Here is a 57,671-nt window from a genome sequence, read left to right as displayed (position 1 = left end):
CGAGTCGTTGGTAGACCCGTTCGTGATCATGTTCTCTATCCCGTTCGCCTTTACAGGTATCGTATTGGGATTGGCGGTCACGCAGACACCATTGGGCGTTATGGCTTTGATCGGCGTGATCATGTTGATGGGTATCGTGGTTAAGAACGGTATCGTGCTGATCGACTATACGATCTTATGCCGGGAGCGTGGCATGGGTATTATCACGTCGGTAGTGACTGCCGGTAAATCCCGTCTCCGTCCGGTATTGATGACAACGTTGACGACCGTTTTGGGTATGATCCCGATGGCGGTGGGAACCGGCGAAGGTTCCGAGATGTGGCGCTCGATGGGTATGACTGTGGCTTGGGGTCTTTCCGTATCCACCTTGATTACCTTGATTATTGTTCCGACGGTCTATGCCGTATTCGCTGCCAACGGCGTAAAACGAAGACGCCGCAAAATAAGGAAGGCATTACGAAATAATTAATTATCTTTGCGTACCATAGGGAAGCCGAGGCCAAGCAAACCTCGATGGGCATTGTTAGGTCATAACAATGCCCATTGTAAGGTGCTTACGATGCCCATTATAAGCAGGCTTGAATGCCCATCGTAAGAAAAGCTTCCCTACGGATATGCGATCTCATAAAAAACAACTATATGAAAGCGATATTTATATCTTTCAATCAAGCGTATTACGAAGCTATCGTCAGTATCATGGACCGTAATAACCTTAAAGGTTTTACCTATTGGGATGTCGTGCAAGGACGGGGAAGTAAAACAGGCGAGCCACATTACGGCAATCACGCTTGGCCTACCTTGAATTCAGCTATCCTTACGATGGTAGAAGAAGAGAAGGTCGATCATTTTCTGGAAATCCTACACAACTTAGACAAGGAAACGGAAGCGCAAGGGCTTCGGGCCTTCGTCTGGAATATAGAGAAAACCATCTAACTTAATTTTTCGAAACAACTACATTAATCTATTGATATGGACAAATCAATCCTGTTTACACCCGGTAAGATCGGTCCGCTAACACTTAGGAACCGCACGATCCGGGCCGCCGCATTCGAGAGTATGTGCCCGGGAAACGCTCCCTCGGAGCAGTTATTCAACTATCACACATCCGTAGCCGCCGGAGGGATCGGCATGACGAACATAGCTTATGCCGCCGTAACGCAAAGCGGCTTGTCGTTCGAGCGTCAGCTGTGGATGCGTCCGGATATTATTCCCGGCCTCCGCAAGCTCACCGACGCTATCCATAAAGAGGGAGCCGCCGCTTCCATCCAGTTAGGCCATTGTGGTAATATGTCGCATAAGCGGATTTGCGGATGCACGCCTATTTCAGCGTCCAGCGGTTTCAACCTCTACTCTCCCACGATCGTACGAGGTATGAGACAATCCGAGATCGCTTCCATGGCTCGTGCCTACGGTGAGGCCGTACGATTGGCACGTGAGGCAGGTATGGACGCTGTCGAGATCCATGCCGGGCATGGTTATCTGATCAGCCAATTCCTTTCCCCGTATACCAACCACCGGAAAGACGAATATGGAGGAAGCCTTGAGAACCGTATGCGCTTCATGAGAATGTGTATGGAAGAGGTGATGAAAGCAGCAGGTTCCGACATGGCCGTAACCGTAAAGACCAATATGCGGGACGGGTTCAAGGGAGGACTTGAAATAGACGAATGCCTAGAAGTAGCCCGTACACTCCAAGACCAATGCGGAGCGCATGCCTTAGTACTAAGCGGCGGATTCGTGAGCCGTGCCCCCATGTATGTAATGCGGGGAGAAATGCCGATCCGTACGATGGCGTATTATATGCCTCGCGGCTATCTACCGATTGGAATCCGCATGGTAGGTAAATATATGATTCCCTCGGAACCGTTTAAGGAGGCTTACTTCCTTGAAGATGCGTTGAAATTCCGCAAAGCCTTACATTTACCTCTTATTTACGTAGGAGGATTGGTCTCCAGAGACAAGATCGAGGAGGTACTGAACGACGGGTTCGAGTTTGTGGCCATGGCACGTGCCTTGGTGAACGAGCCGGGCTTCGTCAACCGTATGAAAGAAGACGAGCACGCCCGTTGCGATTGTGGGCATAGCAACTATTGTATCGCCCGTATGTATAGTGAGGATATGGTCTGTCATAAGAACGTGAAAGGTCTTCCGGAATGTATCGTACGTGAAATCAAAAGGCTTGAATATAAATAATGGAAAAGAAATGGGCTTTAGTCACGGGGGCCAGCTCCGGAATAGGTCTCGCCTATGCCGAGGAACTAGCCTCACGAGGCTATCAGTTAGTGATCGTCAGCAATGAGAAGCAGGCGATCCGGGAGAAAGGTGAGTTTCTCTCCGAGAAATATGGTATAGAAGTTTTGCCGCTTTATCGTGATTTGGCGATCCCCGGGGCGGCCAAGGAGCTATATGATACTTGCCAAGAGAAAAACATCCCAATAGAGGTATTGGTCAATAACGCCGGTATGTTTTTTTTCTGCGAGACCTTACAAGCTAAGGCCAACATCGTCGAGAAAATGCTCTACCTCCACGTGACCACTCCTACCCAGCTTTGTTATTATTTCGGGCAAGAGATGAAGAAACGGCGTCATGGATATATCCTCAATATGTCATCCCTATCTTGTTGGCTACCTTATCCGGGAATTACGCTGTACGCTTCCACCAAGCGATACTTGAAAAGCTTCTCCCGAGGCTTGCGTTCAGAGTTACTGGATTATGGAGTAAGCGTAACCGTACTTTGTCCCGGCGCCGTCGCCACGAATTTATATAACCTAAGCGACAACTTAAAGACCTTAGCGATCCGCCTAGGTATCATGATGCGTCCGGAAAAACTGGCTAAAAAAGGGATTAATGCCTTGTTTCACCACCGGGCTTCCCTATTACCGGGTCTCTTCAACAAAATATGCACACCCCTCGTAATGCTCCTCCCCCACGGCCTTGTCCGTTGGATCATGCGAACCACGAAATTAGTGAAGCTAGATCGATAATCCGACAAATAACATGCGAAATATTTGTCACATCAAACAAAAATCGTATCTTTGCACCGCTTTTTAGCCCCGTACCGTGTGATGGGAAATTAGGAAGCAAAATAACTAATTTTGAGTAACACAAAAATTAAAGAAAATGAAGACATTTGAGTTAGAAGGAAAAGGAAGAGAGATCGTCGCTCGTTCCGCCGATCAGAAAAGAGCCTTGAAAGCAATGCGTAAGAACAATGAAATTCCCGCTGTATTATACGGTGGCGAAAAAGTAACTCACTTCACGGTTACAAAAGAAGCCGTTCGTAAGTTGGTTTACACTCCGGAGATTTTCGTTGTTGAGTTAAGCATTGACGGTAACAAGACGATGGCAATCGTTAAGGACATGCAGTTTCAACCTGTAACTGACGAAATCCTTCACATGGACTTCTTGGAAGTATCTAAGGACAAAGCCGTAGTAATGGAAGTTCCGGTTGTTTTGGAAGGTCACGCAGAAGGTGTTAAAGCCGGTGGTAAGTTGTCTCTTCAAATGAGAAAACTGAAAGTGAAAGCTATATACGATCAAATCCCTGAAAAGTTGACGATTAATGTGGATCACCTTGGATTAGGTAAGACTATGCAGGTAGGTGCTTTGCACTTCGAAGGTCTTGAATTGATGAACGCTAAAAACGCTGTTGTTTGCGCCGTTCAATTGACTCGTGCCGCTCGTGGTGCTCAGGCTAAAGGATAATCTGAGGTAAAAACATTATTACAATACATGAAGGGGAGGATATTCATAGAATGTTCTTCCCCTTTCTTTTATAGATTCGAGGATAATGAAATATTTGATAACAGGACTTGGTAATATCGGTTCCGAATATTGGGGAACCCGCCATAATATAGGTTTCCGGGTTGTCAACCATCTGGTAGAGAGCGTAGGAGGCAATTTCACTGAGGAGCGATACGGGGCAATCGCACGCATACGGGTGAAAAACTGTGACTTGATCGTGCTAAAGCCGAATACCTTTATGAACCTCAGCGGCAACGCCGTTCGGTACTGGTTGCAAAAAGAGAACATTCCCGTGGAAAATCTATTGATCGTCGTAGATGATCTGGCATTGCCATTCGGAACCTTACGTCTGAAACCAAAGGGTAGCGACGCCGGGCATAACGGGTTGAAGAATATCGCCCAGTTATTGAATACGCAGGAATATTCCCGCCTTCGTTTCGGCATAGGCAGCGATTTCCCACGGGGCGGACAGATCGATTACGTGCTAGGGAAATTTCCCCCGGAGGAATTGCAATTGATGCCAGAGATATTGGATCGTGCGACAGAGATCATCAAGAGCTTCTGCCTCGCCGGCATCCAGATTACGATGAATCAATTTAATAATAAATAAAAAGAGACTGAGAATACAGATATGAACGAGGTACGTATCGATAAATGGATGTGGGCGACCCGTATCTTTAAGACCCGCACGATAGCCGCGGAAGCTTGCAAGAAAGGGCGTATCATGATAGGTGGAGTAACGATCAAACCTTCCCGCATGATCAAGGTTGGCGATGTGATCCAAGTGCGTAAACCGCCGATCACCTTCTCTTTTAAGGTAATCGGATTGATCGAGAATCGTGTGGGCGCGAAGCTCGTCCCGAATTACTTGGAGAACGTGACAACCCCGGATCAGTATGAGATTCTGGAGATGAACCGTATCTCCGGTTTCGTGAACCGTGCGAAAGGTCTCGGACGTCCTACCAAGAAAGACCGTCGTGAACTGGAGCAATTCACTGAGCCGGAATTCATGGATGACGGATTCGATTTCGAGTTCGACTTTGGAGAAGAGGAAGAGTAGTAAGCATGCTGATTTCCATTTAATTACATTTACCAATATTTTCATCAAGAAGTAAAAGTATTTTCACCTAGAGGTAAAACTGTTTACATACTGATGTAACGACATTTACCTCTAGAGGAAAAAACATTTACCATTAGAGGTAAATGGCGTTACAACGGTATGTAAACGGCAATTATCCCTATTGATTCTCCTCGGAAAGCAGATTCCCCTCCTCATCCCAGCTACGCCAGACACCAGATTTCTTCCCTGCCGTATAGAACATCTCATACAACAAATTTCCCTTATCACTCCAGATACGCCAAGGGCCGTCCTTTTGCCCTTCCTTATAAGAAGCCAGGCCGATCAGCTGGCCGTTCTCATTATATGTACGCCATTCTCCGTGAAAGATCCCATGATAATAGGAACGCACCTCGGCGATCTTGCCACTCGGATAATAAATCACGTAAGTTCCCTCCGGACGGCCATCTTTCAAATATAACTCCATCTTAAGCATACCATCGTCATAAAATTCCGTATAACGACCCGTATATGGAGTGGTTTGCGTGGCATCGGTATAATACTGTCCTTCGCTTAAAACCAAGTCTTGCGCTTGTACGGTCCATGAGGCCCCCGCCATAAAAGCAGAAAATAACAATAGCTTTTTATTCATGATACATTCTTATCTAAATTATATGCGAAAAGACACCGAGGGATCTTTCCGGATACCTCAGTGCCCCAAACAAATTCACAGCCTATTCAAAGTCAAGCTAAATTAATATTCAGTGTTATTCGGATCGAAGTTGGTCCAGTTAGCGGCCCAGTCATTCTTGCCATCAAAAGCTCCCTTATAAGATACCTTCTCGAAGAAAGCGTCGTTCAAAGCCGTATCAGAGAAATCCGCTCCGTCAATCTTATCCGCTACGATCGATGTATAGTCACCATCTTTAGCGATGATATCATTGCTGGAAGCGTAAGTAAGGTTGCTCAAGTCTGCTGTCTGAAAGTAATTTTGGCTAGTTTCATCCTTGAAATTCTCCCACATACCGGCGAAGATCACATTCTTAACAACCGCACCCACATTTGCGTTTTGCAGATACAAACCGTATGGCCAACCCACGAAAATCGAGTTATACACATTCAAGGAAGAGTTACGGCGGATGTGCATAGCGGCTTGGAATGATCCACCCTTAGCGCCATTAGCCGCGTCTTCCGTAACATAAAAGATATCATTTTCCGTTTTACCAGCTGATTCACCATAGAACGGACCGATCAAGGTCACGTTAGAAAAGACCGGAGTGGTAAGTGGAGTATTATTGGAACCATCAGCGTCGTTATCAGACTCGAAGCCATTGGACTTGGACGTATCAGCGTGCTTCGGGTCGCGAACGCCTAACAAGAACTGCAATTTACCTTGGAATCCATAGTCCGTATCAAACTCATCATCCCAACCTTTGTAAGCAATCAGGTGTTTTGCGTTTACCGTACCGCCAAACCACTCGAATGAGTCGTCGCCACAGAAAGAGACCTGCACGTATTCGATCGTAGTGCCACGGCCAACACCACCGCAAGTCAAACCATTGATCTCCTTATTTGGCTCCAATGGATAACCGGCGAACTCGATACGGACATATTTCACGATACCGGAGTTATCTTCCGGATCCTTTCCACCGTAGTAAGAACGAGGACCGCCCTCTATCTGAGCCTCGCCAGCCGTATTATTCACGATAGACTTGCCACAAAGAATCAAGCCACCCCAATCACCATAGGTACGAGAAGCTTTCGGTTGGTCGGAAGTGAACACGATCGGTTTCTCCGCCGTACCCTCGGCGATGAGCTTTCCGCCACGCTCGACGATCAAGGAGCCTTTAGACGATTTCTCCCCCTTGATTACCGTTCCCGGCTCGATCGTCAAGGTCACGCCATCCGTCACATATACGAAACCTCTCAACAGGTTGTTATCAGCAGCCTTCAAGGTCATATCCGAGGTAATCTCACCTTCCAATATAACATCTTGAGTTTCCTCTACAGGCGGCTCTACATTTACGAGATCATCATCGTCGCCACAAGCGGTTGTTCCAAACATCGTGGCCATACAGAAAGCGGCGGCCACACCTTTTAATAATAACTTGTTCATAAGTAAACGAATTTAGTTTATATGAGTGAATTCAAATTAAAACTTCACGGCTACACCTAGATTCACGGTCACACCCGGACGATAGCTACGGATTAATTGCTCAACCTCCCGTTTCTCTCCGGAAGCCTCTGTTAACTCTAGGAATTGTTTATATTCTACTTTTGAGTTCAATAGATCTTTTACGCCTCCCTTGACCTCCACGTATTTACCGATCTTCTTCGAGAAACTCAAGTCCAAGGAGTTACGGGGTATCTCATAGATATCGGGAATATCATCGTTCGGGTTCTGCTTCGGTACGCCTACCGTCTCAATACGCTTGCCAATCCGGTTATACAAGGCGGAGGCTGAGATTCCTGCGTTGTCATTCTGATAGAATAAGCCCGTATTGATCAAGTAAGGGGATTGCCCCTGCATCGCACGATCCCGCTCGAAAGAGCCCTCGGCGAAATACACCCTACTATGGATATAAGCCCCGTTGAATACGAAGCTCAAGCCTTTCAGACCGATAAAGTCCAGATTCTTCTTGATATCCAGCTCCACGCCGAAAGCATTCGCATGATCGGCGTTGTGGTATGTGTACTGCAATCCGGAACCCGCTTCCATATAGGTTTGCTCGATCGGATTATCGAACCGTTTGTAGAAACCGCCGATCGTCACCGTCTCACCCGGAGCCGGGTAAAATTCATAACGCAGATCCATATTATTCGCATAAGCGTTCTTCAAGTTTACGTTACCCGTGATATTCGCATCTAAGGCGAAATCATAATATACGTAAGGTACGATCTCCCGGAACTCCGCCCTATTCACGGAACGTCCATAAGCCAAGCGTACTTGGTGCTTCTCATTCAAATTATAAGCGATGTTGACGGAAGGAAAGAAATCCGTAGCGTTCTGATCCAGATGCACCGGTTTTATACCGTCCGACTCATAACCATCTAATTTCAATTGATAGTACTCCATACGTACACCTACGTTCGCATTCAGCCTCTCCCCCCAGTTCAGTTTAGCGGCTACGTAAGCGGCACCCAGCAGATTATCGGAAGTATAAGAGTCGCTCTTGTTCGTACTCTCTTTCATATAGATACGATCGGTCGATATATTTGCGTCCGAGAAGACCGAGCTGTAGTCCCATTCGGCAAAACGGTCATAACCACTTCCCAACATATTATAGACAAAACGACGGGCATCAAAGTTACGTTTCTTAAACTCTCCATATACCCCCGTGTTCAAGACAGGGGTAAACATCTCCGAGACGGCGAACTTATGCTCGTAATTCAAGGCGGTGGAAGCGCTGTTATCTTTCAAGTCTTGATAATAACGAGTCGGGTCGGACACGTAATAACGAGAGTCACCATCCGTCGTACTCTCCAAAGATTTTACCACCTTGCGATCCGGTTCCTTGTAAGCGGCGAAAGCATAACCTAACGTCCAATCCAGTTTATTCATATCTTCTCTCAATTTATGCTCCCCGCTTAGCTGGCCGGAATAGGTAGTGCGTCCGGTATAAAGGGATTCCCATTTCCGGATATTTTGGTCGGAGTAAAAATCCGTTCCCTCTCGTTGCGATAAGGAAGAGGTTCCACGCTGGTTGAAGAAATTCCTGAACTCATATTTGCTCGTTCCCTTCATCAATGACCAGTTGAACAAGGCTCCTAGTTTTGTCGTATTCTTATATTGTACATCATTGTAGCGGTAACGGTATGAGGATTGATCCTTGGCCATGTCGTACGAGAGGTAGTTGTTGTTTTTCATCTCGTAATAATCATAGCCCGTGCTATAGTTCACACTGGTGATATTACCGATCTTCATGTCACCGATATCAAAGGTACGATTCATCGTGAACGTCAGTTTCTGTTCCGGCATCGCCGTGAAATGACACACGTTCCATCCCGTATTCGCCCGCTTCGTAAACGCCGCCGCATCCGCTGCCGATATGTCGTTCAAATGAGATGGGGCGTTCGAGGGTAACATTCGGGAGCCAGCGCCAAAGCCCAGATAATCCAAGGCGGAACCTTTCGTCAGTTGGAAATCTCGGAAAGCGGAGTTTGTATTAAACCCGACTTGATAGGAGACGTTGAGCGTATTACCCTCGGGAATATTCTTTGTCAGCACCCGCACGAAACCTCCGGAGAAATCCGCCGGCAATTCCGCCGAGGGGCTTTTATAGATCATCATATTATCGATCAAGGAAGAGGGCAGCACGTCGAATGAGAAAGCACGACTATCCGTCTCGCTGGAAGGAGTCGTGGCATTGTTCAGCCATACATTATTATAACGTTGCGCCAGACCCCGGACCACGATGAAACGGTCGTCCACGATGGTGATTCCCGGGATACGGCGTAGTACCTCGGCGGCATCGCTATCCTGTGTTTTACTGATTTGCTGGGCGGAGATACCATTCACGACCGGAAGGCTCTTGCGTACGGTATTTAATACGGCCATCTCGGTTCCCAATTTCCGTTGGGCCACTACGACCACATTCTGTAATTGGAGGTTAGCGTCGGAAAGCTCGATATTCAACACCGCCTCTTGGCGTGCGACTACCGGAACATCCTTTACCGTTTGCGTTTGGTACGACACGTAAGAGGCGGCTACCGTATAAGTACCCGGCTTCACGTTCTCGATACGAAAATTACCGTCTATATCCGTGATAGCGCCAACCGTAGTCCCCTCGATCACGACCGAGGCGCCGATCAACGGTTCTTTCATCTTAGCGTCCGTAACCGTCCCGCAGATAACCCCTGTTTGTGCCCATAGAGAGAATGACAGGAAAACTCCCATCCAGAAAAGCCCTAACCTTTTCAATCTTTTGCCCCTTAAACTCTTTCCCATTATCTTACTACTTATTATTTCATCTTTGATTTCGACGCGAAAGTACGGGGGCGATATTTCAAAGATGTTTAGATCCGATAACAATAAAGACTACAAATGTTACATTTTTAAGACCGCAACTTTTCCTTATCGTTTGACATAGCTAACGTATTTTTACTACATTTGCACTCCTGAATGCATAAAGACATTTAATAACATGAAGAACATTAAAATTTTCCCGAAAGACTGGTTGCAGTTGCATCCCTATAAACAAAGCACTCCCGTGGATTCCTATTATACCGGAATAGCGAACCGTATCTACGATATCATGGAGAAGACCGAGTTGGTAAACTCCTTCGAGGGCGAGGAAACAAAGCAGATCTGTATCCGCATGGCCGCCTACTTCGAGGATGTGATCTCCGGCATGGGGATTTGGCGTGCCTTCATCCTTACCCATAAGGAGCTATACGGCAAATACCTTCCCTTCTACACTCCGGACGATCATTATTACGACGATGAGGTGAACCTTGAGGACGTGCGCTTCCTCCTTTGGCATTATACCCAGCAGTATCACGGCTATCGTAAAGGCACTTTCGTCAGTCCGGACAACCCTGCCAACGAATCCACCGGCATGCTTATCTACGACCTGTTCTGCAAAGAGTGGACCACGGCGCCGGAGAATACCCGCATGGCCAAGCTTTTCGCCCTTGATACCCGCTACGAGCGGCAAGAGGATTACGACCGTCTATTGCAATGGTTCCATTACGAATCCTATATCCTGCCAGAGTCGGCCCGGGAACTGAGCGACTTCGCCCACGACCGCTGGAAGGAGCAGCCCGACCTCAACCAAGAGCAGCTTAACAACCTGCTCGTCAACAGCCACGGCATGATGGCCTACACCAGCAAGACCTCCTTGCTAGGTCTGACCTCCCCGCAATGGCTGGCAAAGATATTGCCCGCCGAGCATCCCGACCATGCGGTATTTCAGAACACCGCCGACGAGTCTGTTGCCACCCTGCCCGACGATATGCTGGAGGAAAACCGCCAACAATACGAGACTTTCCGCAAAGCCGCAGGTGACAAACTGCTTCTCTATTTCGACAAGACCGAAGACGCACAAACATTTATCACGGAGACTTCCGGCCTTATCCCCGCCGAGAACTTCCATCTTCCCGAGGACTGGCAAGGCAAGAAACTGGCGATCTACGCCACGCCCGAGGAAGGCGCCCAAGTCATCACCCGTGACGTGGAGCTGATCAAGGATGAGAACAATCCCTTCTACGACGCCAACCGTGCCGCCAAGCAAGCGCTCTCTTTCTTCATCGTGAAACATTGCAGCGTTTACTTCCTGAAAGAGCTGGTAGACCGAGGCATGTTGGCCGACGCACAAACGAAAAGCCTTACCAGCCCGGAACGTGGCAAGGCGATCATACAAGATAATTGGAAATTCCTATCCCGCTATTTCATCCGAGAATATCCCGATAGATAAAACAGATAGGAAGCGACATCACAATCCGTGACAGCGCTTCCGGAGAAAAAGAAGCACTGTCGCAAAACGTGACGGTGCTTCTTTTTTTAGTTCATCTTTCATTTAGCAAACTAACCAGCCAAATATCTTTCAAATAAAAAGAATAAACCCAATAAATACTTACAAATAGAAACATCAGATAAGATATTCTTATCTTTTCTCCGTTCTTTCGCTCCTACAAGCAATTACATTATGCCATTAATACCTATATTTGCGAAACAAATTGACGCAATAATCATTTATACGCAAACATAAGGTCAATAAATGAAAACAAACAGAAATCATTTTAATAGCAGACAAGGATTATACGACCCGTCTTATGAACATGACGCTTGTGGAGTAGGAATGTTAGTAAATATCCACGGCGAGAAATCGCACGACATCATCGAATCAGCCCTTAAGGTACTAGAGAACATGAGGCACCGAGGCGCCGAGGGAGCCGATAACAAAACGGGTGACGGAGCGGGAATCTTATTACAGATCCCGCATGAGTTCATCCTCCTGCAAGGAATTCCGGTTCCCGAAAAAGGCAAATATGGCACCGGACTAATCTTCCTCCCCAAAGACGAGGAACAGCAAGCAAGCATCCTCAGTATCCTCATCGAAGAGATCGAGAAAGAGGGATTAACCTTGATGCACTTACGCAAAGTTCCCGTTCATACGGAAATCTTGGGAAAGGACGCACAAGCGACCGAACCTGATATCAAGCAGATATTCATCATCGGCTGTAACGATCAGCAAGAGCTGGAACTAAAGCTATACCTCATACGTAAGCGGGTCGAGAAAAGGGTATCGGCCACCGACCTTCCGGCCAAGGATGATTTCTATATAGCGTCTCTTTCCACCAAAAACATCGTTTACAAAGGCATGCTGGAATCCATGCAGCTACGCCATTACTTTCCGGACCTGACGCAACCTTATTTCACTAGCGGACTGGCATTGGTACATTCACGCTTCAGTACCAACACCTTCCCCACTTGGAGTCTGGCGCAACCTTTCCGCCTACTGGCACATAACGGGGAAATAAACACGATACGGGGCAACCGGGGATGGATGGAGGCCCGGGAGAGCGTACTATCCTCCCCCAGAATCCCGGATATCAACGATATACGCCCGATCATCCAGCCGGGCATGAGTGACAGTGCCTCACTGGATAACGTATTGGAATTCTTCGTGGCCTCCGGGATGAGCCTGCCGCATGCCATGGCGATGCTGGTACCGGAGAGTTTCAACGAGAAGAACCCGATCTCCGAAGACCTAAAGGCTTTCTACGAATATCACTCCATCTTGATGGAACCGTGGGACGGGCCTGCCGCCCTGCTCTTTAGCGACGGACGCTACGCCGGAGGCATGCTAGACCGTAACGGTCTCCGCCCCGCCCGCTACCTGATCACGAAACATGACATGATGGTCGTGGCCTCCGAAGTCGGCGTCATGGATTTCGAGCCTAACGAGATCAAGGAAAAAGGCCGTCTGCAACCCGGAAAGATCTTACTCATCGATACCGAGAAAGGCGAGATTTATTACGATAGCGAGCTGAAGGAACAACTGGCGAACGCCCAGCCCTACCGTACTTGGCTGGAGAAAAACCGGGTGGAATTGGACGAGTTGAAATCCGGCCGTAAGATTCCTCATAAGGTAGAGAAATACGACAAGCTACTGCGTACGTTCGGATACAGCCGTGAGGATATCGAACGTATCATCGTACCGATGTGCACGGGAGGGGCGGAACCGGTCGGCTCCATGGGCAACGATACGCCACTGGCCATATTATCCGCCCGTCCGCAAATCCTCTATAATTATTTCCGCCAACAATTCGCCCAAGTAACCAACCCGCCGATCGACCCGATCCGCGAGGAACTCGTCATGAGCCTGACCGAGTATATCGGGGCCGTGGGAAGCAATATCTTAGTTCCAACCGAGAGCCACTGTAAAATGGTTCGGCTGAACCATCCGATCTTGACCAATACACAACTGGATCTCCTGTGTAACATCCGGTATAAGGGCTTTAAAAGTGTTAAGCTCCCCACTTTGTTTGACGCAGAGAAAGGATGCGCAGGACTGAAAGCTGCCTTGGACGAATTATGTAAGCAAGCGGAGCAATCCGTCACCGATGGCGTTAACTACATCATTTTAAGCGATAGAAACGTAGATGAGAAAAAAGCGGTGATCCCCTCCCTGTTAGCGGTAAGCGCCGTGCATCACCATCTGATCTCCGTGCAGAAAAGGGTGCAAACAGCGCTGGTAGTGGAAACCGGCGAGATGCGTGAGGTAATGCACGCCGCCCTCTTACTAGGCTACGGAGCCAGTGCCATCAACCCTTATATGGCTTTCGCTATCTTGGATGATCTAGTAGACAGGCAAGAGATACAATTGAATTACGAGACTGCCGAGAAGAATTACGTAAAAGCCATTTGCAAGGGTTTATTCAAGGTTATGAGCAAGATGGGGATCAGCACGATCCGCAGTTACCGGGGAGCAAAGCTTTTCGAGGCGATCGGCCTAAGCCGGGATCTGGCAGATACTTACTTCGGGGGAACCACCAGCAACATCGGTGGTATCCGCTTGGAAGAGATAGCGGCAGATGCGATCGCCATGCACAATGACGCATTCTCCCACCCCACGGATTCTTTATTGGAACATAAAGGCATTTATTCCTTCCGCAAGGATGGCGAGAAACACGCTTGGAACCCGGATACCATTTCCATGCTTCAACTAGCTACCCGCTTGGGGAGCTACAAGAAATTCAAGGAATATTCCCATGTGGTTGATGAGAAGGAAAGCCCCATATTCTTGCGTGATTTCCTGACCTTCAAACAACGCACCCCGATCCCCTTGGAGCAGGTAGAGCCGGAAGAAGCGATCATGCGCCGCTTTGTCACGGGAGCGATGAGCTTCGGCTCTATCAGCCGGGAAGCGCACGAGACGATAGCTATAGCCATGAACAAGATACACGGACGCAGTAACACGGGCGAGGGTGGTGAGGACTCGGCTCGTTTCATCCCCCGTGAGGACGGGTTATCGCTCCGCTCCGCCATCAAGCAAGTAGCCTCCGGACGCTTCGGCGTGACCACGGAATATCTGGTAAACGCCGACGAGATCCAGATCAAGGTCGCCCAAGGAGCGAAACCGGGCGAAGGAGGACAGCTTCCCGGCTATAAGGTGAACGATATCATAGCGAGAACCCGTCACTCGATTCCGGGAATCTCTCTGATCTCTCCTCCACCTCACCACGACATTTATTCGATCGAGGACTTGGCACAACTGATCTTCGATCTGAAGAACGTGAACCCTCAAGCCGAGATCAGTGTGAAACTCGTATCCGAGAGTGGCGTGGGAACTATCGCCGCCGGTGTAGCCAAAGCTAAAGCGGACCGGATCGTGATCTCCGGGGCGGAAGGAGGAACGGGGGCTTCCCCGATAAGCTCTATCCGTTACGCCGGAATCCCACCCGAGCTAGGACTATCCGAGACTCAACAGACGCTCGTGATGAACGGCCTCCGGGGACAAGTCCGCTTGCAAACAGACGGACAGTTGAAAACCGGACGGGATATCGTATTGATGGCGATGCTGGGTGCCGAGGAGTTTGGATTCGCCACCTCCGCCTTGATTGTCTTAGGCTGTGTGATGATGCGTAAATGCCATATGAACACGTGTCCGGTAGGTGTCGCTACCCAAGATGAGGAATTACGTAAACGCTTTCATGGCCGACACGAATATTTGGTGAATTTCTTCACCTTCCTCGCCCGTGAAGTTCGAGAATATCTGGCAGAGCTAGGCTATACGAAACTAGACGATATCATTGGCCGTACGGACTTACTCATGCGTAAACCTTCCGATCATATCGAGAAACATGATCTATTGGATCTCAGCCGCTTGATCCATCTACCGAAACAAGCCGCCACGCAGGCCATCCATCATGTCACCCGTCAACTCCATGCGATCGACAACGTGAAAGATGTGGATATAATCCGTCACGCAAAGGCCGCCATCGAATCCGGACAGGAAGTATCGTTGGATTACGCGATAGCCAACACCGATCGTTCCGTAGGAGCCATGCTTTCCGGCGAGATCGCCAAGCGGTACGGGAACATCGGGTTACCGGAGAACACCCTGCATATCAAGTTCAAGGGGGCGGCAGGCCAGAGCTTCGGAGCCTTTCTGGCTCACGGCGTACATTTCCGGTTGAAAGGCGAGGCGAACGACTATCTCGGAAAAGGATTGAGTGGCGGACACATCAGTTTAATGCCTCCGGTACGCTCCACCTTTATAGCGGAAGACAATACGATAGCCGGTAATACCTTATTATATGGAGCTACCAGTGGTGAGGTTTATATCAACGGCCGGGTCGGAGAGCGTTTCTGCGTGCGAAACTCCGGGGCGATCGCTGTCGTGGAAGGTGTAGGCGACCACTGTTGCGAGTACATGACCGGAGGCCGGGTTGTCGTCTTAGGCAATACAGGCCGGAACTTCGCCGCCGGAATGAGTGGCGGTGTCGCTTACGTATGGAACAAGAATGGTGATTTCGATTATTATTGCAACATGGAAATGGTAGAGCTTTCCTTGATCGAGGATAGCACCTCACGGAAGGAACTTCATGAATTGATCCGCAAGCATTATCATCATACCGGCAGCCATCTGGCCGGATTAATGCTCGATAACTGGAACAAGTACGTGGATGAGTTCATCCAGATCGTCCCGATCGAATACAAGAAAGTACTCCAAGAGGAACAGATGCGCAAACTCCAACGCAAGATCGCGGAGATGCAGAAAGACTACTAAATATTTACACAAAAACAAGAGAACTATGGGAAACCCAAGAGCATTTCTAACGATACATAGACAAGAGGCGGGCTATCGTCCCGTCCACGAACGTATAGATGATTTCAGCGAGGTAGAACAGACCTTGAACAGCGGCGACCGCCGTACGCAGGCCTCCCGCTGCATGGATTGTGGCGTACCCTTCTGCCACTGGGCCTGCCCACTGGGTAACAAGCAACCCGAATGGCAAGATTTGTTATACAAAGGCCGTTACAAAGAGGCATATCACGTATTGGAGCAGACCGACGACTTCCCGGAGTTCACGGGACGTGTCTGCCCCGCCCTCTGCGAGAAAAGCTGCGTACTGAAACTTAGCTGCGACGAACCTGTCACGATCCGTGAGAACGAGGCGGCTATCGTGGAAGCCGCTTTCCGGGAAGGATACGTACAGCCTATCCAACCGGTACGCAACGGGAAAAAGGTAGCCGTGATCGGTAGCGGTCCCGCCGGATTGACCGTGGCGAACCAATTGAACCGGAAAGGATATGAAGTCACCGTATTCGAGAAAGATGAGTTACCGGGCGGCTTGCTACGCTTCGGCATCCCCAATTTCAAGCTAGGCAAGCACATTATCGATCGCCGTATCCGTATCATGGAGCAAGAAGGGATTCTTTTCCGTGTAAACACGATGGTCGGCAAAGAGATATTAGCGAAAGATGTAGTGAAAGATTTCGACGCTGTTTGCGTAGCGATCGGCGCCGAGGTTCCCCGGGATCTATCTATCGAGGGACGTCATTTAAGAGGCGTACATTTCGCCTTGGAGTTATTAAGCCAGCAGAACCGGATCTTAGAAGGCATCCCCATCCCGCCCAAAAGCCAGATCAATTGCAAAGGCAAGAAAGTCTTAGTGATTGGCGGAGGCGATACGGGTAGCGATTGTGTAGGGACAGCGAACCGTCATGGGGCGGCCTGTGTCACCCAGATCGAGATCATGCCCCAGCCACCCGTCGGACAGAATCCGGCGACACCTTGGCCCATGTATCCGCAAGTACTGAAAACCAGCAGCAGCCATGAGGAAGGTTGTATCCGCCGGTGGAACCTAGCCTCTAACCGTTTTATCGGAGAGAAAAACAACCTGATAGGGGTTGAGGTAGAAGAAGTCGAATGGGTTCCCTCCCCAGACGGAGGCCGTCCGCAGATGAGGCTGACCGGCAAGAAAGAGATCATCGAGGCCGATCTGGTTTTCCTCGCCATGGGCTTCCTGCATCCAGAGCAAGAAGGATTGATCAAAGAACTGCGATTGGCTACCGACAACCGCGATAACATCGCCGTAGACAACGCCGGATATACCGCCAACAGCAACCTATTTGCCTGCGGAGACGCTGTCAGCGGAGCGAGCCTAGTCGTAAAAGCGATGGCCTCCGGCCGTAATGTCGCCCGATCCATCGACCGTTTCTTACAAACCAACTAATTTTCAACTTTCAATTTTTAATGATCATGTGTGGTATAACAGCGATATTCAATATACACGACGGAGCGCAAGCCCTGCGTAAACAAGCGTTATTAATGAGTAAACGAATCCGTCACCGGGGGCCGGACTGGAGTGGTATCTACCAAGGCAAAACCGCTATCTTGGCCCATGAACGCCTTTCCATCGTAGACCCCGCCTCCGGAGGGCAGCCTTTGGTCAGCCCCGACGGCAAACTCATCCTCTGCGTCAACGGAGAGATCTACAACCATCAGGAATTACGAGAACGGTTAAAAGGCGATTACGAGTTCCAAACCGGCTCCGATTGCGAGGTGATCCTCGCCTTATACAAGAAGAAAGGGATTGATTTCATCGAGGATCTCAACGGTATTTTCGCCTTCGCTCTCTATGACGAGGAGAAAGAGGTTTACTTGATCGCCCGTGACCCGATCGGCGTGATCCCGCTCTACATCGGATACGATGACGAGGGACACTTGATGGTATCTTCTGAGTTAAAAGGACTTGAAGGCTTCGCCACTCATTACGAGCCGTTCCTCCCCGGTCATTATTTCTATAGCGAAGACCGTAAACTCACGAGATGGTACACCCGTGACTGGATGGATTACGCCAACGTGAAAGATAATCCTACCGACGTACAACAACTTCACGATGCGCTGGAAGCCGCCGTCAAACGCCAACTGATGAGCGATGTCCCTTATGGCGTCCTTCTATCCGGAGGTCTGGATTCCTCCATCACCTCTGCTATCGCCAAGAAATACGCGGCGAAACGCATCGAGACCAATGGGAAAGCGGACGCATGGTGGCCTCAACTCCACTCGTTCGCCATCGGATTGAAAGATGCCCCGGACTTGATCTCCGCCCGTAAAGTAGCGGATGCGATCGGTACGGTTCATCATGAGATCCATTATACGATACAAGAAGGATTGGACGCTTTACGAGATGTCATTTATCATATCGAGACCTATGATGTCACTACCGTCCGAGCCTCCACCCCCATGTATTTACTGGCCCGTGTGATCCGGAGCATGGGTATCAAGATGGTACTAAGCGGCGAGGGTGCGGACGAGGTATTCGGGGGATATTTATATTTCCATAAGGCCCCGAACGCACAGGCTTTCCATGAAGAGACCCTGCGTAAATTAAGCAAACTGTATTTATATGATTGCTTGCGCGCGAACAAAAGCCTTTGCGCATGGGGCGTAGAAGGACGAGTGCCGTTCTTGGATAAAGAGTTTCTTGATGTGGCCATGCGTCTGAATCCGGTGGCAAAGATGTGCCCGGGTACGATCATCGAGAAGAAGATACTTCGAGAAGCATTTTCCGACAGCTTGCCCAAGGAGATTGCTTGGCGGCAAAAAGAGCAATTCTCGGATGGGGTAGGCTATGGCTGGATCGATACATTAAAGAAAATAACCTCCGAGTCGGTCACTGATGAAGAGATGGCGAATGCCGCCAAACGATTCCCAATCAATCCACCCCAAAACAAGGAAGAGTATTATTACCGCTCCATCTTTGAAGAGCATTTCCCCAGCGAAAGCGCGGCGAGAAGCGTACCTTCCATTCCTAGCGTAGCGTGTTCTACCGCAGAGGCTTTAGCTTGGGACTCGGCTTTCAAAAACATGAACGAGCCAAGCGGCAGGGCCATAAAAGACGTACATGAATCCGCTTATTGACGAATATTTCTTTTCTTTAGTAGCAAAATGCACCAACTTTTATGAATAATAAACGCTGGTGCATTTAATTTTTATAATAACTTTGCCAGCTAGAGTCATAAAACACTTTAAAACAAATTTATATGAAGAAAATCTTTACATGCATTAGTTTGGCAGCCGCTACATTCATGGCTACCACCCCAGTGATGGCACAACAACAAAAACAATTAACAGATAAAGAAAAGGCTGCTGTTGTTAAAGTTATTGTTCCTGCCGTTTTTGATCAAGTAAAGCAAATTAGTGGAGTTGATTTCATGTCTCTCACAAATCCTAATATCGAAAGCATAATTAATTCCCCTTTATTTTTGCCTCAAGTATCAAGCCTACGTGCAGATCAATTAAATCCAATCTCGGTTACTCCTGATAGTTTAAAATTGGATCTTAGTTCTATGGATTTTTCTGCGATAGCACCGGGAATGGGTGATTTCATCGCAGGGATCGTTAATGACGTAAAACTGACATTCAGTGATTATAAAGAATATAACGTTTCACTTAACGGACAATCCGTAAAAATTGATTTACCAGAGAAAATTGATGTATCCGCAGCTGCTTTAGTTGACGCAGAAACGGGTAAACCCACAAATTTATTATCGGTATTAATCAAGACCGGGAACAAAGGAACCATTCTTCCTTTCAACAGCTTATCCGTAGAATTGAAATTAGGTTGGTTAGGTACCGTGGGTAGCATGATCCCTAATTTCCCGCTTAAAGATGGAAAATTGATAAGCCTAACAGAAACAGCAAATAGCTCTGGTACGATTGATTATACGATTACTTTAGAAGATAATTTACGTAGTCTAGCTGCAACGTTAGCTCAAGTCCCGAACTTCCAAATATCTCTTGATATGACAAAGTTGATGACAGAAAGTACTATCAAGGCTAGCTTATTCGGTAAACCTCTACAAGCACCTAACGCAAAATTGCCAATGGGTGACGCTGTCGTATATGCAAACTTGAAATCAACAACAGGCATGCCTGCAGATTCTATTGTCTTGACTTCATATGATGCCGCATCTAGCAAAATCAAAGGATATAAGAAGTTGACTCCGACAATTGGCGTATCTGGAGCAAATCTAGTTTTAACGACAACAGATTCAGTACGTGCTGACGTAAATACAGCTTGGACTCCAATGTCTAAACAGATCGTTACAATGCCAGCAACAATGAGCACAGCAATCAATTCTATTATGTCCTCTCTTGTTAATGGTGTCGTTAGTAATCTTAAAGCAAGCGCAGAAACCAATTACACTATTACAATCGATTCTATTTACGAAGCTAAAAAAGATGAGGTTATTCGTGTAATGGAAATCGACGCAACGACAAAAGTTGAAGCTACGAGCTTAAAAGATACAAAGATGATCGTAGATGTCAACTTCTTGAAAGGAAGCAGTAAAGAAAAAGTCATGAATATCAAGGCTACGGCTCCTACAAATGATACTAAGATTACGGTAGACTTTAGTCCTGCTGTTGATCCTAATGGCGATGGCGTTAAAGAAAATGTCCGCATGGCGACATTATATATTACATCTGACGCTATGGGTATCATCACCGATAACGAGACTATCAATGACGAGGTTCAAGAGGTTACGGTATCTACAACCGCTAGCGGTCTTTATGTAAAGAATGGTAAGGGTAATTATGTAATCGTTAATATGGTAGGTAAAGTTGTTTCTACGGGTATCATCACTAGCGATGAGCAATACATCAGCACTCCGAATATGCCGAACGGCATTTATATGATCTCAATCGATCAGTCTAAGCTCTTGAGATCTGCTCATAAGACAACTGTTAAGTTCGTAAAATAAATTATCTAGATAATTAGTTAATCTGAAAAAAGGAGCTATCCGGAAACAAAACCGAGTAGCTCCTTTCTTTTTGTCAATTTGTAAACCAAACTCCCGGAGAGTTGATTTTTCTGGCCAGATGTACTTCTCGTCCCTAAATATGAGAAAAAATATTAGCAAATGATTGTTTAGTAATATATTAGCCAAATACGACCTTTTGTTCTAGAAAAATAATTCATGCTAGTTCACATTTATACGGGTCAAAACATGTTTTTTATACGGATAAAAGAGGCATTTCATACGGTTGTATCGCCCAACGCGACTATATGTATCGCCTTACGCGACCTATCGCATTGGCTAACGCCACTACTTGCGTCGCCCAACGCGACCTTTCGTGTGACAAAACATGACCTTTTACGTAGAAATCAGTGGTTAAATACGTATTTTCACCCATTATCTATCCCTAGTTAAGGCTTCTTGAAAAAGAGGCTCGTCAGACAAACAGACTTATTTTAAGCAAATAGATAGATATATAGCTTTTTTACTTACAGTTCAGCAACCCATATTCACAAAGCATATATTACGATATAAAACCAAAACACGCACTTCTAATTATTATTTATAACTAAAAGCATATATTATAACTTCAATCTATTACAAACTTCATATTTATAAAACATTCGAGCCTCTCACCTGTTATATACTTATCAAAACGTTATATATTTGCATTACGACAAAACAAAAAGAAATAATATAAAGAATAATATCATCAAAATGACAAAATCAATCAGATTCACAAAGATGCACGGTGCCGGAAATGATTACATCTATGTAAACACGATGGTCTATCCGATACACAACCCCGAGGAATTATCTATCGCATGGAGCAAGCCGCACACAGGCATAGGATCTGATGGTTTGGTCTTGATAGGTTCTTCAGACATCGCCGATTTCAGCATGCATATCTATAATGCGGACGGCTCCGAGGCGATGATGTGCGGAAACGCATCCAGATGTATTGGCAAATATGTCTATGAGGCCGGCCTAACGCAAAAGAACAAGGTTACGTTAGAGACCTTATCTGGTATCAAAGAGCTACAATTGAAAATAGAGTGTGAAGAGGTCACCGAGGTCACGGTAGATATGGGAAAGCCTGCCGTAGGTGAGATCGCCTTGGAAGTTGAGGCCGGAGGAGAAATTTACACCGGCACCGTCATCTCTATGGGAAATCCTCACTTGGTTATCTTCGTGGACGAGATGGACCAGGTCGATCTGGCAAGCGTAGGCCCGTTACTGGAATGCCTCCCGCTTTTTCCGGATCGGACAAACGTGGAGTTCGTGCAGGTGCTAAAGCCGGACGAGGTACGGATGAGGGTGTGGGAACGAGGTTCCGGCATCACCCAAGCCTGCGGAACCGGAGCTTGCGCCACCGCCGTGGCCGGGGTCGTACGTGGGAAGACAAAGCGAAAGACGAAGGTCATCATGGATGGGGGCCCTTTAACCATCGAGTGGGACGAGCGAAGCGGTAAGGTCTTTATGACCGGCGGAGCGGTCAACGTGTTCGAGGGATTCATCAAAGTCTGACACGGGGAACAAGACAAAACAACAAAAACAACAACATAAAAACAAAAGAACTGAGTATGGCACTAATTAATGAACATTTCCTGAAATTACAGAACAATTACCTTTTCTCCGACATCGCGAAAAAGGTAAACAGCTTCAAGGTTACCCATCCCAAGGATAAGATCATTCGAATGGGTATTGGTGATGTTACGCAACCACTTGCCCCCGCCGTTATTGAGGCGATGCATAAAGCCGTGGAAGAAATGGCGAGCAAGGATACATTCCACGGATATGGCCCCGAGCAGGGATATCCTTTCCTAATCGACGCTATCATCAAGAACGATTATGCCAGCCGGGGAGTCTTTATCGAACCGAGCGAGGTATTCATCAGCGACGGGGCGAAAAGCGATTGTGGAAATATAGGTGACATGCTCCGCCACGACAATAGTATCGGGGTGACAGACCCCGTATATCCGGTCTACATCGACTCGAACGTAATGAGCGGACGCACCGGGGTATTGGAAAACGGGAAATGGAGCGATGTCGTATACATCCCTTGCACGGCGGAAAACAACTTCGTACCGGATCTGCCCAGTCGCAGGGTGGACATCCTTTACCTCTGCTATCCCAATAACCCGACCGGAACGACCTTGACTAAGGACGAATTGAAGAAATGGGTAAACTATGCCCTCGCCAACGACGTGCTTATCATGTACGACTCCGCTTACGAGGCTTATATACAGGACCCAAATATTCCCCACTCTATCTACGAGATCAAAGGAGCGAAGAAGGTAGCCATCGAATTCCGGAGCTTCTCTAAAACCGCCGGATTCACGGGAATACGTTGCGGATACACGGTTGTACCGAAGGAGCTGAACGCCTTCACGCTGGACGGGCAACGGGTACAGTTGAACAAATTATGGAACCGTCGCCAATGCACGAAATTCAACGGAACCAGTTACATAACCCAACGGGGTGCGGAAGCGGTTTATTCCACCGCCGGGAAACAGCAAGTAACAGCTACTATCAATTATTATATGACCAATGCGAAGATCATGAAAGAGGGTCTGCAAAACTGCGGTCTCACGGTGTACGGAGGCGATAACGCCCCATACCTCTGGCTAAAGACCCCGGACAGCCTCTCCTCATGGAAATTCTTTGACAAACTGCTTTATGAAGTCAAGATAGTCGGAACCCCCGGAGTGGGATTCGGACCGAGCGGGGAAGGTTATCTACGCCTCACCGCTTTCGGCGATAGGGATGACACCCTAGAGGCCATGGCTAGGCTGAGGAAGTGGCTAAGATAAGTCATTTACTATAAACAACAATAATCATCAGGTATTATGTCAAAGTTAAGATTTAGAGTCGTAGAATCGGCGTTCGAGAAAAAAGCGACCGAGCTAACCACTCCCGCCGAGAGACCTTCCAAGTATTACGGCGAGCTGGTATTCAACCGTGAGAAGATGTTCAAATATCTTCCAGAGAAAGCGTACGAGAGACTGGTGGACTCCATCGATAACGGTAGTCCGTTAGACCGTGAGACAGCGAACGCCGTGGCCGCCGGCATGAAGAAATGGGCGATGGAAAAAGGCGCTACCCACTACACCCACTGGTTCCATCCCTTGACGGAAGGTACAGCCGAGAAGCACGATGCTTTCATCGAGCATGATGGCAAAGGCGGCGTACTTGAGGAATTCGAGGGCAAACTACTGATCCAGCAAGAGCCGGATGCCTCCAGTTTCCCGAACGGCGGTATCCGCAATACGTTCGAGGCTCGTGGCTACTCGGCTTGGGATCCTTCCTCCCCCGCTTTTATCGTAGGCGACACCCTCTGCATCCCGACGATCTTCATCGCTTACACGGGCGAATCCCTCGACTACAAAGCCCCCCTGCTAAAAGCCTTAGAAGCCGTAAACAAAGCGGCAGTCGATGTCTGTCACTATTTCAACCCGGACGTGAAGAAAGTATACGCCTACCTCGGCTGGGAACAGGAATACTTCCTAGTAGACGAGGGCCTGTACGCCGCACGTCCCGATCTGTTGATGACCGGCCGAACCTTGATGGGACATGAAAGCTCCAAGAACCAGCAGTTGGAGGATCATTACTTCGGCGCCATCCCCACCCGTGTCATGGAATTCATGAAAGACCTCGAGGTAGAGGCATTGAGGCTCGGCATTCCCGTAAAGACCCGCCATAACGAGGTCGCCCCGAACCAGTTCGAGCTAGCTCCCATCTTCGAGGAATGCAACCTCGCCAATGACCATAACTTACTGATCATGGCCCTAATGCGCAAGATCTCCCGCAAACATGGGTTCCGTGTCCTGTTGCACGAGAAACCGTTCAAAGGCGTGAACGGTTCCGGCAAGCACAATAACTGGTCGCTGGGAACCGATACCGGAATCCTTTTGATGGGACCGGGTAAGACGCCAGAAGACAACCTGCGCTTCGTGACCTTCGTGGTCAACGTACTGAAAGCCGTGTACACCCATAACGCATTGTTGAAGGCCAGCATCTCCAGCGCAACCAACGCACATCGCTTGGGAGCGAACGAGGCTCCTCCAGCAATCATCTCCAGCTTCTTAGGAGCACAATTATCCAAGGTATTGGAGCATCTGGAGAACAGCGATACGGAAGATTTCAACCTAGCGGGAAAGCAAGGCATGAAACTCGATATCGCCCGTATCCCCGAGTTATTGATCGATAACACGGATCGTAACCGTACCTCCCCTTTCGCCTTCACCGGTAATCGTTTCGAGTTCCGTGCCGTAGGTTCCTCCGCGAACTGCGCCGCCGCCATGCTGGTATTGAACGCCACCGTAGCGGATCAGTTGAGGCAGTTCAAGGCCGAGGTAGACGCTAAGATAGCCACCGGAAAGGATAAGTTCGCCGCTATCATCGAGGTAATCCGCAAGGATATCAAGGAATGCAAGGCGATCCATTTCGACGGCAATGGCTACAGCGAGGAATGGAAGACCGAGGCCGCACGCCGGGGCTTGGATTGCGAGACCAGCGTGCCTTTGATCTTCGACGCTTATCTGAAAGATAGCAGTGTCCGCATGTTCGAATCCACAGGAGTCATGACCCGCAAGGAGCTGGAAGCCCGCAACGAGGTCAAATGGGAGATGTACACGAAGAAGATCCAGATCGAGGCACGTGTATTAGGCGACCTAACGATGAACCATATCATCCCGATGGCCACCAAATACCAGTCTTCCTTGATCGACAACGTATATAAGATGCGTGAATTATTCCCCGCCGATAAAGCCGCCCATCTATCCTCCAAGAACATGGAGATCATCGAGGATATAGCGAACCGCACGATCTTCATCAAGGAAAAAGTGGACGAGATGGTCAACGCCCGCAAGATAGCCAACAAGATCGAGAGCGAGCGGGAGAAGGCGATCGCTTACCACGACCGGATCGTCCCGATGATGGAAGCCATCCGTTACCATATCGACAAGTTGGAACTGGTTGTCGATGACCAGATATGGACCTTGCCGAAATACCGTGAGCTTTTATTCATCAGATAGTCTTATTCAGACAGTAGTTTTTTGTTGATTGTTTTGTATTAATAAGGAGAGGATGCTGCGAAGTATACCTCTCCTTCTTTTTTATCCCATACAAAATACATACCTTTGGGGCATAAATATATAGGAGGGAAATTGATATGACGACAATAGAGTTACAACAATGGAGAGAAAGCTTTATCGAGAGGTATCTCAATAAAATAGACGATATGGAAACGGTCCTAAAGATCGAGAAATATATGAAACGAATTATGTCCAAGGCGAATGCAGCATCTCCCATTTCATTCAGTTTGAAAGAAGCCAATAGGGAAATAGATATAGCCGAACAGGAGCTAGAAGAAGGTAAAGGCATCAATGAGGATGATATGCACCAATTCTTTGAGACATGGAGAAACAAGCTAAAGTAATTTGGGCACCCCGTGCGAAAAGACAAGCTGATTTAGCCATAGCCTACTGTTTAAAGCACTTTGGGAAACAAGCTGCTCTCAACTTTATCGATAAGTTAGAGAAGAATTGTATCCGGATCAAGAACAATCCTCTTATTGGTACTATAGAAGAGACTTTCGCCGATAGAGACAAGGAATATCGCTCCTTGATCGAGGGACATCATAAACTTATATATACCCAAGAAGGAAAACGTTCCATACGTATCGTATTGTTGTGGGACTGTCGTCAAAACCCCGATAAATTAAGAACATCTATCAGATAAACAATAACAAATATGAATTACGGATTCGTCAAAGTAGCGGCAGCCGTACCACAGGTTAAAGTGGCTGACTGCTTTTATAATATTCAACAGATTGAGGGATTGATGCGCCAAGCGTCCCAAAAAGAGGTCCAGATCATCGCCTTCCCCGAATTATCGGTTACGTCTTATACTTGCATGGATTTGTTCTCGCAAGAGACCTTACTCAGAAACGCCGAGAAAGCCTTGCTGGATTTAGTGAACAACACCGCCGATCTGGATTTACTAACGATCGTAGGTTGCCCGCTTGTCAGCGGAAGCCAACTGATAAACGCCGCCGTCGCTTTCCAACGGGGCGAGATATTGGGGGTAGTGCCCAAAAGTTACCTGCCCAGCTACAAGGAGTTCCAAGAAGAGCGTTGGTTCACGGCCTCTTCACACCTACAGCAATCCATGATCACGATCGGTAACCGGGAAGTGCCGCTGGATTGCTACCTGATCTTCGAGTACGATGAGGTACGTGTGGGTATCGAGATCTGCGAGGATCTTTGGGTTCCCATCCCTCCCAGCTCCGAGCTAGCCATGCAGGGGGCGAACTTGATATTCAATCTATCCGCCAGCAACGAGTTGATCGGTAAGCATGCTTACTTACGATCCTTGATCTGCCAGCAATCCGCACGTTGTATCGCCGGATACGTCTACGCTTCCGCCGGTTTCGGGGAATCCAGTACCGACCTCGTATTCGCGGGAAACGGTATCATAGCGGAGAACGGCACGTTATTAAGGGAATCCGAGCGTTTCTCCATGGAGGAGCAACTCGTTATCAGCGAGATCGATATCCAGAACTTACAGAACGACCGACGGATCAACACCAGTTTCATGCAGGGTTATCTCAACCATAACATGGATAACGGCACCGTAGTCTCATTCAGCCTTCCCAACCGGACACTGGATTTGACCCGGGCAATCGACCCGCATCCCTTTACCCCTTCCGGCGATGCCTTGAAAGAACGTTGCGAGGAAATATTCCATATACAGGTAGCGGGACTCGCCAAGCGCATCCTCCACGCCCACGCCCAAACCGCCGTCGTAGGCATCTCCGGGGGACTGGATTCCACCTTGGCCCTACTGGTCACCGTCATGACCTTCGATGCCTTGAAGATCCCACGGGATAAGATCATCGGCATCACCATGCCCGGCTTCGGAACGACGGATCGTACCTATACCAATGCCTGCGACTTGATACGCTCCCTTGGCGTGACCCTCCGGGAGATCTCCATCAAGGAGGCTTGCATCCAACACTTCAAGGATATCGATCACGACATCCATGTACATGACGTGACGTACGAGAACAGCCAAGCCCGCGAGCGTACCCAACTTCTTATGGACGTAGCAAACCAAGAGAACGGCCTTGTGATCGGTACGGGAGACCTCTCGGAGCTTGCCTTGGGCTGGGCTACTTACAATGGCGACCATATGTCTATGTACGGCGTCAACGGTAGCATTCCCAAGACATTGGTTAAATATCTGGTGGAATGGGTGGCCAATAACAAGGTAGACGAGGCTTCCCGCGCCACGTTATTAGATATAGTAGACACTCCGATCAGCCCGGAATTGATTCCCGCCGACGAGCATGGGAATATCAAGCAGAAGACAGAGGATTTGGTAGGCCCGTACGAGCTGCACGATTTCTTCCTCTATCACTTCTTACGCTTCGGAGCCTCACCCGCGAAGATTTATTTCTTGGCGAAGCGGGCATTCGGGGAAACCTACGACGATGCCACCCTCAAGAAATGGCTCCATACCTTCTTCCGCCGCTTCTTCCAGCAACAGTTCAAGCGCAGTTGCCTGCCGGACGGCCCGAAAGTAGGTTCCATCAGCCTCTCCCCACGTGGAGACTGGCGAATGCCGAGCGACGCGATGGCTACGCTTTGGCTGGATGAGATCGCAGGGCTTTAACATTTTTTCAATGGTATAGTCATAGACGAGGCTCTCTTATGGGCCATAGACGAGACACCTACCCCTATAAGAGAGCCTAATCTATGACCTATGAGAGAGCCTCGTCTCTCACCCGTATCAACCGAGGCCCTAACATAGATCGTAACTAATCGAACTGCGTAATCACCCTGCGAATCCGGGTGAAGCTATCCGTATCCTTCTCCAGTTTATAGATGTGCTTATAGGACAGGGCATCCTGCTCGGTCGGCGAACCATTGATCAAGAGAATATCCCGGTCGTTGGCAAATTTCAAGATACCCGCCACGTTGTTCGGGTGCAGCTTCCCGATCTCATCCATCATGCAATGGAGCCTGAAATCGGAGAATACCGTGGAGGCGTTCCGCTTGAACACGTTCAGCAACATGATATTCACCATGGATTTGACCAAGATATCCGTACCCTCGGAGCCTACGTTCGTAAGACGTTCTACGAAGCCCGTATCATTCCGGTTCTCGATCACCCGGAATTTAAGGTCGAAGAAGTCCGCCAAGCGGATCAAGTTGCCGGAATAAGCGTCCATCGACTTGATCAACTCACGCAACAACGTCGTCGCCTTCTCCCGGGTAGTCGTATCGTCGGTCGAGGAAGCGAACAGGTTCTGCCCCAAATCCCAGCTATATTCCTCGTTGAATCGCTTGATCTCCTTCAACAGATTGACGATCTTGTTCTGGCTCGGATCAATACGCATCTCGATACACTGGATAATCCCCACGAAGTTCTTCTCCTTGAAATCGGCGTTGATCTGATCCACCACGCCACGGATATTACCTTCCTGAGAGACCATGCTTTTCGTGTCCGCCGTAATCTGCCGGAAGATATCGGAGTTGCGGGTATTGATACGCGATTGGTATTCCGAGACCTTATCCTCGTCGATAAACTCCTTCAAGTCGCAAGCGAAATCCATATACTCTTTATCATCCGAGAAGCTCGTCTTGAAGGCGAACACATTATCCTCGGAGAAATTGCCGGTGTAGGCGGTTATCTCCTTGCGCAGCTCGGAAAGCTTCTGGGATTGCTCGCTGACGCGGATCGTGATCTCCCGTACCAAGGAACGGCAATCGCCATCCGTATCGGTACGGTTCATGGAAGAGAAGATGGATTCCCTAGAGGTAAACCAGTCCAACAGGGTAGAGCGGTGATATTCCTCCCGGTTCTCCAACGCTTTCCGGTTGGACTCCTTCAGCTCCTTCAACTCGGCATCTACCTTGAAGATACTCCGGTTCACGTCCGCCAGACGCTTTTTCAATTCCTCCCGTTCCCCGTGGATGATCTGCTGCAAACGTAGGCTCTCCGCCGTCCAGTCGGGTACCTTATCCAGCATCTCTCGTTTATCTTTCAGATACTCGATAATCAATGCCTTGGTCTCGTTGATATATTTAATCTCCCCACCGATATACGCCAAGCGGGAATGGATCTCCTCCAAACGTTTCGGATCGCCACCGCTAGCGGTCAGGCTATCCAATTGCTCCCTGTCATATCCGGATTTGCGCTCTTCCAGCTCCGCTTTCTTGCGTGCGATCTCCTCCGAGATAGCTTCCCTTGCGACGGAGAGTTCCTTATCCAAAGCAGCCAGCTCGTCTTTCTCTTGCTCATCCAAGGAAGCGAGTTCCCGGTCCATCTTGCCTTGAAGCGTGGCGATCTCCTGCTGGATCGAGGAAAGGACGGCCTCGGCAGCGTTCAACTCCTCCTCCAAGCGCCGGATCTCCTCCTGCCTGAGACGGGTCGCCTGATCCCGCAAGGCCGACATACGAGACTCGCCCTCTTTCTTGCGAACCGCCAGTTGTTCCAACTCATATTCCGCATGATAGATATCCTCCTTGATGGACTTCACCGAGGATTGATATTGCTTGCGAAGATTCTCCTTGGCCGCCTCCAAATCCTGCCGCGCCGTAGCGATGAACCGCTGGATCCCGGCACGTTTTTCCTCGGCATCCTTCTTCTCCGTCAAGTAATCCTCCTTGGTCTTGACATTCCGGTGAATCCCGGAGGTGAAGCGGATTCCATAAAAGGTATCTCCCTCGCCTACCTCCGCCGTAAACTCTTTCCCGTAAAGCAGGCGCTCGTCACACACTTGCCCGATCGTCTGCTCCCAGCCGGGCTTATGCTCGGACAGCCAGTTGAAGAAACTATCTTTCTGGTTATCCAAGAACTCCGTCAGTTCCGCTAGCTTAGCGCTCAGGGCCTCGATCTTCACCTCGTTGGATTCCGCTAGCTTTTGATAATCCTCATCCAGATGCTTCCCGGCGGTCTCGAACTCTTTCGTCTGGTAGTTCAACTCGTACTTCAGCTCACGGATCTTCAGCTCCAAGTCCTTCCGGTTCGCATCGTAATTGCCGAGACGCCCCTTGACCGCCTCCAATTCCTCCGAGGTTCCCGACTGCCCCCGGGCAGTCTTGATACGCATCTTCAAGGCGGCGACCTCCGTCGTACGTTTCTCCCGATCCACCAACAAACGCTCTTTCTCCTCCGAGGCGGCATGGCGCAATTCCTCCCGTAGCCGTCGATAATACTCCCGGCGAGCCTCCCGACGAGCATTGATCTCGGTCTCTGCCGCCAGTAATTGTTTCTGTTTCTCGTTCTCGAAGCCGGCCAACTCGTTCTTCAGATTAGCGATCAAATTGGCGTGCAAGACCGAGGCTTCTTTATTCTTGGAAGAAAGCAAATCTTTCTCCACGACTAAGGATTCCTGTTCCTGCTGTAAGATCTCCAATTTGTTACAACGATCCATCGCCGTCTGGATATCTTTCCCGGCATAGAAAACCCGTTTCGCTTCCGCCTCCGACAAGGCGTTTTTCAGCACGGCCAACTCGCCTTCCATCGTGGCTGTCCGGTTCTTCGATTCAGCGTCTAGCTTATCCCTTTGCTTATAGAAATCCGATTTGACCGCCTCCTGCTCGTGTATCTTCCGGGACAACTCCGGCAAGATACGCTCCGTTTCCAGATAAGCCCCGCGCAATTGGCGGCACAGATCGTTGATCCGTAAATCCCGCTTACGGATATCGTCCGACAAGGTGGAGATCCCGGCGGCCTTCCGCACCATGCCCGGCTCACGAAAAACACCGATATCATTCAGTTGCGCCTCAAAACCGGATAGATGGCTCCGATAACGGCTCAAGTCGATCACGCTATCCGCCTCGTTCAAGGAGGTGATGATCGTCTGCTTGATATAATCCGCCTCCAAGCGTGAATTCAGCAAGACGTTCTGGATCGTACGGATGATATTCTGATACGAGCCGCTCTCCATCAAGGAATAACAGGAGTAATCCCGTTTATTATCCGAGTTTCCGTAGAGGATATTCCGGTATTCCTCATACGTGGAGATCGCCCCGCTATATTTGATACCGTTCTTATCGAGCACCGAGCGGATACGATCCGACGGATAAGGCGCTCCCTCCTCGTCGATAAAAAGATCCGGCCGGTACGGAGAGGCGATAAAACGGTAGCAGATACGGTTCATCGTCTTATAACTAAGTACCGTAAACCAACCATCCTCCCTCGCTACCTCGTAGATGATCGAGGAATCGGCATAAGGGAAATAATAATCCTGATACGACTTCTTCTCGACCGGGATTCCGAGCCGCTGCGTATCGGCGTTGTAAAAGAAAAGGATCGCACGGAGGATCGTACTCTTCCCCACTCCCTGCGTTCCGATTAAATGTATATTTCCATCCAGCTGCACTTCCGAGTAACGGATAGCGGCGCTGTTTATAAATACTATTTTATTGAGATATCTCATCTTCGTTCTTTATGTTAATACTATGGATCATCTTCGTGAGGTAATCCCACGAGGAGAGCACTTTCCACGTCCCGTTCATATCGCTTACGCACTCGATAAAGCCCTCTTTCGTCATCCTGTCCAAGATGGTATCGAGGATATCCTTGCGTTTCTCCTTGCCTCCGGTATGTTTTTTCAACCCGTCCAGCTTCATCTCTAGATCCATGTCGATACGGGAACGTACCAATATCTCCGCCGGCGAGAAAGTGAAACCGGGCCCGAAGGCCGTATCGTACGTACAGAAGAAGTCCATGATATCGATCCAAGCGAAGAAACGCTGGAGCTTTTGCTCCAAGGTAGCCCGGGGCTCCTTGCGGGAGAAGTAGAAGTAATTATTCCCCTGCTCCAACACGAAATTGATATGCGAGAAATAATCACGTAAACGCTCAAAATTATCTTCTACGACCGAGAAGAGTGTCCTCAACTCCTTTACACTTGTATTCGAGCACAGAAAATTACCTTTCGACAGGTAATCATAGATCTGTGCGGTCTGTACCGGTAAATTATCTATCATCTTATTATTGTTGTTTTATTTTATCCAGTTGTAGAGACGGGGCGTGCCCCGTCTCATCACAGGGGGCACGCCCCGTCTCTACAACTAGGTTCTTTGAATAATGGCATATTCTATATGCTCCGTATGCCCAAAACGGTCTGTTATCTCCAACTCATTTTCATAGAGGGAGAGTAAACGGCAAAATAACGTAACCTTCGCCTCGAAATCCATCTCCCGGTTATACTCGTAGCCCATCACGAAAGAGAACAAATCCCCTCCGGTCCGGCTAAAAACATCCATCATCTTCCGGGTATTGATAGCAGCCTCCCCCACTTCTTGATTCTCCATCTGCTCGGCGGAGATCACGCCCAGCTCCTGCCGGTGGATAGCCTTGTCCGGCCGCATGCCGTCGGCCACCTTCAAGATGACATCCAGCGCCTCGTCCGTTTGCAAATAAGGAATGGAAATCTTGAATAAGGTAGGCTGCACGCCCTCCAATACCACGGAACGCTCCGCGTCTACCACCTCCCGCACGTTCGTGTTCTCCTGTAACTCAAACTGCTCCCGCAGATATTTGATACGACGCAGCTTACGGGTAAAACCCACCTGCGTACGGATCTGGTTCAAGTAATCAATGATATCCTGTTGGGAATGGATCAAGCTATGGCCGGCGCTCAATAACTCCGTCTTCAACTCACGGGCGATCGTCAACAGCTCCTCGTCCGGGACTTGGGCGAAAAAGGGAGTCCGTTCCCGATCCAGCAGCTTCTCCACTTCCACGATCAGGCGGTTGATCTCGATTCGTTTAGCGTCCAGATTCTCCAGTTTGGCGATCTTCACCTTATAGCTCGGCTCGTTCTTGAACGTATTATCGATCACCCGTTGCAAGGACACCACGTTACGTACCAAGATCTTCCCGATCTTCCGCAAATGCGCCTTGACCGATCGCAGATAACCCAGCTTACGCAAATCGTTATCCTCCTTGCCATAATAATCGATCAATTGATACACCAACTGGATATTCTCATCGATCACCGAGGTAGAAATCTCCTCATTCGCCTCCAGAAGCAGCTCATAGAAAGAGAGATAATGCTCATCCATCTCGATATAAGGGCCGTTCCTGCGGATCACCTCACGCTCGATCAAGATATTCAATTTATTCTCATCGATAATATCCAACGCATAATCATAGCGAAACGGTAATGATTTTCTTTTCTCAAATAAGACCTCCAATAGGTCCTTTCCCAGATTTAGCGTGTTCGTTATATGGGGTATTGAATTATATATGTACATCCTAAACAATTAAGGACACAAAGGTAATAAAAATACAAGTAACCCTTTTTTCTCCGTGATGAAAAAGGATTTCCATCGTAGTGAAAAAGCTTTTTCATCACGGTGGAAAAAGTTTTTCACCCCGATGGAAAAAGAGGAAAATCACGAACAGTTGTCTTTTCCTGATTTATCTAGACACTTTTTTTGTTTATAAACGTAATCAGTAGACAGTAGTTATAAAGTAATACTGATATAGTAGTCACTTCTTTTAACTTCATACTGATAACATAGACACATTACCTCTGGGCCGAACAGAGCCCTTCTGAGAGATTAGTTGTTCGGCTTTGCAAAGCTATCGTATCCATCTCTTTCTCGTTACTTTTCACGGGTTTTCTTTTATTCCGCCACATTTTTATTTGCGTTTCCTTCTCCCCGTGCACTATGCCCGGGGTTTTATAACCGACACTCATGTGCGGTCGGCGGTAGTTGTAGAAGTAGATGTAGCGCTCTATCACGCTCGCGGCACGCTCGATGGTCTCGAACAGCCCTTGCCTATAGAGGCGTTCCACTTTAATTATCCCATTGATACGTTCCGCCACGGCATTGTCCGTGGGCTTGTAGTCTTCCGTCATGCTGATGGCAATGCCATGCCGCCGAAGGCGCTCCACGTACGCGTCGCAACAATACTGCACGCCACGGTCAGAGTGGTGTATCAGGCCCTCCAGATTTTCACTCCCTGTCATCTCAACGGCCTGGTCTATGGCCTGCCGCAACGCCTCAAGCGTGGCTGAGGCACGCAAGCTATCAGCCAGTACCCATCCCACTATCTTATGGGAATAAGCATCCGTGACCAGATGCAGGTAACAGACGTCTCCGCCGGCAAGCGGTATATAGGTAATATCGCTAACCCACAGTTGATTGGGAGAGGTTGGGACAAAGCCCTTTATCAAGTTCTTCCACTTATGGTAACGATGGTTGGAATTGGTTGTGCCCCTGGCTTTGCGGGGAGGAAGCATCAGGCGGTGTCGACGAAGCAGCGTGTAGAAGCTGTCGCGACCGGGCATGAACCTCTCTCCGAAGAGGGCGGTGAGCATGATCCACAGCTTGTAACCACCGATACCGGGATCCTCGCCACGTATCTCACGTACGGTATCCAGCATGAGACGTTCATTCTTCACATGGCTCCCAATGTCAGCCTTGGACTGGTAATAGGCTTGACGACAATGGCCAAACAGACGGCAGGCTGGCGCTACTTTCATCTTGCGAAGCCTGACCAGTTCCGTTACTATTTGGCCCCAGGTTTTTTTCTGATGGGAATGTTAAAATACTCTTCCGCACGCGTGATCATTAAATCACGGGCCTCGGTGTCCAACCGGGAGAAGGCAAGGGCCTTCTCCAACTCCTTAACACGCTTCTTGAGTCGCGCGTTTTCATCATGGTAATCCTCTTTGCTTCGATCGCTCATATCCGTAGGGGCTTGACACGGAGCCAAAGATTCCTCTTTTACCACTGATTCATACTTCGCCAGCCATTTATTTAACAAAGTTATCCCACTAATACCATGTTGTTTGCAAAAACTGGTTTTGCTCATGCCGGATTGATAATAAGAATGAAGAAGATGCAATTTCTCTTCTTCGCTGTAATGCTCATGTTTTTTGCGCATAATAATTACACATTTTATTGTTATTGAATGTGTCTACCTATATCAGCATAAGACAAGTTATCAATCCGCCGGATAGACAATTCCCAACTGCCGGCGTACTTCATCGATAATCTCCAATGTAATCAAAGAATTATCAAGGCTATTGATTTCTGACTCCCGCTTGCCAGACAAGACGAGGTTGATAAATTCCGCTACCTCATAATAGTACTCATCCTTATCGGCGACCACGCTTAGGTCTTCCGGAACCGGTTCCGGGCCTTTTCCCATCGCCGGAGCTAAACGGGGAGAATACGTCACTTTACGGATGATATTGATCCGGTCCAAGGTCAAGTTCCCCTCCTCCCCTTGTATCTCGGTAGGCAAGGCGGAGTTGACGATCTTAGAATAAAGCACCGTGGCGTTCATCCCCTCATACAAGAAATTCACGGCCCCTTGCCCGTCCGCTCCTGAGGACAGGACTATGCCCGAGGCATCTATCTTCTTTGGGCGACCAAACAAGACAACCATCGGATAGACCGTATAAATACCGATATCCATCATGGCCCCATTAGACAACTCCGGCTTGAAAGCGTTCAACACGATTCCTTCCTTGAACTTATCATAACGGGAGGAATACTGGCAATAGCAGGCGAAATAACGACGAACCGTACCTACACGCCCAAGATTCTCTCGCACGGCAAGAAAGTTCGGCGTAAGCGTAGGCTTCATCGCCTCCATCAACGTGACATTATATGTACGGGAAGCCTCGATCATCGCACGTACTTCTTTCGCGTTGGAAGCGAAGGGTTTCTCGCAAAGAACATGCTTGCCATAGCTCATGCAAAGAATACTCTGGGAGGCATGAAGGAAGTTCGGGGAGGCAATATACACAGCGTCGATCAACGGGCTTTTCGCCATCTCCTCCAAGGAGGTAAACGTATACGGTATATTATGTTTCGAGGCGAAAGCATCTGCCGTCTCCTGAGTTCTCGAATATACAGCTACCAGTTCAAAACGCTCATCCTGCCGGGCTCCGGCAATTACCCAATCACTTATGAAATTGGTTCCGACTACACCAAAACGTACTTTATCCATATTCTATCGTATTATGTTCTTTATTTACAAATGTACGATTTCTGTTTAACATAAATACTCCGTGGAAATGTTATTGTATCTATAAAAAGGATAAGTCACAGGAACTTTTTCGCAACGACGCTGTTTAATCTATACAATTTAAAACCGTTTTAAAACTAAATCAAGTATGAAAAGAATTGTATCTTTTATCGTCGTTCTCGCTGTCGCTATGTGCGGAATGACACAAGTTATGGCTCAAAAATCGATAACAAAGGAAGCCAAAAAAGTAGAGAGAGAAATCAAGAAACAAGAGCGTCTGGCACAAGATGCCGTAGAAGGCCAAGAAGAGTTTAACGCCGCTGTACAAGCTATCAACAACCAATCATTCGTATTGGAGGCTAACAACATACAACCGATGAACGGACAGGTATTCTACGTAAATTCAAATACGAACTTCGTATCTTTGAATGACGGACAGGCTATGGTCCAGATCGCATCCAACTCTCCGTATCCCGGTCCTAACGGATTAGGTGGTATCACCGTACAAGGTAGCGCCTCCAATATCCAGACCAAGCAGGATGACAAGGGCAATGTTTATCTGAACATGAACGTACAGGGTGTGTTTATCTCCGCTACCGTTAGCTTGATGCTTACCAACGGAACAAACAACGCAACCGTTACCGTAGACCCGAACTTCTCCGGTAGAAACTTGAGAATGACCGGTACCCTACTTCCGTACTCGCAATCGAACATTTTCCAGGGAACAACATATTAATCATGTCCAACTTTTCTATAATAAAGAAGGCGGTGCTCCGTGAGGAACATCGCCTTCGAACTATTTATAGATAGCCTTATCTCTTATTTACGGAAAGGAGCCTTTACCACTTGAGCCTTCAAGTTCTTATTACGCACCTTGATAAAGATATCCGTACCCGCTTTCGCGAACTCAGGTTTCACGTATCCCATACCGATCCCCTTCTTCAATACCGGAGACATCGTACCAGAAGTAACCACGCCGATTACATTCCCTTCCGCATCGGCGATCTCATAGCCATGACGGGGAATTCCCTTTTCCTGCAACTCGAAAGCACACAACTTACGGGTTACGCCCTCTTTCTTCTGACGCTCCAATTCCGCACGATTCGTAAAGTTCTTACCCTCGGCGAACTTCGTGATCCAGCCTAAACCAGCCTCGATCGGAGAGGTCGTATCGTCCAAATCATTTCCATACAGACAGAAGCCCATCTCAAGACGAAGCGTATCGCGTGCTCCCAAACCGATCGGCTTGATGCCTTCTGGCTTACCAGCCTCGAAGATAGCGTTCCAGATCGTCATCGCATCACTCGGATAGAAATACAACTCGAAGCCACCCGCACCGGTATACCCCGTGTTGGAGATAATCACGTTTTTGCAACCGGCGAACTCACCCGTCACAAATGAATAGTAAGGAATAGAAGATAAATCAACCGGAGTAAGACGTTGAAGAACCTCCTGTGCTTTCGGTCCTTGGATAGCCAATTGAGCCGTACGGTCGGAAGAATTCTCCAATTCGGCACCTACCGTATTATGGCTTACGCACCAATCCCAATCCTTGTCGATATTACCGGCGTTTACGACCAGCAAATATTTCTCCGGCTCGTAATGATATACCAAAAGGTCATCCACGATACCTCCCTTGTCGTTCGGGAAACAAGTATATTGAGCCTTACCAAGCGGCAAGACAGAAGCGTCGTTAGAAGTTACGCTTTGAATGAAAGCCAAGGCGTTCGGGCCTTTTACCCAAAACTCGCCCATGTGGGAAACATCAAACACACCTACACCATTCACTACAGTCATGTGTTCGTCGATAATTCCGGAATATTCGATAGGCATATTGAAACCTGCGAATTCGTGCATCTTTGCACCCAACGCGATATGCACGTCGGTAAACGGAGTTGTTTTCATGTAATTATTGCATTTAAGATTTACGAGCCGATAGCTCTATGATTTTTATAACTGTTTCCATACTCTTCTCCAACGAACGAACGGGCAAGAACTCATAACGTCCGTGGAAATTCAGGCCTCCCGCGAAAATATTCGGGCAAGGCAATCCCATAAACGACAGGCGGGCACCATCCGTACCTCCCCGGATCGGTTTCACGATCGGTTCCACCCCGACAGAGATCATCGCCTCAAACGCCAAATCAACGATATGCTTCTGGGGCTCCACGACCTCGCGCATATTGTAATATTGATCCCGAAGCTCCAAATGCGCACATCCCGGATGCGCTTCATTCATCTTATCAACCAACGTACGAAGCAATTCTTTCTTCTCCTCGAACAACTTCCGGTCATGGTCACGGATGATGTAAGATAGAGTAGCCTCCTCGACTGAACCGGTCATACCGGTCAAATGGAAGAATCCCTCATAACCAGTCGTATGCTCCGGACGTTGCTCGGCCGGCAACCAAGAAGCAAACTCGATCGCACGCAAGGAAGCGTTTTGCATCTTATCCTTGGCGTATCCCGGATGTACGTTCAAGCCCTTGAAGATAATTTTAGCGCCGGCGGCATTGAAATTCTCATATTCCAACTCACCGATTTGTCCACCGTCAATCGTATATCCCCAATCACAACCGAACTTCTCCACGTCGAAATGATCAGCACCTTGTCCGATTTCCTCATCCGGGGTAAAAGCGATACGGATCTTACCGTGCTTGATCTCCGGATGATCCTTCAAATATTGCATAGAGGCGACGATAGCGGCTACACCTCCCTTATCATCGGCACCTAATAAAGTCTTACCATTCGTTACGATAATATCCTGTCCCTTATAATCTGAAAGCTCTGGGAACATCGATTGAGATAGTACAACATTTTCTTCCGCATCCAAGACAATATCACCACCCAGATAAGTCACGATACGAGGTTGAACATTCTTACCCGACATATCCGGACTCGTATCCAAATGAGCGATAAAACCGATAGTCGGGATTTTCTCGTCCGTATTAGCCGGCAGAGTAGCCATTACATAACTATTCTCATCCAAGGAGATCTCCTCCATACCGATCGCTTCCAATTCCTTCACCAAAGCCTCGGCAAAGACACGTTGTCCCGGCGTACTAGGAGTCGTACCCGTCTCCTCGTTCGACTGGGTATCGAACGTAACGTACTTTAAAAATCTATCTAAAACTGTCATAACTCACTCTTTTTAGCCATTAAAACATTGCAGGCATAAAAGTAGGTAAAATTTTTCTAAAAACAGCTTGAACCATCAAAGCAATGCGTACAAACCTTACACTTAGGAAGGTCGATCGCCTCCACCAAGGTTTCCAGCGTATTAAACTTCAAGGAACTCAACCCGAAACGCTCGGCGATAATTCCGACCATCTTCTTATATTCCGGAGAGTCTGTCGTAGCATATTTATCCAGATTCTTATTCTCATCCCCTTCCAATTCCTTGATAATCTGACGAGTTATCAACTCCAAAGGACTCTTGGAAGAAGTAAAACCGATAAACGGGCAACTATAAATCAATGGAGGGCAAGCGATACGCATATGTACCTCTTTCGCCCCATAATCATATAAGATCTTCACGTTATCACGAAGCTGTGTACCACGCACGATCGAGTCGTCGCAGAAAAGGATGCGTCTGCCTTCCAGCATCGCACGGTTCGGTATCAATTTCATCTTAGCCACCAAGGAACGCATCTCTTGGTTAGCCGGGGTAAAACTACGAGGCCACGTCGGTGTATACTTAGCGATAGCCCGATGATAAGGCACCCCCTTACCTTCCGCATACCCCAAAGCCATACCCACACCGGAGTCCGGTATACCACAAGCGCAATCCACCTCCGAGTCATCCTTCTGCCCCATCTTATAGCCACTCATAAACCGGACATCCTCCACGTTCTTTCCCTCATAGCAAGAAACAGGGAATCCATAATATACCCAAAGGAAAGAGCAGATCTGCATCCCTTCATTCGGTTTACGCATCTGCTCCATACCATCGGCACGCAAACGGACGATCTCGCCCGGGCCTATAAATTTCTCGATCTCATAATCCAAGTTCGGAAGACTGCTGGACTCGCTGGTCGCCGCATAAGCCCCGTCTTTCCTTCCGATTACGATCGGCGTACGCCCCCATTTGTCACGGGCAGCGATAATACCATCCTCCGTCAGGAGCAACATGGAGCAAGAGCCCTTTATCTTATTGTAAACATTCTCAATGCCCTCCACGAAGTCCTTGCCTTGTGTAATCAGCAAAGCGACTAACTCCGTCTGATTCGTTTTTCCTGAACTCAATTCCGAAAAATGCATATTCGCCTTCAATAACTCATCCTCCAATTCGTCCAAGTTATTGATCTTTGCCACCGTCACGATCGCGAATTTTCCTAAGTGAGAGTTGATAACGATTGGCTGCGCATCCGTATCGCTGATAATACCGACCCCGGCATTTCCTTTGAATTTAGGAAGCCCCGGTTCAAACTTGGTGCGGAAATAAGAATTCTCCAGATTGTGGATCGAACGCGTAAATCCTTCTTCCTTATCGTACGTAGCCATACCGCCTCTGCGGGTTCCTAGATGAGAATTGTAGTCCGTACCATAGAATAAATCCGTAATACAGTCTCCATTAGAAATAGTTCCGAAAAAACCACCCATTGTTTTTTATGTTTGTATTTATGTTTGAGACCGCAAAGTTACAAGTTTATTTATATATGTTCCAAAATTTACTTCATAACGTTTATTATCATCGGCAATAAAAAAAGGATACCCCTTTTCGGGATATCCTTTTCCTTATTCTTTGGTCGCAGAAACTTAAGCCTCAGCAACAACTTCTTTTACAGAAACGAATGATCTGTTTTCTTTTCCTCTACGGAAAGTAACAACGCCATCTACCAACGCATACAACGTATGATCCTTACCGATACCTACGTTCTCGCCCGGATGATGAACCGTACCTCTTTGACGAACGATGATGTTACCAGCTTTAGCAACCTCACCACCAAAAAGCTTAACACCTAATCTTTTACTTTGTGATTCACGGCCGTTCTTAGAACTACCCACACCTTTCTTATGTGCCATTTCTTTTCTTCTCCTTTAAACGTTAAGCAATAACTTCTTTAATACTCACCTCAGTGAACTGCTGACGGTGACCGTTCAATTTACGGTAACCTTTTCTTCTCTTCTTGTGGAATACCAGCACCTTGTCACCTTTTACCAGCGGAGATAATACCTCACATACTACCTTTGCGCCCTCTACAGTAGGAACACCCACTGTTACCTCACCGTTGTTATCTACTAACAACACCTTGTCAAACTCCACAACAGCACCGCTTTCTGCGTTCTGAATGTGATGAACGAACAATTTCTTGCCTTGCTCAGCCTTGAACTGTTGTCCGTTAATTTCTACGATTACGTACATCTGTCTTAAAATCTTTTAAACAGGTTAGGTCCCGGGGGTGGGCTCCGTCTCCGGCTCCACTTATTTACCCTCTGCGGAAAATCGAGTGCAAAGATAGAGTTTTTTATTTAATTCCACAAACATCTTCTTGAACTTTTAAAAAGCCACGCATAAGACGATGAGAATACAGAGCTTTTTACTACCTTTGCAACTAATAATATATTACTATTATCCAAATAAAGATGCAGGAAACAAATAATATGTTATCAGTTCTTGACAACTATACGCTAGACAACCCGGATGAGATCGCTAAAGAAATAGCCAACGACTTCCGCAAGCGACGTATAGAGAAGAATCTGACACGCGAACAAGTGTCGGAGAAGGCAGGTGTAGCAGTCAGTAATATCGTGCGATTCGAACAGAAAGGTCTTATCTCACTCAAGAACCTTATCGGCATAGCAATGGCATTAGGTTACACTTCGGAGATAAAGAAGCTTTTTTCCGAACCAAAATACTCCACCATGGAGGAGCTACTACAAATCCGCAAGAATACCAACAAGAAAAAAGTACATAAGTAATGAGAATCAAAAAAATAGAAAGACTTATCGTAAAGTATCACGAACAGATAGTCGGGACGCTTTCGCTCACTCCCGACAACAAACAGTGTGCCTTTGAATACGATAAAGCATGGCTTTCCAACGGTTTCAGTATATCCCCATTGGAACTTCCGCTGAAACTGGGATTGTTCATCGCAAAGCCCTCACCTTTTTATGGAAATTTCGGCGTTTTCGAAGACAGTCTGCCCGACGGCTATGGCCGCTACCTCTTGCATAAGACCTTACTCAAAGAAGGCATCAACGATACCCAATTGTCAGCGCTCGACCGTCTAAGCCTAGTGGGAAATGGGGGTATGGGAGCACTCACATACGAACCGGAAACCACCATAGGCACTTCGCATGAGACCCTTGATTTCGATCTGCTGCAAGAAAAAGCCTTGGAAGTGTTGCATGAGAAGAACGACGATGACGTAGAACTTCTTCTTTTCAACAGCCGAAATAGCGGCGGATGCAGACCCAAGGCACTGTTCTCCAACAATGAAGGGCATTGGATGGTGAAGTTCCGCCATACATACGACCCTCAAGACATGGGATTGATAGAATTTCATTACAATGAGTTAGCACGACAATGTGGCATCCACGTTCCGGACTTCAAACTAACCAACGGTAAGTATTTCACGACACGCCGCTTCGACATCTCGCAAGAAGGAGAACGTTTGCATACAGTCACAGCCGGAGGGCTGCTTAACATTCCACTATCCAACCCAATTCTTGATTATAGCAACTTACTGGCCCTAACTGGCTATCTAACGCAGAATCCTTTAGAAGTGGAAGAAATGTTTCGTCGTATGGTTTTCAACTATTTCACAGACAACAAAGATGATCATTGCAAGAATTTCAGTTTCACAATACAGAAAAGTGATACCAGCACATGGCAATGGCATCTTGCTCCCGCCTACGATCTCACCCTATGCACAGAGGGTTATAATGGTGAACATGCGACTTCGGTCAATGGAACCGGACATCCCACCATTCAGGACATGATAACCATCGGTACTAAAAGCAAGATGAATAAACTGCGCTGCATGCGAATCATTGAAGAGGTTAGAACTGGCTGCGGAGATTTGTTGCGGAACAAAGACTGGGAGTAATTTCGATGACAGGTAAGTACTCATTCACCTCCACTACCCTTGTTTTTCAACACCGCATTCACTACCATAGAACAGCTATCAGACTTCTCTGACCCGAAATATCCATACACTACACTGTTCATCTGACAGAAACAGACGATGAAGAGATGATGCCCCCCTTGCGTTGATAACGATCCCATAGGGTCTTAAAATCTGTACTTGTTACCATATCTTTTTATGAATCTGGAACGAAGGTCTAGAGATATCGCTCTTTGTTTATCAACAAGACTATTTGTCTATAGAAATCTACTTTTTGCCTTCAAAAAAATCAAAGTCAATACTTACCTCCGAATTTTAAACAACTTGAATTTACTCTTCTTAAACAATCTAAAATCAAATTCCCAGTGCTACTTCTTTTGCTTCCAATATATTATCCTCAATAGAACAATAAGTCCAACTTCCATACCGTCCTATGGAATAGATGTCTTTTTCTTTCAATATACTCTTATAACGAGAGATTGCTTCTTGACTTTCTTTACTAATATGTACATAAGCAGGCTTCATCAAGACAGTTTCATAGTCAACCAACTTCTGTGTTGTCACCACACCCATCCTCTTTAAATCTGTCATCACACGATCTAAATACAAGCCTTCTTTGCATAATACCTCATTTTCCGGAAAACCTATCTCAACATACAAAGACATCTTGTCTGTTCCCAATATATTGTCATAATAGCCCAACCGATAAAAAATATAATCCTTTTCAGGAACATACACCCAACTATTCCTTTGGTCGTTGCCTTTAGAATCAAAACCTAAATTAAATACCAAAACCTTATTGCATGAAAAAGTATTGGAATCATATCCCAAGCGACATTGGTCTAACAAAGAGGGTAATGGCTGAGTGGATATCAATCGATCATATTTTATTTTCCGTTTATTAGTTATCGCAACTTTCTCCTCCATGTCTATTCCCAAGAGCTCTTCATTCAAGCAGACTTTTGTACGATCTACATTCTTCAACAGAGACTGAACATATTCCATCGCACCGTCTTTAGGATAAGTAAAAGAACTATTGTAAGAGGAATTATCTTGCGAACGAAAGTTCAAGATAATATCTTCCTTATTCGCTTTTGGGAAAAAGCGTCCCATCGCATTCATATCTAACCGATCCAAATCATAGGCATACAATTTCTCATTATAAGGGATCAAGAACTTTTCAGCGATTGATTTACCATAATTGGCATAAACCATCTCCTTAAAAGAGCGTATACCTCCATGATTTACGGAAAACAAATCATAAAGACAATCGATCAGCTCCTCTTTATCCAATTGATGAATATTCTTCTGGAAAGGAAAATCTATATAATCGCCTTTATAATAAATCTGAGTGTGTTTCTCCACTTTCAACAAAGAAGAAGGAGATAAATTCTGGCAAACAAATTCTTCGATATTCGGATGTTGGAAATGAAAGAAATGCCCCGAATAATCCCACACATATCCATTCCGTTTAATCGTACGGCAATATCCTCCCGGTTCATTTTCTTTCTCTATCAACAAATAATCATTTTTTATAAAATTGGCATAACTAATACCAGATATACCCGCACCTATAATCAAATCCATCATCAACTATATTTTAAAACGCTCCTTATAGCCCAGTTTATAAAATAATAAATACTTCTCAGTAGCCCCAACTTCTCCACTTTATAATAAATCAAGAATTGAGGCTTAATCAGTTTTTTCCTGTTACGTGTGACGCTGGTGGAAACCAAACGGTAAGATGCCAAGACTTTCGGATTACCATAAGCATAGTCCACCTTATCCCGCAATATCTCCAACCAAAAGGCATAGTCATCGCGCAAGCTTTTCAATTCTTCTCTAAAATAGCGATCACCCGCTACCTTGCGATCATATATGGTAGTAAGACAAGAAATAGGATTAGATTTCAGTATATCCCTATAATTCACCTTCTCCGGAACAATGAATGGCTGTAATACTTGTTCCCCTTGTTCGTTGATACGATGATAGGAGGCGGTGACTATCGCCGCGTTCTTTTCTCTCATGAAACTCAATTGAGACTCCAAGAAAGCAGGAGACCAAATATCATCTGAATCCAAGAAAGTAATATACCGCCCCCGCACTTCGCGCAACGCTATATTCCTAGCCCCAGACGAGCCTTTATTCACCGGAGATGCGATCAATTTTATACGCTTATCCTTCTCCGCATATCTCTTCACTTCAGCTATTCCCGCGCCACCATCAGGCGAACAATCGTCTACGATAATCATCTCCCAATCCGAATAGGTTTGTGCCTGTACCGAACGAATCGTCTCACCTATAAAAGCCGCACCTTTATACATGGGTGTAATAATAGAAACCAATTCTTCCTTCATATCAATAAGTTTTAATAATTCTTTCCACTAGTACAATAAACTCATGCTACTTAATCCCTCTACCATTTATCAAATTCGTATATAAAGTGGTATATTCCTTCACTGTCGTATCTATATTAAAATCCAAACTCCTTTGCTCGCATCTACAGGCGACTTCCTCATATACTGCGGGATGCTCGGTTAAATAACGTATCTTTTCCGCCAAATCGCGTTCATTCCCATTTTCAAACAAGAGGCCGGCCCCCTCAACGACCTCACGAATACCATCTATATCCGACACGATAACCGGGCGACCTGCCGCCATTATCTCCACCGTGGAAAGGCCAAATCCTTCATAAAAAGACGCTAACACACCGATATCGCTAGCCTTTGCCAATCGCGGTATGTCCGCACGTCGTCCTAAGAAATGCACACGATGTCCTACGCTACATCTATTCACCTCTTCACGACAACGAGCCGTATCACCAGAGCCTACATAAAACAAATGATACTTCTCCGGCAACAGAGCTATCGCTCTTACGGGTGTAAGATGGTCTTTTTGGGAAAAAAATCGAGCCACCATTATTACCGCCACATCTTCACTTTTTAACCCAATCTCTTTTTTTGTATATCCCGTAGCGTTTATAAAACGTCGCAAAGGGATGCCATTATAAACAACAAGGCTCCGCCGTCCTGTCCCGGCCCAAGTATCCAAAGCGATTTTTGCGGCCTTACTCACCGCCGTTATCGCGTCATAACAGCGATAAACAAGTTTCTCAACCGGACGAAACAACCAAGGTTTCTCCCGTCTGCGATTCCATGCGGAATGTTCCGTCGTGACAAATATCCGTTTCTTCCGACATAGCAGACTGATTAATGCCACAAAATACTGCGCCGGAAACAAATGAGCGTGTATAAAGTCATACCGACGGATGTATTTATACAAGAAAAACAAGTTCAACGGATTGCGAACAGACGCATATTTCCCATGAATGACATGAATGCCAGACCTCTCAAACTCATCCGCCATAGAATCCTTATTTTTATCCAAGACTAACACATCCATAGTGGATCCCGGTATTTGCTGTTTTAAAGAAGGAAGAAGAGTAATCAGGAAAGTCTCCAAGCCTCCTTCTGATAAGGTACCTGTGATATGTAATATCCTCATAAGAATGTAGTATGATTATCCCAAAGTTTACGTGTAAGTATTTTCAAGAGAATAGGATAGGTTTTCCTATATAATGTACAATGATTTTTTAAGACAAAGTTCAACATCTGTAACCTAGATAGATTAGGGAATTCAAAAAAATCATCCAACAACTTTAAATTTTCATTCGAAATTTGGTCGCAAAAGCAGGCTGTTATCTGTTTCATTGTTTCAAACGTTTTACAATTAAGTATACCTTTCCGCTTATTATCTTTCCAAAAATTTAACGCAATCTGCAATAAACTCTTAGGACGTATCCCCGTGACATTACATTCATGTTGCCGATAAAGCATCAACGGCTTATCTATAAAAGTAATTTCACCAAACAATACCGCTAAAAATGTCACCGTAAAATCATGCATAATTGTAACACCATGATATTGGAGAACAAGTTTTTTCAACTTATCATTAAACAATGAGGAACACCCCTGTACACCTCCACAACGAAATAACATATCCGGCAAAGATTGAATAGCATAAGCGATCTCGGGCTGTCCTACTCCATCTTCCATATTATAAGAATAGGCATTACAATACACCAACTGCGGAACATCTTGCCGCCTCCTTTTCATTGTTTTCCACAACACCTCCAGTTTATTCTCCAACCAAAAATCATCTTGATCACAGAATATGGTATATGCAGTTTTACTATAAGGCAATAATGCCAAGAAATTACCAATACACCCCAACGATCCTTGTTCATCTGTTACAAGATGAATACGGTTATCCATTTTTTCATAACGACGAACAATAGTCACCGTCTCATCTTTAGAGCCATCATCACGCACATATAATTGCCACTCTTTATATGTCTGTCCGATAAGAGACAGCAGCTGTTGCTCTATATAGCGTTCGCCATTATAGGAGGCCAATAAAATACTTATTTCACTATTCATATTTAATTTTAAAACGAATAAATAACAGATGAGATATAAATAAATACTGAATACTCAATGACAAGAAAGTAAAAATCCAATCCGCAAAAAAAGCGAGTAATAAAGCATGAAAAAACAAGGCATATATCGCCACAAATAATTTCACACCCCGTCTCATAAAGTTATATAAAGTCCCCCAAGCAATTCCAACAAGAATAGCAAACAAAAAAATGCCCCAGTATCCAAAATCAACATAATAATTAAACATATTTGTATACACATTGGTAGGTAATGGAACATACGCCCATCCAGAAGCATCAAGATGTTTGATATTATCCCCCAGCCCCATAACATCCAGCACTTTCACTATACTACTAAAAGTCGCTGCGCCCGGAGTCACATTGAATGATAAATCACCTTTCAATATCAGATCAAAAGCTGGCATTGGAGACAATATATAAATCAACAAATATTCCGTTAATGTTACATCTTCAGCATCCCCTCTTACCAAAACAAGTATCGTCATTACTCCCACCAACAATAACAAACAAATTATCATTCTCGAAAATGTCAGCTTTCCATAATAATATTGCAAGAATAAAACAGCAAAAACAGAACATGCGATTCCTCCCTTATTACCTAAACATAGTAGTACAATCAAAACTGCGACAAACAGCAATTTAAAACTAATTGATTTAGCGCCATAAGTGTACATATAAGAGATGATAAACACCACCGACACATTTAAGAAATACATCAAATAGTTTAAAAGAGCAGGAAGTTCATCTTCATGATAAATAAACATATTACGAGAACCACTCATTATATTATCCCCATAATCCTTACTTATCGTATTTAGAAAACAAAGTAGAATAACATTCAATAGAACTAACAAAAGAGACAATTTTTGAAAGATCTTCATATTTGGCATCTGCCACAACAAGATCTTTGGAATAGGTAAATTGAATTTTGAAAACGCCAAAGAACAGACACAAAAAGGGATACACCACAAAAGCAGCGCACAATAAAATAAATCCGATAACGGATATAATCCATGTTGCAGTACGTTATAACACAACACCATAATCAGCCACAACATCGAGGTTAAAAACGCAGGATGAGTCCAAGAATGAGAACATTTATAGCTAAAGAGAGCTAGAAACGATAATATCACAACAACAATTATGGCCAACATGATAATTTTTCAATAAAATGCCCCAACTATAATAAATCACGCATCCTACGCTTATGATTCCAATCAATCAACCAACATGCTAATTTCGGAAAACCAATCGCAGCTAATATAAGAGTTAATCTAATAGATTTAGATAATGCTTTGTAACTCCAAATGCACTTATTAGTTTCCGGGTAAGTGGCTTTCCATGCCTTTACGTCTCGATTCGCAGCATTCCATATCAACCCGCGTTTTGATTCGAACTTGATGTATAAAACAATTAAAGCGAACTCGGTATCTTCCGACTTGCCCTGCTTCTTGAAGAAGTCTTCCAATATGGAAGCACAACGTATCTGTTCATCGATATTACGACGCGAAAGCTGCGATACCGTAGAAGAAGTATTCTGCTTGTTGTAATGATATAACGCTTCGGGAACGACTACCGTACGCTGGCTAAAATAGCGCAATCGGCAAGTGACACTTACATCTTCCCACATATTCAGCCCCGGGAAAAACGAGATTTTATTATTTACATATAAATTTCTCTTGATCAGTTTGTTCCAAACTGAACAACGCAATACATCTATATACAACAGATCTTTGTATTGCTCCTCTTTATATGGGTAACAAAGATTTTCCTGCCGACTTTTATATTCTAAACTAATATTACAACAAACTATGTCGGCTTTTGTATCCATGGCACACGCATAAAGCTTCTCCAGCATATCCGGCTCTATCCAGTCATCACTATCCACATGGATCACGTAATCACCTGTAGCATAATTCATAGCGGTATTACGAACCACGGCCAGGCCGTGGTTCGTGTCGTGGTTCACGACACGAACCGACATTTTTTCACCCCTTTCATTCCCAGAATAGGCGCGAAGCGCCTCAAAAATTTCCTCCATACTATGATCTGGGGTACAATCATTGACTATAATAACCTCCACTCCTTCTTGCATGGTCTGATTCAATACGGAAAACAGGCAACGCCTTACATATTTCTCCACATTATAGACAGGAATCAACACACTGATTTTGGGATGATTTGATTCTTCAAACATTTATTTTCGCAAATTTATGATTAGACAACATACACGTTTAAACAAGTTTATAGCATAAGTATCGGTCAGACATAACACGAACGTACTTAGCAGAACATATAGGGTAACAGATTTTAATCCATAAACACTCCAATCCCAATAAGAATTTACAGAATAGGTAAAGTAAACACGTGAGATTTTCATACAAAACATAAAAAGCACGATCATGATCACTACATATTTTGAATATCGCCTCACATATTCCCAAGTACTTTCCCTAAAACCATTATGATAAAGAAAATAAGGCTTCCAGCCACAAACAATAACCAATAGGCTAATCATAACCCCGGCCAAAATACCATCCAAGCCGAAGAAATGCCCCAACAAAATTGAAAAGCCCAAATTTAAAGAAGCCTCCGCTACAGGAGCCCATACATCTTGAAACAGGCCATAGGCAGCTATAAAGGAATCATTGGTGCGTGTCAAACTGATAAATGTGTTAATAATCAGAATGACAAAAGCTACAGGCGGCAAGATATACTCCGCACCAACCCACAATGTGACGAAAGAGTCACCCAATATGTACAAGCCGAAACAAACAATAGAAGCCAGCCACATGCGTAACAAAGTGATCTCCCAAAATACGTTCTTAATATGCCGTTTGTCATTTCCCGCAACTAAATTCCCTATACCCGCATTTAGGCCATTAAGAATGGCGTTCATCAAGGCAGTGACACCGAGCGTAATCAACATGTAGTTGCCGTAAACAGCCACCAACGTCAAGGACGCATAGGCATAAATCACCAGAGGGCTAGTCTGCGTCAAAACAAAAACACCAATCTTATGAAAAAAGAGTTGTTTCGTTTTCTTGACTATCTCGGGATAGGCATCCTTCAACCGTTTCCCATCAGCCACTTGAGACCTCAGCCACGGATATTCTCTCCGAATACTTCGGTCAAGCACATAAGAAGTAGCGACAGCCATCAATACCTCTAGTATCATCCACCAAACATAACCGTCCTGAAAATAGCAAATGGCAAGCAACTGCAAGATAACCTTGGTAATCTTTCCACCCTGCACACTCTGCGTAATCTTATACTCCTTTTGGTCAGCAGAGAGAACGACCTGCCGATAGTTGACAAAATAACCCAACAATGCGGCGATCAACAATGCGATGAACGAGCCGTAGGCATACCACAACGGCACTTGCGCCTTGGCGAATAGCAATGGGAAGAAGCACATCAATACTACAGCTCCCGCTATGATAATGAAAGCGATCCTACGATATAGCCAACCTTGGATGGACACGATATCATTTATCGCTTGGCGGTTTCCCTCGAACAAGGGCTTGTAAAGACTGTACGCCACTGCCGTGCCGATTCCTAATTCCGCAAGGTTAAGGACCCCCAGTAGATTCTGAGCCGTGGTATTCAACCCCAGTACCTCCGCCCCCAAATAATCCAAGAAAATCTTCCTTGAAAAGAACTGGAGGATCAGGTTGATGAAATAAAAAAACAACGCTACCGAGCTGTTTTTAATACTCTTGGATGTTCGTGAATCTGTTTTTGCCATATTCTTCACAGATCTATTTGCCCCAAGGCATAGGACAGTACACTTTCAAGTAATGAGACAAGTCATTCCCTATAGGAACACCTCATATCTCGTTCCTATAAGTTAAAATCCTCGCATATCTTCTTGATTATTAAGGGGGGGGGGAGGGGGGGGGAGCGATCGTAAGCACTCAATAGTGTTCACCCTCTTAAAAATCAAGAGGATGAACTTTTGATTATTTTTAAATTTAACGATTTATAATGTATTATATAGCCATTGACGTTACATCATCCTAGCACCGTCGCTTCTTTATCTCGGGAGGTTTCAAGTGTTTCAGGATACATTCTGCCTCTATCTTATACAACTCTCCTATTTACTGGACAAACCATTCCGCATCCGCGTCCTTGTTCGCCTCAAAGGTCATGGCAAACTTATTGCGTACATGCGCCCAACAGAGTATGAACTCACAGTGAGGGGTCACCTCCGCCAAGTGCTTGTAAACCACATAGCCATCAGACTGTATGCTCCCGAGGAAACTTCCCAAGAATGTCTCTATGGGACGGCTGCCGCAGCTGTCATCCTCCTCGTTGTCATAGAAGAAATAAGTGACATTCTCCAATTTATTCACCAAGGCCCATACATACTTCTTATAATAATGACCCTACTTGGTCGCGTCTCCCCCATTGGCTAATGAGATCTTAGCGGGGATTAAGTTCTGATAATCCCTACAGCCATTAAAGATTTTATGGAAAAATGTCCCGATGAATACCCAGGCTGAACTCCCTTGTAACTTCACGGTTCCTATCACGCTATGATAAGTGGTAGCCATTTCAGCCCACCATCACTTCCATAATGTAGAGCGGTGTTTCGCCGGGTGGTCAACTTACAGATCGCTCATTCCGCTAAATTATTATCTAACAGTGCCGTTCAATTTGAATTCGAATAGATAAATATAGTTTGCTGTTTTAACAACAGCATCGGCACAACCTTTAGCGCAGATCAAACTACTCACTGCCTGTCCCCAAGTTCCCTCAATAAATCATTTAAAATATAATCGTCACTCATCAAATGAAGTCCATACTTGCTATCATGCAACATAGAATAAGTGCGCATATCATAGAAGATGACGACGCACCAATCCGACCTTTTCCAAACGTCTACGCATTTCCATCGGAGAGATACTCATTTCCTTGGCGGAGGCTTCTATGGCCATCACCGCAAAATGGATCTTATCTCCTATTTCTGCTTGTCGAGTATCCATGAGTCTTATATTTATCCTTCTTTATCTACAAATAAAATCACATTTACGATTTCCCCACACCTATCCCGATAATAATTCTTCACTTACCGCAGTTGTTCGCTCTCTTTCCGTTCCCGATTACGCTTAATCAGCCCATTCAAGCCTACATGCAATATACTCCAGCAAAAGAGGTTTAAGAAAAACAAATAGGTTATGTCAACACGCCATGCCAACGAGCTATTAAGCAGGATAAAGAAAGCGGAAATCGCAATGATACAAACCATCACTATCCGCACCCGCATCCCCGTGCGCAACAACTTATGATGAAAGTGATTCTTATCCGGCAAAAACGGATTCTTGTGCTCACGCAGGCGATGCAAGACCACACGGATCACGTCCAGCAGCGGAACCAGTACCGTAGAGAAAGCGATCACCATGTACGGGTTGGACAATGTCGGAGAGACCTCGTTCGTCACGCTCATGTGGATGATCAGGAAGCTGATCACGTAGCCCAGCGTAAGGCTGCCGGCATCCCCCATGAAAAGCTTATGTCCACGGTTGGCGTTACCGAACACGTTGTAGCACCAAAAGGGCATAAGGATACCCAGCGTACAGATCGCCAACAAGGCGTAAACATACTGCCCACGAAGAAAGAATATCACGCTCAAGACCGACAAGGCGATACAACACAGGCCCGAGGCCAGGCCGTCGATACCATCAATCAAGTTAATGGCATTTGTTATATATACCACGATAAACACCGTAAACGGCACCCCTACCCAAACCGGCACCGAGTAAATACCGAACAAGCCACCAAACGAGTCGAACCAGTTGCCGGATAGCACCAGCAGCAACGCAGCGGCGATCTGCACGGCGAACTTATAGCGGTAGCCTACACCGACCAGATCGTCGCAAACACCCACCAGATAAAGCAGCGTCATGCCCACGAACAGGAACAGGTACTCATAAAGCATATTGAATGACAAGCTCGAGGTGTCCATATCCCAAAAGTACAGACGAAAACCGATCACCAAGAACATCGACATCAGGATCACCGGAAAAAAGGACAGCCCACCCAGACGGGGAACCGGCATCGTATGTACCTTACGGGCGTCCGGGACATCATAGAGCCGTTTCTTATGGGAAATCACCAAGATCCTCGGGATGATCACCATGCCGAGCGATACGGCAAACAGGAAACCGAATAATAGAAACAAAGATGTTTGCATGATCCTAACGTATAAGATTAATTCTTTCCTCCATCCATCTTCCCCCGCATGTAAGCGATATACCGCTCCACGGCCTCGTGGGCCAGCCGGCGGAAACGATCCTCGTCATCCAGATGTTCCCAAAGGAGGTCCAACAGACGGACATAGATGCTGAAATGCATGTCTATACCTTTTTTAAAGCGTTATAGGTACTGCCGCCCATACCTCCGGTTACGCAGACGATGGATTTGGTCAGCTTGGTGACTTTCAGCAGCGTGTCGATGTAATCACCCAGACGGGGAAAGGATTGTTGTCGGTACATATGTGATAATCGTATTAATTTCTCTGAAATCCGTACGTGTGGGGATACGGCAGTCCCGATACCTCCCGGTCGTGCCACAACCGGTAATCTTCCGCAGGGAAAACGGGGACGGTCAATCGCTTATAATCCGGCTCGTCGATCCGCAAGATATGCTTGCGGGCGTACGAACGCAGCGAGCGATCCGTTACGGACACCATCACGACCGGAAACGGATACCCGAACAGGCGCATCGGCGTGGTCTCGCTGTCCGGGAACGCACGGCGTAACTGATAGGCCGAACGCTCGAAGGCGACCCAGTAAGGCCCCGTACAATACAAGTGCATGGAGGTATGGTTCGCACGCTCGCGCCCCATGATCTCGCACAAATGGTCGTTCAGCAACGCCACCAAACGAACGCCGGAAGGAAGGGTAGACATCAAATTTGAATTATGAATTTTGGATTATGATTTAAACTGTCAACTGCCACTTCTCAACTGTCAACCGATTCGTGGCCCAGCCATCTATCATAGTCGCCCAGCCGGCGGATCAAGGATAATTTACTTTTCTTAGGCGAGAGATCGACTTGCCAAGGATCCACTAGCTCGTGTGCCATGCGACGGTAGAGAGCGTTATCCGTACAGCCGTACAAGGTGACCAGCAACAGGGCACGGGATTGCGGTGCTTTCACGACAGGCAATAAGCCGCGCATCGTGTCGTGCAAGCGAACGAAAGCCTCCTCATCGCCCGACAGCTTATAGGTCGGGAGGAGCAACGCGCACAGCTTGCAGCGCATCACGTCTGTCTCCGCACGCAAAGAGGCATACCCCCGCAGTACCTCGCCGGCCAATCGTCGATCCTCCTCGCAGACACTGCCGGAAGCATGGTAACGTCCCAAGGCCTCGTGCAGGCCCTCCGACAGGCGGTCGTTGTCCAGATGGGTATAAACGTGCTTGCTCTTCGCGTTCAACTCGATCAACTCGTACTCACCCGCCTTCACCTCGAACAAGGGTACCCACATGCAATCCAGTATGCGCGCCATCACCTCCTTATGACCGCCGCCCGGCTGGATCACCACCTCGGCCTCCATCCCGGTAAAATAACCGGATGTTATGCGTACCCGATCCCCCTTCAACAAGCGGGTACTCTCCGGCACGTACACCGGAAGCTCGTTGGAGTAAGCCTCCGCCACCCAGCGCAAATTCGCCATCTCCTGATCCAAGAGGTGCGGGAAATAGGTCGTACTCCCGGAAGAGACACGGGGAAGGAAATTATACAAGGGGAGTGCCTGCTTCATGCGGAAGATTTCCTCTACCGAAGAACGGATAAACACGTAGTTGAACAGCAAAGGTCGCCTCGTGTTGACCAGCTTGCCACCCACCTTTCGTACCTCCACGTACGAGGGGGCGAAATACTCGAAAAGAGTCTCTCCCCGACGTTCCCGCCGGGAAAGCTCCACGTCCAAGCCTTTGGAGGGACTGATCCGGTCACGCCGTCCACCCGCGGCGGTAGGAAGCGTGAGCACGTACCAGCGCACGGCTTTCAAGTCATGACGCTTGCCGGCCTGTGTCAAGCCCCCCTTCGGGCGATCGTTTCTCAAAATACGCGTCGGCATGATTCTCTTTTCCCTAAGATATACGAGGAGTTCCCCTCTGATTAAACGACAATTCAAAGCCCTGCCAAGCGTACCCTATTTACGCCTAACACACAGCACTTTAAGTTTTCAAATATGGCATTTCTGAAAATTACCATACCTAGTGAATATTTAGCTACTCGGGAAGTAGCTTAAAAGGTTGGAAAATGGTTATTACCCAGTTGTAGAGACGGAGCGTGCTCCGTCTCCCACCGTCTGACAGTAATTTAGAATACCATTTTGAGGGGATGAGACGGGGCACGCCCCGTCTCTACAAGAATGTATGTTCGATTTTTAGGAGGGACGTGATGATGTAGGAAATACGAGATCATTTCGTCTCTATTGCCATGTCTATACACTAGGAATAAGAACGAAGATTTAAGGAGAATCAAGGTCGGAGCACAAACTAATGAACAAACTAAGCCTTATGATTGCTTGTTATTTGTTATTTTTTATTACTTTTGCGCCGTGAAAGAATACGCTACTTCCCAAGTAGCAAGCCTCTTACCCCACTTTGGGTATCGGTTTACACACGCTCTCAAAACAATTCCGGTTCACTGTCGACAAACGTTCCAACGAGAAGCTCTTCAAATAGATCTGTGTTGTCTTAATAGACTTATGCCCCAACAACTCACTGATAACCTCGATCGATACATCTTGTTCCTTCAAGAACGAGGCGAATGAATGACGGATCGTATATGAGGTGACCGGAAGCGTAACGCCTGTCGATCTCGCCAACAACTTCAAGTCACGGTTAAAGCGGGACAGGGTCCTGTTATATTCTTTGTAGGCCGCCTCACCGGTTCTCCTTCCACTCAAAAAAGGAAATAAATAAAGGGATTCCTTTGCCGTACAAGCGGACAACTCATCCAACAGCCGCAACGCCCCGGAGGGAATCTCCAGCTGTATGAGAGACCCGCTCTTTTGTCGGTGATACTGCAATATCCCATCCCGGATATTCTCCCA

At 46.8% G+C, this 57,671-nt stretch carries 49 protein-coding genes and 3 pseudogenes (1 of these 52 cut by a window edge); 21 read left to right on the top strand and 31 right to left on the bottom strand.

What is annotated here, in order from left to right:
* The 7 genes from DWX84_RS17385 to DWX84_RS17355 all read left to right on the top strand — a co-directional run.
* Positions 1-469 carry the final stretch of an efflux RND transporter permease subunit gene (locus DWX84_RS17385; protein ID WP_048928072.1) on the top strand. Its footprint begins 2,651 nt before the window's first position, so 469 of the gene's 3,120 nt are visible here — the last part of the coding sequence; the start codon falls outside the window, past its left edge; the stop codon is at positions 467-469.
* 170 nt (positions 470-639) lie between these two features.
* Positions 640-933: a PG0541 family transporter-associated protein gene (locus DWX84_RS17380; protein WP_008774011.1), complete on the top strand. Its 294-nt coding sequence runs from the start codon at positions 640-642 to the stop codon at positions 931-933.
* A 36-nt stretch (positions 934-969) separates the two neighbouring features.
* A complete protein-coding gene (locus DWX84_RS17375; RefSeq protein WP_005861966.1) occupies positions 970-2,193 on the top strand; it encodes an NADH:flavin oxidoreductase in 1,224 nt (407 codons plus the stop codon).
* Positions 2,193-2,984, top strand: a complete 792-nt coding sequence (locus tag DWX84_RS17370) for an SDR family oxidoreductase (RefSeq protein WP_048928071.1) — start codon at positions 2,193-2,195, stop codon at positions 2,982-2,984. Before DWX84_RS17375 ends, DWX84_RS17370 begins: the two co-directional genes overlap by 1 nt.
* Before the next feature lie 136 nt (positions 2,985-3,120).
* Positions 3,121-3,705 carry a 50S ribosomal protein L25/general stress protein Ctc gene (locus DWX84_RS17365; protein WP_005861962.1) on the top strand — a complete coding sequence of 195 codons (585 nt, stop codon included), beginning with the start codon at positions 3,121-3,123 and terminating at the stop codon, positions 3,703-3,705.
* Between the two features lie 85 nt (positions 3,706-3,790).
* Complete coding sequence (gene pth / locus DWX84_RS17360) at positions 3,791-4,354, top strand: aminoacyl-tRNA hydrolase (protein WP_005861960.1); 564 nt, start codon at positions 3,791-3,793, stop codon at positions 4,352-4,354.
* A gap of 21 nt (positions 4,355-4,375) precedes the next feature.
* On the top strand, positions 4,376-4,804 hold the full coding sequence (locus DWX84_RS17355; RefSeq protein ID WP_005866061.1) for an RNA-binding S4 domain-containing protein: 429 nt from the start codon (positions 4,376-4,378) through the stop codon (positions 4,802-4,804).
* A 178-nt stretch (positions 4,805-4,982) separates the two neighbouring features.
* On the opposite strand, the gene DWX84_RS17350 is transcribed toward DWX84_RS17355, so the two are convergent.
* The 3 genes from DWX84_RS17350 to DWX84_RS17340 all read right to left on the bottom strand — a co-directional run bounded on the left by DWX84_RS17350 (position 4,983) and on the right by DWX84_RS17340 (position 9,749).
* Positions 4,983-5,453, bottom strand: coding sequence for a toxin-antitoxin system YwqK family antitoxin (locus DWX84_RS17350; protein ID WP_005866059.1), 471 nt, complete (start codon positions 5,451-5,453; stop codon positions 4,983-4,985).
* A gap of 102 nt (positions 5,454-5,555) precedes the next feature.
* Entirely contained in the window at positions 5,556-6,917 is a 1,362-nt protein-coding gene (locus DWX84_RS17345; protein ID WP_005866058.1) for a hypothetical protein, read from the bottom strand.
* 36 nt (positions 6,918-6,953) lie between these two features.
* Positions 6,954-9,749 (bottom strand): TonB-dependent receptor, encoded by a 2,796-nt coding sequence (locus DWX84_RS17340; protein ID WP_048928070.1) that lies wholly within the window; start codon positions 9,747-9,749, stop codon positions 6,954-6,956.
* Between the two features lie 196 nt (positions 9,750-9,945).
* On the opposite strand from DWX84_RS17340, the gene DWX84_RS17335 reads away from it, so the two are divergent.
* From DWX84_RS17335 to DWX84_RS17285, 11 genes are all read left to right on the top strand, one after another.
* Complete coding sequence (locus DWX84_RS17335) at positions 9,946-11,217, top strand: DUF3843 family protein (RefSeq protein WP_005866054.1); 1,272 nt, start codon at positions 9,946-9,948, stop codon at positions 11,215-11,217.
* Between the two features lie 303 nt (positions 11,218-11,520).
* On the top strand, positions 11,521-16,038 hold the full coding sequence (gltB, locus tag DWX84_RS17330; RefSeq protein ID WP_121960976.1) for a glutamate synthase large subunit: 4,518 nt from the start codon (positions 11,521-11,523) through the stop codon (positions 16,036-16,038).
* A 25-nt stretch (positions 16,039-16,063) separates the two neighbouring features.
* Positions 16,064-17,488: a glutamate synthase subunit beta gene (locus DWX84_RS17325; protein ID WP_048928068.1), complete on the top strand. Its 1,425-nt coding sequence runs from the start codon at positions 16,064-16,066 to the stop codon at positions 17,486-17,488.
* Positions 17,489-17,514: 26 nt separating this feature from the next.
* The gene (asnB, locus tag DWX84_RS17320; RefSeq protein WP_048928067.1) at positions 17,515-19,179 is read left to right on the top strand and encodes an asparagine synthase B; all 1,665 of its coding nucleotides are present in this window, start codon (positions 17,515-17,517) and stop codon (positions 19,177-19,179) included.
* 122 nt (positions 19,180-19,301) lie between these two features.
* Positions 19,302-21,023 carry a DUF6383 domain-containing protein gene (locus DWX84_RS17315; RefSeq protein WP_048928066.1) on the top strand — a complete coding sequence of 574 codons (1,722 nt, stop codon included), beginning with the start codon at positions 19,302-19,304 and terminating at the stop codon, positions 21,021-21,023.
* A gap of 753 nt (positions 21,024-21,776) precedes the next feature.
* A complete protein-coding gene (gene dapF / locus DWX84_RS17310; RefSeq protein ID WP_048928065.1) occupies positions 21,777-22,586 on the top strand; it encodes a diaminopimelate epimerase in 810 nt (269 codons plus the stop codon).
* 56 nt (positions 22,587-22,642) lie between these two features.
* On the top strand, positions 22,643-23,872 hold the full coding sequence (locus DWX84_RS17305) for an LL-diaminopimelate aminotransferase (RefSeq protein ID WP_048928064.1): 1,230 nt from the start codon (positions 22,643-22,645) through the stop codon (positions 23,870-23,872).
* A gap of 36 nt (positions 23,873-23,908) precedes the next feature.
* The gene (locus DWX84_RS17300) at positions 23,909-26,095 is read left to right on the top strand and encodes a glutamine synthetase III (protein ID WP_048928063.1); all 2,187 of its coding nucleotides are present in this window, start codon (positions 23,909-23,911) and stop codon (positions 26,093-26,095) included.
* Positions 26,096-26,232: 137 nt separating this feature from the next.
* Positions 26,233-26,499: a hypothetical protein gene (locus DWX84_RS17295; protein WP_005866038.1), complete on the top strand. Its 267-nt coding sequence runs from the start codon at positions 26,233-26,235 to the stop codon at positions 26,497-26,499.
* Positions 26,478-26,801 (top strand): type II toxin-antitoxin system RelE/ParE family toxin, encoded by a 324-nt coding sequence (locus DWX84_RS17290; protein ID WP_008774025.1) that lies wholly within the window; start codon positions 26,478-26,480, stop codon positions 26,799-26,801. The genes DWX84_RS17295 and DWX84_RS17290 overlap by 22 nt, the downstream gene beginning before the upstream one ends.
* A gap of 12 nt (positions 26,802-26,813) precedes the next feature.
* Positions 26,814-28,736: an NAD(+) synthase gene (locus DWX84_RS17285; protein WP_048928062.1), complete on the top strand. Its 1,923-nt coding sequence runs from the start codon at positions 26,814-26,816 to the stop codon at positions 28,734-28,736.
* A 145-nt stretch (positions 28,737-28,881) separates the two neighbouring features.
* On the opposite strand, the gene DWX84_RS17280 is transcribed toward DWX84_RS17285, so the two are convergent.
* The 6 genes from DWX84_RS17280 to DWX84_RS17255 all read right to left on the bottom strand — a co-directional run bounded on the left by DWX84_RS17280 (position 28,882) and on the right by DWX84_RS17255 (position 37,052).
* Positions 28,882-32,511 carry an ATP-binding protein gene (locus DWX84_RS17280; protein WP_121960979.1) on the bottom strand — a complete coding sequence of 1,210 codons (3,630 nt, stop codon included), beginning with the start codon at positions 32,509-32,511 and terminating at the stop codon, positions 28,882-28,884.
* Positions 32,495-33,064: a hypothetical protein gene (locus DWX84_RS17275; RefSeq protein ID WP_005866029.1), complete on the bottom strand. Its 570-nt coding sequence runs from the start codon at positions 33,062-33,064 to the stop codon at positions 32,495-32,497. Before DWX84_RS17275 ends, DWX84_RS17280 begins: the two co-directional genes overlap by 17 nt.
* An 84-nt stretch (positions 33,065-33,148) precedes the next feature.
* Complete coding sequence (locus tag DWX84_RS17270; protein ID WP_048928060.1) at positions 33,149-34,336, bottom strand: hypothetical protein; 1,188 nt, start codon at positions 34,334-34,336, stop codon at positions 33,149-33,151.
* Between the two features lie 275 nt (positions 34,337-34,611).
* Positions 34,612-35,574, bottom strand: coding sequence for an IS3 family transposase (locus DWX84_RS17265; protein ID WP_009018803.1), 963 nt, complete (start codon positions 35,572-35,574; stop codon positions 34,612-34,614).
* A 26-nt stretch (positions 35,575-35,600) separates the two neighbouring features.
* On the bottom strand, positions 35,601-35,978 hold the full coding sequence (locus DWX84_RS17260) for a transposase (protein ID WP_121960980.1): 378 nt from the start codon (positions 35,976-35,978) through the stop codon (positions 35,601-35,603).
* 60 nt (positions 35,979-36,038) lie between these two features.
* Positions 36,039-37,052, bottom strand: coding sequence for a Gfo/Idh/MocA family protein (locus DWX84_RS17255; protein ID WP_048928058.1), 1,014 nt, complete (start codon positions 37,050-37,052; stop codon positions 36,039-36,041).
* 166 nt (positions 37,053-37,218) lie between these two features.
* Here DWX84_RS17255 and DWX84_RS17250 point away from each other — a divergent pair, with 166 nt between their 5' ends.
* A complete protein-coding gene (locus tag DWX84_RS17250; RefSeq protein ID WP_005861917.1) occupies positions 37,219-37,806 on the top strand; it encodes a DUF4251 domain-containing protein in 588 nt (195 codons plus the stop codon).
* 83 nt (positions 37,807-37,889) lie between these two features.
* Here the strand turns inward: DWX84_RS17250 and gcvT are convergent, their stop codons facing one another.
* From gcvT to rplU, 5 genes are all read right to left on the bottom strand, one after another.
* Positions 37,890-38,975 carry a glycine cleavage system aminomethyltransferase GcvT gene (gcvT, locus tag DWX84_RS17245; RefSeq protein WP_005861915.1) on the bottom strand — a complete coding sequence of 362 codons (1,086 nt, stop codon included), beginning with the start codon at positions 38,973-38,975 and terminating at the stop codon, positions 37,890-37,892.
* A 13-nt stretch (positions 38,976-38,988) separates the two neighbouring features.
* Positions 38,989-40,209, bottom strand: a complete 1,221-nt coding sequence (pepT, locus tag DWX84_RS17240; RefSeq protein WP_048928057.1) for a peptidase T — start codon at positions 40,207-40,209, stop codon at positions 38,989-38,991.
* A gap of 56 nt (positions 40,210-40,265) precedes the next feature.
* The gene (locus DWX84_RS17235; protein ID WP_008774031.1) at positions 40,266-41,672 is read right to left on the bottom strand and encodes an amidophosphoribosyltransferase; all 1,407 of its coding nucleotides are present in this window, start codon (positions 41,670-41,672) and stop codon (positions 40,266-40,268) included.
* A gap of 156 nt (positions 41,673-41,828) precedes the next feature.
* A complete protein-coding gene (rpmA, locus tag DWX84_RS17230; protein WP_005861909.1) occupies positions 41,829-42,095 on the bottom strand; it encodes a 50S ribosomal protein L27 in 267 nt (88 codons plus the stop codon).
* 22 nt (positions 42,096-42,117) lie between these two features.
* Positions 42,118-42,435: a 50S ribosomal protein L21 gene (rplU, locus tag DWX84_RS17225; protein WP_005861907.1), complete on the bottom strand. Its 318-nt coding sequence runs from the start codon at positions 42,433-42,435 to the stop codon at positions 42,118-42,120.
* 221 nt (positions 42,436-42,656) lie between these two features.
* On the opposite strand from rplU, the gene DWX84_RS17220 reads away from it, so the two are divergent.
* Together DWX84_RS17220 and DWX84_RS17215 are read left to right on the top strand one after the other, a co-directional pair.
* On the top strand, positions 42,657-42,992 hold the full coding sequence (locus DWX84_RS17220) for a helix-turn-helix domain-containing protein (protein ID WP_005861905.1): 336 nt from the start codon (positions 42,657-42,659) through the stop codon (positions 42,990-42,992).
* Entirely contained in the window at positions 42,992-44,122 is a 1,131-nt protein-coding gene (locus tag DWX84_RS17215) for a type II toxin-antitoxin system HipA family toxin (protein WP_121960981.1), read from the top strand. The genes DWX84_RS17220 and DWX84_RS17215 overlap by 1 nt, the downstream gene beginning before the upstream one ends.
* 20 nt (positions 44,123-44,142) lie before the next feature.
* Here the strand turns inward: DWX84_RS17215 and DWX84_RS21520 are convergent, their stop codons facing one another.
* From DWX84_RS21520 to DWX84_RS21940, 17 genes and pseudogenes are all read right to left on the bottom strand, one after another.
* Entirely contained in the window at positions 44,143-44,301 is a 159-nt protein-coding gene (locus tag DWX84_RS21520; RefSeq protein WP_154396217.1) for a hypothetical protein, read from the bottom strand.
* A gap of 193 nt (positions 44,302-44,494) precedes the next feature.
* A complete protein-coding gene (locus DWX84_RS17210; RefSeq protein WP_121961003.1) occupies positions 44,495-45,727 on the bottom strand; it encodes an NAD(P)/FAD-dependent oxidoreductase in 1,233 nt (410 codons plus the stop codon).
* A 2-nt stretch (positions 45,728-45,729) separates the two neighbouring features.
* Positions 45,730-46,497: a glycosyltransferase family 2 protein gene (locus tag DWX84_RS17205; protein WP_121960982.1), complete on the bottom strand. Its 768-nt coding sequence runs from the start codon at positions 46,495-46,497 to the stop codon at positions 45,730-45,732.
* Between the two features lie 46 nt (positions 46,498-46,543).
* Complete coding sequence (locus tag DWX84_RS17200; protein WP_121960983.1) at positions 46,544-47,644, bottom strand: glycosyltransferase; 1,101 nt, start codon at positions 47,642-47,644, stop codon at positions 46,544-46,546.
* Complete coding sequence (locus DWX84_RS17195) at positions 47,641-48,579, bottom strand: glycosyltransferase (protein ID WP_121960984.1); 939 nt, start codon at positions 48,577-48,579, stop codon at positions 47,641-47,643. The genes DWX84_RS17200 and DWX84_RS17195 overlap by 4 nt, the downstream gene beginning before the upstream one ends.
* Positions 48,572-49,753 (bottom strand): O-antigen polymerase, encoded by a 1,182-nt coding sequence (locus DWX84_RS17190; RefSeq protein ID WP_121960985.1) that lies wholly within the window; start codon positions 49,751-49,753, stop codon positions 48,572-48,574. The genes DWX84_RS17195 and DWX84_RS17190 overlap by 8 nt, the downstream gene beginning before the upstream one ends.
* Positions 49,754-49,779: 26 nt before the next feature.
* Complete coding sequence (locus tag DWX84_RS17185; RefSeq protein ID WP_121960986.1) at positions 49,780-50,796, bottom strand: glycosyltransferase family 2 protein; 1,017 nt, start codon at positions 50,794-50,796, stop codon at positions 49,780-49,782.
* The gene (locus tag DWX84_RS17180) at positions 50,797-52,347 is read right to left on the bottom strand and encodes a lipopolysaccharide biosynthesis protein (RefSeq protein ID WP_121960987.1); all 1,551 of its coding nucleotides are present in this window, start codon (positions 52,345-52,347) and stop codon (positions 50,797-50,799) included. It lies immediately after the preceding gene.
* Between the two features lie 352 nt (positions 52,348-52,699).
* Positions 52,700-52,963, bottom strand: a pseudogene (locus DWX84_RS17170) (transposase); the annotation flags it as partial.
* Positions 52,964-52,987: 24 nt separating this feature from the next.
* Positions 52,988-53,244 (bottom strand): annotated as a pseudogene (locus tag DWX84_RS21945) (IS66 family transposase); the annotation flags it as partial.
* Positions 53,245-53,443: 199 nt separating this feature from the next.
* Positions 53,444-53,587 (bottom strand): annotated as a pseudogene (locus DWX84_RS17155) (DUF3791 domain-containing protein); the annotation flags it as partial.
* 83 nt (positions 53,588-53,670) lie between these two features.
* A complete protein-coding gene (locus DWX84_RS17150) occupies positions 53,671-54,795 on the bottom strand; it encodes an MraY family glycosyltransferase (RefSeq protein WP_122297363.1) in 1,125 nt (374 codons plus the stop codon).
* A gap of 17 nt (positions 54,796-54,812) precedes the next feature.
* A complete protein-coding gene (locus DWX84_RS21695; protein ID WP_008774046.1) occupies positions 54,813-54,956 on the bottom strand; it encodes a hypothetical protein in 144 nt (47 codons plus the stop codon).
* Positions 54,957-54,958: 2 nt separating this feature from the next.
* Complete coding sequence (locus DWX84_RS21690) at positions 54,959-55,096, bottom strand: hypothetical protein (RefSeq protein ID WP_172618146.1); 138 nt, start codon at positions 55,094-55,096, stop codon at positions 54,959-54,961.
* Positions 55,097-55,110: 14 nt separating this feature from the next.
* Complete coding sequence (locus DWX84_RS17145) at positions 55,111-55,512, bottom strand: hypothetical protein (protein WP_122297362.1); 402 nt, start codon at positions 55,510-55,512, stop codon at positions 55,111-55,113.
* Positions 55,513-55,565: 53 nt separating this feature from the next.
* Positions 55,566-56,687, bottom strand: a complete 1,122-nt coding sequence (locus DWX84_RS17140) for a transcriptional regulator (protein WP_122297361.1) — start codon at positions 56,685-56,687, stop codon at positions 55,566-55,568.
* Between the two features lie 522 nt (positions 56,688-57,209).
* A partial coding sequence (locus DWX84_RS21940; protein ID WP_233573955.1) for a tyrosine-type recombinase/integrase occupies positions 57,210-57,671 on the bottom strand: 462 nt, incomplete at its 5' end.

The sequence above is a fragment of the Parabacteroides sp. AF21-43 genome, from assembly GCF_003635435.1.
GTDB lineage: Bacteria > Bacteroidota > Bacteroidia > Bacteroidales > Tannerellaceae > Parabacteroides > Parabacteroides distasonis.
This window is presented reverse-complemented; position numbering and strand designations above follow the sequence as displayed.

What these genes read in the sequence shown, in the direction of transcription:
- DWX84_RS17380 (WP_008774011.1), top strand. Translation starts at nt 640, where the DNA reads ATGAAAGCGATATTTATATCTTTCAATCAAGCGTATTACGAAGCTATC.
- DWX84_RS17375 (WP_005861966.1), top strand. Translation starts at nt 970, where the DNA reads ATGGACAAATCAATCCTGTTTACACCCGGTAAGATCGGTCCGCTAACA.
- DWX84_RS17370 (WP_048928071.1), top strand. Translation starts at nt 2,193, where the DNA reads ATGGAAAAGAAATGGGCTTTAGTCACGGGGGCCAGCTCCGGAATAGGT.
- DWX84_RS17365 (WP_005861962.1), top strand. Translation starts at nt 3,121, where the DNA reads ATGAAGACATTTGAGTTAGAAGGAAAAGGAAGAGAGATCGTCGCTCGT.
- pth (WP_005861960.1), top strand. Translation starts at nt 3,791, where the DNA reads ATGAAATATTTGATAACAGGACTTGGTAATATCGGTTCCGAATATTGG.
- DWX84_RS17355 (WP_005866061.1), top strand. Translation starts at nt 4,376, where the DNA reads ATGAACGAGGTACGTATCGATAAATGGATGTGGGCGACCCGTATCTTT.
- DWX84_RS17350 (WP_005866059.1), bottom strand. Translation starts at nt 5,453, where the DNA reads ATGAATAAAAAGCTATTGTTATTTTCTGCTTTTATGGCGGGGGCCTCA.
- DWX84_RS17345 (WP_005866058.1), bottom strand. Translation starts at nt 6,917, where the DNA reads ATGAACAAGTTATTATTAAAAGGTGTGGCCGCCGCTTTCTGTATGGCC.
- DWX84_RS17340 (WP_048928070.1), bottom strand. Translation starts at nt 9,749, where the DNA reads ATGGGAAAGAGTTTAAGGGGCAAAAGATTGAAAAGGTTAGGGCTTTTC.
- DWX84_RS17335 (WP_005866054.1), top strand. Translation starts at nt 9,946, where the DNA reads ATGAAGAACATTAAAATTTTCCCGAAAGACTGGTTGCAGTTGCATCCC.
- gltB (WP_121960976.1), top strand. Translation starts at nt 11,521, where the DNA reads ATGAAAACAAACAGAAATCATTTTAATAGCAGACAAGGATTATACGAC.
- DWX84_RS17325 (WP_048928068.1), top strand. Translation starts at nt 16,064, where the DNA reads ATGGGAAACCCAAGAGCATTTCTAACGATACATAGACAAGAGGCGGGC.
- asnB (WP_048928067.1), top strand. Translation starts at nt 17,515, where the DNA reads ATGTGTGGTATAACAGCGATATTCAATATACACGACGGAGCGCAAGCC.
- DWX84_RS17315 (WP_048928066.1), top strand. Translation starts at nt 19,302, where the DNA reads ATGAAGAAAATCTTTACATGCATTAGTTTGGCAGCCGCTACATTCATG.
- dapF (WP_048928065.1), top strand. Translation starts at nt 21,777, where the DNA reads ATGACAAAATCAATCAGATTCACAAAGATGCACGGTGCCGGAAATGAT.
- DWX84_RS17305 (WP_048928064.1), top strand. Translation starts at nt 22,643, where the DNA reads ATGGCACTAATTAATGAACATTTCCTGAAATTACAGAACAATTACCTT.
- DWX84_RS17300 (WP_048928063.1), top strand. Translation starts at nt 23,909, where the DNA reads ATGTCAAAGTTAAGATTTAGAGTCGTAGAATCGGCGTTCGAGAAAAAA.
- DWX84_RS17295 (WP_005866038.1), top strand. Translation starts at nt 26,233, where the DNA reads ATGACGACAATAGAGTTACAACAATGGAGAGAAAGCTTTATCGAGAGG.
- DWX84_RS17290 (WP_008774025.1), top strand. Translation starts at nt 26,478, where the DNA reads ATGGAGAAACAAGCTAAAGTAATTTGGGCACCCCGTGCGAAAAGACAA.
- DWX84_RS17285 (WP_048928062.1), top strand. Translation starts at nt 26,814, where the DNA reads ATGAATTACGGATTCGTCAAAGTAGCGGCAGCCGTACCACAGGTTAAA.
- DWX84_RS17280 (WP_121960979.1), bottom strand. Translation starts at nt 32,511, where the DNA reads ATGAGATATCTCAATAAAATAGTATTTATAAACAGCGCCGCTATCCGT.
- DWX84_RS17275 (WP_005866029.1), bottom strand. Translation starts at nt 33,064, where the DNA reads ATGATAGATAATTTACCGGTACAGACCGCACAGATCTATGATTACCTG.
- DWX84_RS17270 (WP_048928060.1), bottom strand. Translation starts at nt 34,336, where the DNA reads ATGTACATATATAATTCAATACCCCATATAACGAACACGCTAAATCTG.
- DWX84_RS17265 (WP_009018803.1), bottom strand. Translation starts at nt 35,574, where the DNA reads ATGAAAGTAGCGCCAGCCTGCCGTCTGTTTGGCCATTGTCGTCAAGCC.
- DWX84_RS17260 (WP_121960980.1), bottom strand. Translation starts at nt 35,978, where the DNA reads ATGCGCAAAAAACATGAGCATTACAGCGAAGAAGAGAAATTGCATCTT.
- DWX84_RS17255 (WP_048928058.1), bottom strand. Translation starts at nt 37,052, where the DNA reads ATGGATAAAGTACGTTTTGGTGTAGTCGGAACCAATTTCATAAGTGAT.
- DWX84_RS17250 (WP_005861917.1), top strand. Translation starts at nt 37,219, where the DNA reads ATGAAAAGAATTGTATCTTTTATCGTCGTTCTCGCTGTCGCTATGTGC.
- gcvT (WP_005861915.1), bottom strand. Translation starts at nt 38,975, where the DNA reads ATGAAAACAACTCCGTTTACCGACGTGCATATCGCGTTGGGTGCAAAG.
- pepT (WP_048928057.1), bottom strand. Translation starts at nt 40,209, where the DNA reads ATGACAGTTTTAGATAGATTTTTAAAGTACGTTACGTTCGATACCCAG.
- DWX84_RS17235 (WP_008774031.1), bottom strand. Translation starts at nt 41,672, where the DNA reads ATGGGTGGTTTTTTCGGAACTATTTCTAATGGAGACTGTATTACGGAT.
- rpmA (WP_005861909.1), bottom strand. Translation starts at nt 42,095, where the DNA reads ATGGCACATAAGAAAGGTGTGGGTAGTTCTAAGAACGGCCGTGAATCA.
- rplU (WP_005861907.1), bottom strand. Translation starts at nt 42,435, where the DNA reads ATGTACGTAATCGTAGAAATTAACGGACAACAGTTCAAGGCTGAGCAA.
- DWX84_RS17220 (WP_005861905.1), top strand. Translation starts at nt 42,657, where the DNA reads ATGCAGGAAACAAATAATATGTTATCAGTTCTTGACAACTATACGCTA.
- DWX84_RS17215 (WP_121960981.1), top strand. Translation starts at nt 42,992, where the DNA reads ATGAGAATCAAAAAAATAGAAAGACTTATCGTAAAGTATCACGAACAG.
- DWX84_RS21520 (WP_154396217.1), bottom strand. Translation starts at nt 44,301, where the DNA reads ATGGGATCGTTATCAACGCAAGGGGGGCATCATCTCTTCATCGTCTGT.
- DWX84_RS17210 (WP_121961003.1), bottom strand. Translation starts at nt 45,727, where the DNA reads ATGGATTTGATTATAGGTGCGGGTATATCTGGTATTAGTTATGCCAAT.
- DWX84_RS17205 (WP_121960982.1), bottom strand. Translation starts at nt 46,497, where the DNA reads ATGAAGGAAGAATTGGTTTCTATTATTACACCCATGTATAAAGGTGCG.
- DWX84_RS17200 (WP_121960983.1), bottom strand. Translation starts at nt 47,644, where the DNA reads ATGAGGATATTACATATCACAGGTACCTTATCAGAAGGAGGCTTGGAG.
- DWX84_RS17195 (WP_121960984.1), bottom strand. Translation starts at nt 48,579, where the DNA reads ATGAATAGTGAAATAAGTATTTTATTGGCCTCCTATAATGGCGAACGC.
- DWX84_RS17190 (WP_121960985.1), bottom strand. Translation starts at nt 49,753, where the DNA reads ATGTTGGCCATAATTGTTGTTGTGATATTATCGTTTCTAGCTCTCTTT.
- DWX84_RS17185 (WP_121960986.1), bottom strand. Translation starts at nt 50,796, where the DNA reads ATGTTTGAAGAATCAAATCATCCCAAAATCAGTGTGTTGATTCCTGTC.
- DWX84_RS17180 (WP_121960987.1), bottom strand. Translation starts at nt 52,347, where the DNA reads ATGGCAAAAACAGATTCACGAACATCCAAGAGTATTAAAAACAGCTCG.
- DWX84_RS17150 (WP_122297363.1), bottom strand. Translation starts at nt 54,795, where the DNA reads ATGCAAACATCTTTGTTTCTATTATTCGGTTTCCTGTTTGCCGTATCG.
- DWX84_RS21695 (WP_008774046.1), bottom strand. Translation starts at nt 54,956, where the DNA reads ATGCATTTCAGCATCTATGTCCGTCTGTTGGACCTCCTTTGGGAACAT.
- DWX84_RS21690 (WP_172618146.1), bottom strand. Translation starts at nt 55,096, where the DNA reads ATGTACCGACAACAATCCTTTCCCCGTCTGGGTGATTACATCGACACG.
- DWX84_RS17145 (WP_122297362.1), bottom strand. Translation starts at nt 55,512, where the DNA reads ATGTCTACCCTTCCTTCCGGCGTTCGTTTGGTGGCGTTGCTGAACGAC.
- DWX84_RS17140 (WP_122297361.1), bottom strand. Translation starts at nt 56,687, where the DNA reads ATGCCGACGCGTATTTTGAGAAACGATCGCCCGAAGGGGGGCTTGACA.